Here is a 56540-nt window from a genome sequence, read left to right on the forward strand (position 1 = left end):
ACTCAACGACCGCCCCCGCATGACCCTGAGCTGGGCCACCCCCGGCGAAAAAATGGCCCAACTCCTGAATGTTGCAACCACCGGTTGAGCCCGCCGAGCTAACAGTAAGTGTCCAAGATTGCCAGCGATGGCGGTTGAAGCTCTCTGCGGCCGGAGGTCAACTCGCCGCGACACGTCACGGACCGACGGGCGTTCGACCACGTTGCTAGCAGTTACTCAGGACACGCTCCACGTCCGCGCCCGACCGGATCACCAGCGCGGCGGCGCGAAGCTCCTCGGGAAGGTGGCACCGCTGCCCTTCGTGCGCGAGCAGGGTGGGGCAGCCAGGTGGAAGCACCACGGCATCGGCGAGCCCGATAAACGTGACGAGCATGTCGAGAACTGCGCCGGAGGAGAATTGACTGATCATGAGACTTCCGAGCATGTCGTCGGCAAGGTCGGCGTAAAGGTCTCTACGAGCTGGGAGAAGGTCGGGGTGACGATCCGCCATGAGCACTGCTCCGGATCGGTCCAGAAGTCGCTGGCCACGACTCGGGGGTCGGCGGCATCGGTCCGATAGTCGAGGGCCATTGCGACGTCGTCACCGGGGATGCGGTTGACCGCAATCAACACTGCCTGCTCCGCGTCGAGCCAGGGCAGCTCGACGCTGACGGTGACGGTGCTGCCGCGTGCCTCCCGGAACAGGTACGACGACGGAGGGTCGTCGGCGAACATGGCGAGCGATCTACTCTCGCGGCGCATCCACTCGACGCTGGTGAGGAAGTCCAGCGGAGATTTGAACCAGGGCATGAGATCGCGGAGAACGTCGTCACCTGGATGCCGCCAGCGGCGGGTGTTGAGGAGTTCGGTCATCAAGGCGGGCAGCACCAGACCATTGACGTGCAAGGGGTTCCCCACGCGCACCGCCTCTCGTTAGCCCTGCACGAGGGCGTGGAGGGTGTCGTAGAACGTGGTCTTCGGCCACGGTGGAGTCTCCGGGGCAGCTCTCCAGGTGAGGTGGACGAGCGCCCAGCGTTCGGGAAGCTGGACGAGGATGTCGTCCGACGCCTGCGACCGGGCAACGACCGTGGTGGGCTGGCCATGCAATGGATGGCCAGGTGCCACCTCGACGAGAAGTTCGGCATGCAGTGCCTGGCGTTGCTGTCGTTCGCGGGGATCGTCCCCGCGCAGGTCCCACCACGGATCGGCCAAGGTGGGTGTTAGCCGCCCGCTGTCATCCACGGCCCCGATCCTAGGGCCACAGGTGATCCAGCGGTGTCGGGCTTTCCGCGCGACGAGATGCCTCGACACCGGCGATCTGGAGACGATCAGGCGCCGGAGCCAGCTAGACCGCTCTGGTTCCGCAGGGCGGCTACCTCAGCCAAGGCCATAGGCCGCCAGGGCGGCGTCGAGCATGCGTTCCTGCACCTTCGCCGGGTACGCGGCGGGATCCGCGGCCGCGAGAGCCGCGACTCCCTCGGTCATCGCGATCAACCCCAGGGCGACCGTGCCGACCTGGTCGGCCGGCCAGTCCGGGGCGGCCGCGGCGACCAGCCGCTCGGCCCGTTGCCGCCAGGCCCGGTTGTTGCGGCGGTGCATGCCGATCAGTTCGTCGTCCGCCACCGCCGCAGCCAGGAAGCCCAACCAGACGATGCTCCAGTTGGTCGTCTCCGGATCGGTCGCCATGCCCTCGCGGAGGACCGCGCGCAGCGCCGCCCGTGGCGAGGTGGCCGCGGCTTCGAGTGCCTCGACCCGCTCCCGGGTGATGTCGTGCAGCAGTTGCCGGGCGTGCAGCAGCAGCGCTCGACGGTTCGGAAAGCGATGCATGACCAGGCCGGTCGTGCAGCCGGCCGCCGCGGCGACCGCGCGCACCGTCAGCTTTTCGAGGCCCTGCTGCGCAAGCACGTCCCAGACCGCGCGCGACAGAGCCTCGCCCTGGGCCGCTCGGTCGGCTGGCAGCGACACGATTCTCACCCTCCATTGTCGTCGTAACGGATGTTACCGTAACGCTTGTTACCGAGCACTGGTGAGGAGCGGCATGACCTGGACCATCACGCAGCGGCCCTGGACCGACCCGGCGGGAGAGGCGCTCCGGCTGGCGCAGAGGGCCGAACTCGACCTGCGCTACGGTACCGACGACCACGAGCCCGGCCCGCCGCCGACCGCCGAGGACATCGACCTGTTCCTGGTCGCGGTCGACGACGCCACCGGCCAACCGCTCGGCTGCGCCGCGCTGCGCCGCCTCGACCCGGTCACCGTCGAGATCAAGCGGATGTACGTGGTACCGGCACGCCGCGGCTCGGGGCTGGCGACCGACCTGCTCCGGGGGCTGGAGAACGCCGCACAGGAGCGCGGTTGGACGACTGTCCGGCTGGAGACCGGCGTGGCCCAGCCGGACGCGATGCGCTTCTACGAGCGCGAGGGCTACCGCGAGATCCCGCTGTACGGCGCGTACGTGGGCTCCGACAACTCGGTCTGCTACGAACGCGTCCTATCTGACCGAGCACCCGCTGACGGCCGCGTCGTGGGAAGCGTTCAGATGCACGATCCCGGGTCGTCGGCCGAGCCGATGATGGCGTAGAGGGCCCGTCGCAGCTGTACGACCTCGGCCGCCGGGATGGGCCGGACCGCATCGGCCTCCCGAGCTTCGGCGCCGGCGGCGATAGCCTCCCGCACCGCGTCGCCCTTCGGGGTGATGGCGACGATGCGGGCCCGCCGGTCTCGCGGGTTGACGCGCCGTGAGACGAGTTCCAGGCGTTCGAGCCGGTCGATCTCCGCAGTGAGAGTCGTCTTGTCCATGCCGAGGGCCTGCCCGAGTTCGACCTGGGTGAGATCGGCGGTCTTGTGCAGGGCGCTGAGGACGATGTGGTCGCGCAGCGTCAGGCCGTGGCGTTCTGCTTCCGCGCCGACGAGTGCGTGCATCCGCTGGGCCGCCCGGTGCAGCAGCCACGTGAGTTCGGAGTCGGGCCCCGGCCCCAGCGTGGGGCGCTGCGGTGCCTCGTCGTCGATCGTCGGACCGGGGCGGCTCGAGGCGGGTGAGGCCGGCATGGTCACAGTGTGACGCTCGGGAACCGGGACGGCAGGAGCGGGATGCTGTCGTAGGCGGCGACATCGTGGGCCGGAACGACCTGCAACAGGCGGCTGAGGGCGATGCTGCGCCGCAGGCCGACCCGGACGGTCTCGGCGTCGACGTCGGCGACGCGGCGCATCAGCCACGGGCGCTCCGCACCACGGGAGATGCCGTCCATCTGCCAGGTGAGGTCGCCGATGAACGCATACCGCTTCCCGGCGGGCAGCGTGACGAACACGACGACCGAACCCGAGGTGTGCCCCGCGGCGAGGGCCACGATCACCGAGCCGTCTCCGTAGACGTCGAAGCTCGCCGGGAAGCCGAGATACTCCGGGCCGTCGAAGGCGTACTCCTGGATCTCCAGGCCTTGCGACACCGCGCGGAAGACCCTGCCGTGCGAGTCGTCGGCGCCGTAGCGGATTTCGGCCTCGTTGATCCACACCGGCGCCCGCAGGGAGTCCAGGCCGCTGACGTGATCCCAGTGCACGTGCGTGACGAGCACGCCCAGCAGCCGGGACCGGTCATAGCCGGCCGCATCGAGTTGCTGCGCCGCGGTCCGGCCGAGCTGGAGGGGAGCGCGCTCCATGCGCGCCAGCATCTTGATGTGCTCCGCCACGTGCTCGCCGAACCCGGCGTCGATGAGCAGGTCGCCCTTCGGGTGGGCGATGAGCACGGCGGTGGCCGCGAAATCCCGCTTGTCCCGGATGGACCCTCCGGTCACGGCGAACGCCGCCCGCGTCGTGTAGGTGCCGGTGGGCAGACGGTACAGCGCCATGCCGGCCGGCGGAGTCGCCTCGGGCAGCCGGCCCGTCCAGTACGAGGAAGGTGAGATGACCACACCCAAAACCGTACGACCCAGGAACGTCCGAGTTAAGAACGTCTGAGCTAGGAGGATTGAGTCCGCCGATCTTGCACTTTCTGCTCAGTCATAAGCGCCCAAGAGCGCTCATCTCGGCAACTGAAAGTGCAAGATCGGCGGGAAGTGGGCGCGGCGGACCCCGCAGCCTTACGACACCGCGAAAATCCCCGCGACACCCAGAATCACCATCACCAACACCGCTACCAGCGCCCCCCGTTCGCTCTCCACCGCCGGCTCGCGGTACTCGTTCACGGGGTTCGTCGTTTCGCGGGGCATGGTGTGGCCTCCTTGGCTGTTGTCGCTGCTCGCGTGGCGTCATCCAGGTCACCGGTCGGGCGGCCTGGCATGCGGACCCGCGTCGGGGGTCCTACCGTGAGGACGTTGTCGACCTCCGGGGGGCTGGAGACGTGCCGTTACAGGACTGGTTCCTCACCGCGCAGGAACGCGCCAACCCGGTGTCTGGGTTACCCGTTTGGACCAGGGGAAACCTCGCCGAGCCGTTGGTTCACGGCGCGGCGTACTTCGACCGGCTGGTCGACGAGGTGGAGGCGTTGACCGATGGCGACCACCTCTTCTTCACCGACTGGCGGGGCGACCCGGACCAGCGTCTGCGCCCGGACGGCCCCACCGTGGCGCAGCTCTTCGCCCAGGCCGCCCAGCGCGGCGTGGTGGTCAAGGGCCTGATCTGGCGCTCACACCTGGACGTGCTGGCCTACAGCGAGGCGGAGAACCGCAACCTCAGCGAGACGGTCTCGGCGGCCGGCGGCGAGGTGCTGCTCGATCAGCGGGTCCGCCGGGGCGGCTCGCACCACCAGAAGCTGGTGGTGCTGCGGCACGTCGACGCCCCGGAGCGGGACATCGCCTTCGCCGGTGGCATCGACCTGTGCCACAGCCGCCGTGACGACGCCGCGCACGACGGCGACCCCCAGCCGGTGCAGATGTCCTCCCGCTACGGCCCGAACCCGCCCTGGCACGACGTGCAGCTCGCGGTGCGCGGGCCGGTGGTCGGCGCGCTGGACACCCTGTTCCGGGAGCGCTGGACCGACCCGATGCCGCTGGACTCGGAGAACCCCATGGCGTACGCCCGGGACCGGCTGCGCGGCGCGGACCTGCGACCGGACCCGCTGCCCGACCAGCCCGCCGACCCGCCCGAGTGCGGGCCGCACCAGATCCAGGTGCTGCGCACCTACCCCGCCGTGCGCCCGCGCTACTCGTTCGCCCCGGACGGCGAGCGGACCGTGGCCCGGGGCTACACCAAGGCGGTGCGGCGGGCCCGCCGCCTCATCTATCTGGAGGACCAGTACCTCTGGTCGACCGAGGTGGCGAACCTGTTCGCCCAGGCGCTGCGGGAGAACCCGGAGCTGCACCTGGTCGCCGTGGTGCCCCGGCACCCGGACGTGGACGGCCGGCTCGCCCTGCCACCCAACATGGTCGGCCGCGAGCAGGCGCTGTCGCTGTGCGAGCGCGCCGCGCCCGACCGGGTGCACGTGTTCGACGTGGAGAACCACGCCGGTACGCCGGTGTACGTCCACGCGAAGGTCTGCGTGGTCGACGACGTGTGGGCCAGCGTCGGCAGCGACAACTTCAACCGCCGCTCCTGGACCCACGACAGCGAGCTGTCCTGCGCCGTACTCGACGACACGCGCGACGAGCGGACGCCCACCGACCCGGCGGGCCTCGGCGACGGGGCCCGGGTCTACGCCCGGGACCTGCGGCTGCGGCTCTGGCGCGAGCACCTGGACCGCGATCCGGACGGCGCCGACGACGCCGACCTGCTCGACCCGGCCGACGCCGTCGCGGCCATCACGGCCGCGGCCGACAAACTTCAAGAGTGGTACGACGGCGGCCAGGTCGGCGAGCGTCCGCCCGGCCGGCTGCGCCCGCACCGCCCCGAGCGGCTGCCCTGGTTCACGCGGGCCTGGGCGCTGCCGGTGTACCGACTGGTCTACGACCCCGACGGCAGGCCGCTGCGCGCGAGGCTGGCCGGCACCTGGTGAGCCGGCCGGGCCGGTTCGGGCAGACCGGCCCCGCCCGGGTGCACGCTGAGCCCTCCGGGGTAGGCGAACGACGAGCGCGGTGAGAAGTAGCCGAACCCGATGATCAGCGGGTTGGCGGGGCGCAGCGCGTACATCGGGTGTCGGGGTTGCAGGAACTCCACCGACTCGATCTCGAACGGCGTGACCGGCTCCGCCACGTACGGGTAGACCGAGCTGAGCAGTTGACCGTCGCGCCGCGTGAAGTAGCGGTGGTGCCCGCTGCTGATCACGTGCCCGGTCTGTCCGACCCGACACCGGGCGCGGATCAGCGGCACCCCGTCCGCCTCGGTCTCGGATTGCAGCGCCTCGCCGTTGAGCCTGATCGTGGTCAGGCCGGCCAGCACGGGAGCACCGCGCGCGGTGGCGTACTCGCGGACGACCCGGCTGGAGGCCACGTAGTGGGTCCACCAGCCGCCGGGGCTGAGCCCGCCGGGGGCGTCCACGCCGGCCAGCGAGACGCCGAGGTACGTCAGCGAGTACGCGCCGAAGCCGGAGGTCTGCGTCTCGTCCTCGACGACGTACTGGTTGAGGAACACCTGTCGGTCGGCACGGGGGCGCAGCCCGGTGGGGACCAGGGCGGCGACCGCGTCGGGATCCGCTGGCAACCAGCTGAAGTAGAGGGTGTGACTGTTCACGACGAGCTGGGGAGCGGTTGGATCGAGCATGGTGCCTCCGAACCGGGTGTCTACTCCGCGACGCTACGGCCGGTCCCGCCGACGGGACAACGACGGATAGGCGACACCCCTGCCCGGTTGTCGGATTTCATGTTGACCTCTCGGCGGGGGTGGAGCACCGACCGGTCGGGTCGATCTGGAGGACCGGGTGGCGCAGGATCGCCCGAAAAACGGGTATGAGACTCCACTGTCTGCGCATTTGCCGCCGGTTATGGGCGTTTTGTGGTTCGACACACCTTAAGTACATCAACCTTTCGGCTAGCTTTCCGCGAGCCGATCAGGTTAAGGTGACTCCCGAACGGCCCAACTGAAGCTAAACCAAAGCGACACCTTCTTTTTGTCCGCGGACGAGGTGCAGGGAGGACCACCATGACCGCGTCAACGATCACCGAGCAGGCGAGCAGCAAGACAGCCGAGCAGACCAGCACCACCAAGCTGGACCCGCGCGCGCTCACCGACAGCGCCGCCGATCTCCTCAACGCGATGGCCGCGCTGCCCGCCAACCACCCGTCGCGCGCCGCTCTGCGGGACCGCGCGATCGAGGCCTGGCTGCCGCTGGCCAACCACCTGGCCCACCGCTACAGCGGGCGGGGCGAGCCGACCGACGACCTGGCGCAGACCGCAGCCGTCGGCCTGATCAAGGCCATCGACAAGTTCGACCCGTCGCGCGGCGTCGACTTCGCCGGTTACGCGATCCCCACCATCATCGGCGAGCTCAAGCGCCACTTCCGCGACCGCACCTGGGACATCCGGGTTCCCCGCCGTCTCCAGGAGCTGCGGCTCGCCATCTCCGACGCCAACAGCTCGCTGCTGCAGACCCTCGGCCGTTCGCCGACGGTCGCCGACATCGCCGCCCACCTCAAGCTCACCGAGGAAGAGGTCCTGGAGGGCCTGGAAGGCGCCCGCGCGTACAACGCGGTGTCGCTGTCCACCCCGACCGGCGACGGTGACCGGGCCACCGAGCTGGGCGACATGCTCGGCGGCGAGGACAACGAGTTCGAGCTGGCCGAGCTGCGGGTCGCCCTCGGCCCGGCGCTCGCCACGCTCGACGAGCGGGAGCAGAAGATCCTGACCCTGCGGTTCTACGGCAACCTGACCCAGTCGCAGATCGCCGACCAGATCGGCGTCTCGCAGATGCACGTCTCCCGGCTGCTCGCTCGGGCGCTGACCAAGCTGCGGGGCCAGCTCGACGGCACCTACTAGGGATGTCACGGTCGAGGGCCGGGTCAACGTGGCCCCGGTCCTCGGCCGTGTGAACGTCGGCCGGGTCGCTTCCCTTCGGGGCGGCGGCCCGGCCGTTCGCGTACGGTCCACCCGCCCAAGCGGCCCGGGGGCCAGCCGGCGAGGCGGCCCGGGGCCGGGCGGGCAGGTCGAGCCCGCCGGAGCCCGGTGCGAGACTGGGCCGTGCTCTCCGACGTGACCCTGGACCTGCCGGTCCGTCCCACCCTGCCGGCGGTGCTCACCGCGCTCGACGCGGCCGGCGCGGCGGTTCTGGTCGCGCCGCCGGGCACCGGCAAGACCACCCTCGCGCCGCTGGCGGTGGCCGACCGGGTCGACGGCCGGGTGGTGATCGCCCAGCCCCGCCGGGTGGCGGCGCGCGCCGCGGCCCGGCGGATGGCCGACCTGCTGGGCGAGCGCGTCGGCGACCGGGTCGGTTACGCCGTACGCGGCGAGCGGCGGGTCTCCCCGGCCACCCGGATCGAGGTGGTCACCACCGGCCTGCTGGTCCGCCGGCTGCACCACGATCCGGAGCTGCCCGGTACGGGCGCGGTGCTGCTCGACGAGTGCCACGAGCGGCAGCTCGACGCCGACCTGGCCCTTGCCTTCACGGTGGAGGCCCGGGCCACGCTCCGGCCCGACCTGTGGCTCCTCGCCATGTCCGCCACGCCGGACACCGACCGGTTCGCCGCGCTGCTCGGCGGGGCCACCCCGGCCCCGGTGGTCCGGGCCGAGTCGGCGCTGCACCCGGTGCGGCGGATCTGGACGCCGCCGCCCCGGCCCGTCGCGCCGCCCGGGGCCGGCCCGGTCGACCGCGCACTGCTCGACCACGTGGCCGCCACCGTCCGCCGGGCGCTGCGCGAGCAGGACGGCGACGTGCTGGTCTTCCTGCCCGGGGCCGGTGAGATCGCGGCGGTCGCCGGGCGGCTCGCCGACCTGCGGGACACCGTCGCGCTGCTGCCGTTGCACGGCCGTCAGCGTGGGTCCGAGCAGGACGCGGCGCTGCGCCCCCGTACCGACGACCGGCGTCGCGTGGTGCTGTCCACCGCGCTCGCCGAGACCAGCCTCACCGTGCCGGGCGTACGGACGGTCGTGGACGCCGGGCTGTCCCGGGTGCCCCGCATCGACCTGGCCCGCGGACTGGGCGCGTTGGTCACCGTGCCGGTCTCCCGGGCCGCCGCCACCCAGCGGGCCGGCCGGGCCGGCCGCGAGGCGCCCGGATGCGTCTACCGCTGCTGGTCCGAGGCCACCCACGAGCGACTGCCCGCCCGGCCGGAGCCGGAGATCGCCACCGCCGACCTGACCGGGTTCGCGTTGGAGCTGGCCGCCTGGGGCAGCCCGGACGGCGTCGGACTCGCGTTGCCCGACGCGCCACCGGCCGCCGCGATGACCGTCGCCCGGGACACCCTCGAAACGCTGGGCGCGGTCGACGCGACGGGTCGGATCACCGGCCGGGGACGGGCGATCGCCTCCGCCGGGGCGCACCCCCGGCTGGCCCGGGCGCTGCTCGACGCCGCCGACCGGGTCGGTTCCGACCGCGCGGCCGAGGTGGTCGCCCTGCTCGCCGAGGAGAGCGCGGCCGGCCCGGGCGACGACCTGGTGGCCGGCTGGCGTCGGTTGCGCGCCGGCGTCGACGCGGGGGCCACCGCCCGCTGGCGTGCCGAGGTACGCCGCCTGCGCGCCGCGCTGCCGGACCGCGCGTCCGCCACCTCCGACCGGCTGACCGACGACCTCACCGCCGGGCTGGTCGTCGGTCTGGCGTACCCCGAGCGGTTGGCCCGGGTGCGGCGGCCGGGCGGATCGTCGTACCTCATGACGGGCGGGACCGCCGCGGAGCTGGCGGCCGGCTCGAGCCTGGCCGGCGCCGACTGGCTCGCGGTGGCGGTCGCGGACCGCCGCCCCGGCGCGCCCTCGGCGCGGATCCGCCGCGCCACCGGCCTGGACGAGGCGACCGCACGGGAGGCGGCGGGCCCGCTGCTGTCCACGCGCCGGGAGGTCGGCTGGTCCGACGGAGACGTGGTGGCCCGGGAGGTGACCCGACTGGGCGCGATCGAACTGGTGGCGCGGCGGCTGGACCGCCCGGACCGGGCGGAGATCACGGCGGCGCTCCTCACCGGCCTGCGTCAGGAGGGGTTGGGACTGCTGCCGTGGACGCCGGCGGCACGGGGGCTACGCGAGCGGATGGCGTTCTGCCGGCTGCACCTCGACGACGGGTGGCCGGACGTCGACGACGAGGCACTGCTCGACGCCGCCCCGACGTGGCTGGGGCCGGAGCTGGCCGCTGGCCGGCGGCGTGCCGACCTGAACCGGGTCGACGTGGCCTCGGCCCTGCGTCGACTGCTGCCGTGGGTGCAGGCCGCGCGCCTGGACGAGTTCGCGCCCGAGCGCATCGAGGTGCCCAGCGGCTCACGCATCCGCGTCGACTACGCCGACCCGGCCGCGCCGGTGCTCGCGGTCAAGCTCCAGGAGACGTTCGGCTGGCCGGCGGCCCCGCGCATCGCCGGTGGCCGGGTGCCGGTGCTGCTGCACCTGCTCTCCCCCGCCGGCCAGCCGGTGGCGGTCACCGCGGACCTCGCGTCGTTCTGGCGTACCGGCTATCCGCAGGTCCGCGCCGAGCTGCGCGGTCGCTATCCGCGCCATCCGTGGCCCGAGGACCCGGACACGGCGACGCCTACCCGCCGGGCCGCGCCGCGACGGCGCTGAGCAGGGGTTACTCCTCGACGACGTCGGCCACCACGACGGTGACGTTGTCCGGAGCGCCCGCGTGCAGCGCCAGGTCGATCAGCTTGCCGGCGCAGGCGGACCGGTCGGGGTAGGCGGCGAGCACCTCGGCCAGGGTGTCCGGGCGGACGACGTTGGAGAGGCCGTCGCTGCACAGCAGCCACCGGTCGCCGGACCGGGGCACCATCGTCGCGTACGACGGGGAGACGTCCTCGCCCTGCAACGCCTGGGTGACGACGGCCCGGCGCGGATGGCTGCTGGCCTGGTCCGGGGTGATCACACCCTGGTCGACGAGCATCTGCACGAAGGTGTCGTCGCGGGTGATCTGCTTGAGCACACCCTCGCGGAACAGGTAGGCCCGCGAGTCACCGACGTGGGCGAGGGCCAGGCAGCTACCGGTACGGGCGAAGAGCAGGGCGGTCAACGTGGTGCCCATGCCCTGGCGCTCGGGGTCGTCGGCGACCGCCTGCCGGATGCGGGCGGTGGCCAGCGCGATGCCGTCCTGCAGGGCGGCCACCAGGGCGTCCTCGGGTGTCTCCAGGTCCAGCGGGGCGACCGCGTCGATGGTGAGCGAGCTGGCGAGGTCACCGGCGGCCATTCCGCCCATGCCGTCGGCGACGGCGACGAGCCAGGTGCCGGCGTGCAGGGCGTCCTGGTTTCCGCTGCGGATCAGCCCACGGTCGCTCGTTCCCACGGAACGCAGCTTCAGGGTCATGGGAGGCAGCCTGCCAGGCGAAGGGCGCAGTTGTCTCTAGGAGATCAGGACGACGGCGCGTGGCGCGGCCAATCTCACGTCTCGCGTTCGACCTTGGCGCGCGTCTCCGCCCTCGTCGGACCGCAGAACCCATCCAGTCGGATCAATTGACAGGACGTATCGCCACTGGAAACATCGAGCTTCGACCTGGGAGCGCTCCCAGGTCGCCACCGCCACCTGCCTCACCTCCCGTCCCGGAAGGACTACCCCGTGACGCCATCCAAACGTCGCCTCCTCCTGGCTGCGGCGACCACTCTGGCCCTCACCGGCGCGGGCGCCGGAGCGGCCTACGCCGCCCCTCCACCGGACGCCCCCGAGCAGATCGACAACGGGGACTTCAGCGCGGGTGTGAGCCCGTGGTTCTCCTACGGCACCGACTCACTCGGGGTCACCGACGGCCAGCTCTGCGCCGCCGTCCCCGGTGGACTCGCCAACCCGTGGGACGCCGGCATCGGCCAGGACGGAGTGCCACTGATCGCCGGCGCCGAGTACACGCTCGGCTTCGACATCACCGCCACGCCCGGCACCGCCGTCAAGGCCGTGCTCCAGCTCGGCAGCGCCCCGTACACCACGTACGCGGCCGTGGACGCCGCCGCCACCGGCACCGTCCAGCGTGTCGAGTCGACCTTCACCGTCCCGGACGACAACCAGAACGCCCAGCTCATCTTCCAGGTCGGTGGCAGCGCGCAGGCGCAGACCATCTGCCTCGACGACGTGTCGCTGCGCGGCGGCGAACCCCCCGCGCCGTACGAGCCGGACACCGGGCCCCGCGTCCGCGTCAACCAGGTCGGCTACCTGCCCGGCGGGCCGAAGAACGCCACGGTGGTCACCGAGGCGACCACGCCGCTGCCCTGGCAGCTCCACTCGGCCGCCGGGGCCGTCCTGGCCAGCGGCACCACCACCACGCGTGGCGTGGACGCCGCCTCCGGGCAGAACGTGCAGACCGTCGACTTCTCCAGCTACCGCACCCCGGGCGCGGGGCTGACGCTCACCGTCGACGGCGAGACCAGCCACCCGTTCGACATCTCCGGCACCCTCTACAACCAACTGCGCTCCGACTCGATGCAGTTCTTCTACGCCCAGCGCAGCGGCATCGCCATCGACGGTGACCTGATCGGCGACGAGTACGCCCGCCCGGCCGGTCACCTCGGCGTCGCCCCCAACCAGGGCGATACCAGCGTGCCCTGCCAGCCGGGCGTCTGCGACTACTCCCTCGACGTGCGCGGCGGCTGGTACGACGCCGGCGACCACGGCAAGTACGTCGTCAACGGCGGCATCGCCACCTACCAGCTCCTGAACACCTTCGAGCGGACCAAGACGGCGGCCACCGCCAACGGCGGCGCCGGACTGGCCGACAGCACCCTGCGGGTGCCCGAGCGCGGCAACGGCGTCCCGGACATCCTCGACGAGGCCCGCTGGGAGCTGGAGTTCCTGCTGCGCATGCAGGTGCCGGCCGGCAAGCCGCTCGCCGGCATGGTCCACCACAAGATCCACGACAAGAACTGGACCGGCCTGCCGCTCGCCCCGCAGGACGACCCGCAGCCGCGCGAGCTGCACCCACCGTCGACCGCGGCCACCCTCAACATGGCCGCGACCGCCGCCCAGTGCGCGCGACTCTTCGCCCCGTACGACGCGGCGTTCGCGTCCCGCTGCGGCACCGCCGCGAAGACGGCCTACGCCGCCGCGAAGGCACACCCCGCGGTGTACGCCAGCCCGACCGACGGCACGGGCGGCGGCGCGTACGACGACTCGAACGTCACCGACGAATTCTACTGGGCGGCGGTCGAGCTGTACCTCACCACCGGGGCGCAGACCTACCTGACCGACCTGACCGCGTCGCCGCACCACACCGGCAACGTGTTCGAGCCGCGCGGCTTCGGTTGGCAGAGCGTCGCCGCGCTGGGTCGCCTCGACCTGGCCACCGTGCCGAACGGGCTGCCCGCCGCCGACCTGACCCGGGTTCGCGCCTCGGTCACCGCCGCCGCCGACGCATACCTCGCCGAGCTGCGCCGGCAGGCGTACGGGCTGCCGATGCCCGGGGACGCCGACAGCTACTTCTGGGGTGCGAACAGCAGCATCATCAACAACGCGGTCGTCCTGGCCACCGCCTTCGACCTGACCCGCGACGCCCGTTACCGCGACGGCGCCGTGCAGGCGATGGACTACATCCTGGGCCGCAACGCCCTGAACATCTCGTACGTCACCGGCTGGGGCGAGCACGCCGCGCAGAACCAGCACAGCCGGATCTTCGGCCACCAGCTCGACGCCAACCTGCCCCGTCCGCCCGCCGGCTCCCTCGCCGGTGGCGCGAACGCGGCGTTGCAGGACCCCTTCGTGGCGCAGTTGCTCGCCGGCTGCAAGCCGATGTTCTGCTACGTCGACGACATCAACTCGTACTCCACGAACGAGGTGGCGATCAACTGGAACTCGGCGCTGGCCTGGATCTCCTCGTTCCTGGCCGACCAGGGCGAGGCGGGCGCCGTACCGGCCGTGACCTGCTCGGTGAACTACGCCAACTACGGCACCTGGCAGGGCGGCACCGGGTTCACCGCCCAGTTGACCATCCGCAACACCGGGTCCACTGCGGTCAACGGCTGGAGCGTGCGGTTCGCGTTCACCGGTGACCAGCGCGTCCGGGAGGCCTGGCTGGCGAAGGTCACCCAGGCGGGCGCGACGGTCACCGCGAAGAACGAGTCGCACAACGCCAAGATCGTGCCCGGCGGCACGGTGACGTTCGGGTTCAACGCGACGACCAGCGGCGGCGCCAACCCCAACCCGGGGCTGGTCACCGTCAACGGGAAGGCCTGCTCGCTGTCCTGAGCACGACCCCTGGTGGCCGCCCTCCCCCCGGGGGCGGCCACCAGGACCACCCGACCGCCATCACGAATCCAGCACCAGGCGGAACGCACGCTCGCCGATGCCACGCATCAGGGGGTTGTCCTCCGAGTGCGTCAGGAACACCACGGACAGGGCCAGCGCCCAACCGCGCGCCCTCTCCCAGGTCGCGTCGTCCGCGCGGCCGTACGCCCGCCGGAGAGCAGCACGCTGCTCGGCCGTGAACAGCATCCAGGCCACGGACAGATCGGTCGCGGGATCGCCCGAGGTGACGTCACCGAAGTCGATCACGGCGCTGATCCGGCCCCGGTCGACGAGGATGTTGGCGGGATGCAGGTCCCCGTGCAGCCACAGCGGCGGACCACCCCACGCGGGTGCGGCCACGGCCACCTCCCAGATCCGCAGCGCGTCGGCGCGATCGGCCGGATCGACGTGCGCGAGCCCGTTCAGGACCCCCGGGGCGCGGCCGACCAGAGGAATCCCGCGCATCGGGTTGACGGGAGCCTCCGGCGGAGCCGGGGTGTGCAGCGCGTCCAGGAAACTGCCGAGCGTCACCGCCGCCGACCAGGGGTCGTCTGGCTGCGACAGTGCCACGATCCGGCCCGGAAAGAACGGCACGACACTCCATGACCAGGGGTACCGGGTCGTCGGCTGCCCGACCCGCACCGGCGCTGGCACCGGCAACGGCAGACGGCCGGCCAGCTCCGGTAGCCAGCGCTGCTCGTGCGCGGTGAGCTCGGCGGCCATGGCGCGGCGCGGCAACCGGACCAGCAACTCCGTACCAAGACGACACACGAGGTTGTCCCAGCCGTTGGCGAGGATCTCGATCGGCAGGTCCGCCAGATCGGGGTGCTGCTGGTCGAGCAGACCGCGCACCAGTTCGACAGAGACGGGAACCTCCGCGGCGGGCATCCGCTTGACGGTCACAGCGAAACCCTACGACCGCGCCCTCGTCGTGCTCGGCTATGCGGCCCGGCTGTCGTTCTCGGCTAGTCGGCTCGGCTGTTGTGTGCGGAGATCAGGGCCGGCAGCTCGTGCAGCGAGTCGATGCGGAACAGGCACCGGTCGGCCACGGCCGGCATGTCGAGGATGTGCCCCCACGGCGAGCGCCGGATCAGGCACGTCTCCATACCGGCCTCCTGGGCCGGACGGGCGTCGTTGTCGGGCCGGTCGCCGACGTACAGGATCGACGCCGGGTCACCGCCGCCTTCGGCCACCACCCGATCGAAGAAGGCCGGTGCCGGCTTGGCCACGCCCCAGGAGTACGACGTTCCGATCACGTCCACGTCCAGGTCGATAGAGCGAAGGGTCGCCTCGGCGTGGGCCGGCTGGTTACCGGCCAGGCCCACCAGCAGACCCTGATCGCGCAGCGCGGCGAGGCACCCACGCGCGTCCGGGTAGAGATCCTCCGCGCCGAACGTCTCCGGCTGCCCGGCGGCGGCTCGACGGGCAAGCTCGACCTCCAGGTCGAAGTCGGGCCGGAAGGTCCGGAACGTCTCCCGATAGTCCAGGCCCCGCGCGACGACCGCACCGAAGACCGCAGACAACGTGTGCCGTGGGACGCCGAGCCAGTCCGCCCAGGCCGCGAACTCGCGGGACTCGTCGAGGATCACCCCGCCCACATCGAAGAAGACCGCCTTGATCACCCTGTCCCCGTCCTGTCCGGCCGTCGGTGAGCATAGGTGGCAGGTTCGGCGCCCGTCGCCCCGTTCTACGCCGCGCGGGTAAACCCGGTTGGCCGGGTTCGCCTCGTCGGCCATCGTGAGAGCTGTGGACCACGGTGAACTGACCGACGCCGAGCGTCGGGTGTGGGGGGAGCTGCCAGAGGGAGCGCGGGCCGCGCTGGCCGGCCTCTCCGGCGCGAACCTGCGTACTCTGCTGTTGAGCGTGGCCCGCGACCGGGCGGCAACAGTGCGTCCCGCCGACGTCGTACGCCGCTGGCGTGAGGATCGCTTCGTCCGTCCGGCCACCGTGGACCCTCGCGTGCTCGCGCGAGTGGAGGCCCGAATGTGGCACCTGCTGCCCGCCGACGTGTCCGGAGTGGAGCTGTCGCCGGTCGTACCGGTGGGCACCTGCACGGCGGTCGCGACCGGCAGCCAGAACAGGATCGTCACCACGATGCGCGCCAGCGAGGTGCTGAGCGACCCCACCAACGCGCTCGCGATCGAGGCGGCCGTGCGTCGCCGCCAACAGGGCGAGGTGCATCTGGCGGCCGTCCATCGCGTGCTGCGGGCGCAGGACTTCGGCGGCGGCGCGTCGGCGCACTTCCGTCTCTTCGCCCTGGTGTCCAGCGCGCGGGACGTCGGTTCGAGGCTCACGCAGGCCCGACTGCTGATCCGCCACCTCACCTACTGGCAGACCGTCCTCGCCGATCTGTTGCCGGCGGCGGCGCCCCGGCTGCACGTCACGACCCTCGACGACCACGTCATCCGCGAACGTCTGGCCGACACCGTTCGACCGGTCCTGGCCCGGGGGCCGGTGCCGCTGGTGGACGAGCCGGAGCGGACGCGTGGTCGCGGCTACTACACCGGCTGCGCCCTGCGGATCACCGTCCGGAACGGCGATCTGGAGATCGGCGACGGCGGGCTCACCGATTGGACCGCCCGCCTCAGCGGCGACGCCAAGGAACGGTGCCTCATATCCTGCCTCGCCACCGAACGCCTGGCCGACTGCCTCGACGACTGATCCGGCCAACGATGCAGTGGGGCGTCGCCCGCTCAGCGGGCGGCCTTTCGACCGGCACCACAAGATCGTTCGCCGTCACGCGTTCAGCCCCCGAAATTTGTCGTACACCTGTTCTAGTCTCGATCCATGTTGGAGGGGTTGGCGCAGGCGGAGACGGCGGTGGCTGACTGCCTCGACGCCACCGTGTGGGCCCTTCCCGAGCGCGATCTCGTCGCTGCCCTCGACGCCGCGCACCGGCTCGCGCAACGCCTGGCAGCCCTGCAACTGGCGCTGATGCGCGAGGTGGACGGCCGAGGCACGGCCCGGGCGCAGGGCGCGTCGTCGACGGCGGTGTGGTTGCGTGACCGGCTTCGGCTCGACAGTTCCGCCGCTCGCCGGTTGGTCGATCTCGCGAGCGCCCTCGATGGCGGAGCGCCGGCGGTGCGCGCCGCGTTGGCAAACGGGGACATCAGTGTCGAGCAGGCGCGGGTCATCGGTGAGACGGTCCAGACGGTGCACACCGCCGCTGGCGCGGAGGCGGCCGACAAGGCGGTCGGCGTCCTGGTCGAGTGGGCCGGGCAGTTCGAGCCGACCCTGCTGCGCAAGCTGGGCACCCGGGTCCTCGACCATGTCGCCCCCGAGCTTGCCGAAGCCGCCGCCAGGGCGGCGCTGGAGGCCGAGGCGCGCCGCGCCGACCGCGACCGTCATGTCACCGCTCGCCGACCTGTGCCGGCTCGGGCTCCGCACCGGCGAGCTGCCCGACCACGGCGGTGAGCCCGCCCAGATCGTCGTGACGACCAGCTTCGACGTGCTGGCCCGGCAACTCGATGCCGGCACCCTCGACACGGGGCCACGGCTCACCCCGACGACGGTGCGGCGACTCGCCTGCGACGCCGCGATCCTGCCCGCCGTGCTCGGCAGCGCCGGCCAGACACTCGACGTCGGCCGGCAACGCCGACTCGTCACCGGCCCCCTGCGCCGCGCACTCGTTCTACGCGACCGAGGCTGCGCCTTCCCCGGCTGCGACCGCCCACCCCGCTGGTGCGACGCCCACCACATCCGACACTGGACCAACGGCGGCCACACCAGCCTGGCCAACGCGGTACTCCTCTGCGGCCACCACCACCGCCACATCCACCACGGCGAGTGGACAATCCGACTCGGCGGCGACGACCATCCCGAATTCATCCCACCCGCCTGGCTCGACCCCGATCAGGTCCCCCGCCGCAACCAGTACCACCGGCGCACGTAGACCCGCTACGAGACCGGGTACGACCACGACTGAAGCCCCTGAAATGCCAGGCCAAGCGACGCCAGCGCGCACAGGCAACTCGACCGCGGCCTGGTCGGCGGGGTGTTGTCAGCCGCTTGTTCGCCGTCACCGGCCTAGTCGGGCGTTCACCCGGCGGCGGCCCACCCCGGGCCGGCAACCGCCTGGCAGGATGCCGGGCATGAGCGATCAGTCGACCGTCAGCGTCCGCCCCGGCGGCCCCGACGACGCCCCGGCCGTGCTGCGGCTGCTCGACGTGGCCACCGCCTGGCTGGTCGCGCGCGGGCGGACCGGTCAGTGGGGAACCCGGCCGCCGTCCACCGATCCCGGCCAGATCGCCCGCGCCGAGGAGTGGGCCACCAGCGGCGACCTGTACCTGGCGATGCGGGGCGGCCAGCCGGTCGGCGCACTCGTGGTGGGTGCCGCCACCGAGCACGTCCCCCCGGCCACCGAGCCGGAGTTGTACGTGCGGCTGCTGGTCACCGACCGGGCGTACGCCGGGCTGGGGATCGGCGCCCGGCTGTTGGATCATGCCGCCGAGGTGGCCCGGGCGCGGGGGTTGGGGCTCTTGCGAGTGGACTGTTACGGCGGTGACGACCGGGCGCTCGTCCGGTTCTACGAGAGCTGCGGCTTCACCCCGACCGAGCCGTTCACCGTGGTCCGGTCGGGGCGTGAGCCGTGGCCGGGGCAGTTGCTCGTGCGCCGGCTCGACTGAGCGTCAGCCGATCTCCTCGTCGACGAAGCACCAGCGCCACGCCTCGCCCGGCTGCGCCGAGCGCATCACCGGGTGACCGGTGGACGCGAAGTGCTTGCTCGCGTGCTGGTTCGGCGACGAGTCGCAGCAGCCGACCTGCCCGCAGCTCAGGCAGGTACGCAGGTGCACCCAGTAGGTGTTGCCGATGGCGACGCAGTCCGCGCACTCGTCCGGGGTGAGCGGCTCGGCGGTGCCCGCCTCAGCCAGGTGCTGACAGCTCACTGGTCCACCTCCTGCCGCAGCAGCGACTCTTCCAGGTCCAGGTCACGGTAGGCCTGCACCAATACCTCCTCAGGAATCCGACCGGAGTCCCGGGCAGCCCGGAAAACGTCCCGCTCGGCGTCGATCATTTCTTGTCGCAGCCGACCGTACGCCTGCGAGGGGGTCTCCCGCTCGTCGCCGCCGAGCCGTTCCCAGGCCATGTTCGTACGGTCCTCCTGCACCCGACGCAGCCGGTCCACCACGGGAGCGGGCGCGCTGTCGGCCAACTCCTCCAGGCGGTCCCGCGCTGCCCTGCTGGCCTGCTGCTGCACTCCGGCGGCGGACAGGGCGTCCTGCACCGGGTCGTCCTGGGGCAGCTTCAGCCGGCGGGCGACCAGCGGGAGGGTGGCGCCCTGGCCGACCAGGGTGACCACGATCACCGCGAAGGCCAGCCAGATGAACAGGGCCCGGGGGTACGGCTCGTCCTCGGCCAGCGTCAACGGCAGGGCCAGGGCGGCCGCGAGCGTCACCACGCCGCGCATCCCGGCCCAGCCGATGATGATCGGGATCTTCGGGGAGGGGGCCTCGTCCCGGCGGCGAATCCGGGGGACCAGCCGGGCCAGGTAGGTGGCCGGGAAGAGCCAGACGAAGCGGGTCAGGAAGACGGTGGCCAACACCGCCACGGTGATCAGGACGAGGGAGCTGGCCGGCTCGTCGAGATCCCGTACCACGTCCCGCAGTTGCAGCCCGACCAGGAGGAAGACCAGCCCTTCGAGGAGGAACCGCACCAGCCGCCAGAACGCCCCGGTCTGCAGCCGGGACGCCGCCGACAGCAGTTGCGGCAGCTTGTGGCCGAGGGCCAGCCCGGTGACGACCACGGCGACCACACCGGAGGCGTGCACGTGCTCGGCCGTGAACACCACCGCGAACGGGATGATCAACGACAGCGCGTTGTCCAGCAGCGGGTCGCTGATCCGCCGGTGCAGGAAGCCGAAGACGACCGCCCCGAGCGCGCCGATCAGGATGCCGCCGCCGGTCGCGCGCAGCACCTCGACGGCCACGTCCGCCGTGCCGACGGTCGTACCGATGGTGGCCATGGTCGCGACCCGCAGCAGCACCAGCGCGGTCGCGTCGTTGACGAGGCTCTCCCCCTCCAGGATGGTGACCACCCGGCGGGGCAGCCCGACGCGGCGCGCGACCGCGGTGGCGGCCACCGCGTCCGGCGGCGCGACCACCGCGCCGAGGGCCAGGCAGATCGCGAACGGCACCTGCGGCAGCAGCAGATGCAGCACGAAGCCCACCGCGAACGCGGTGAACAGCACCAGACCCACGGCGAGCAGCAGGATCGGCCGGATGTTGTTCTTGAACGCCGGCACCGACGTCTCCAGCGCCGCGACGTAGAGCAACGGCGGCAGGATGCCGATCAGCACCAACTCCGGCTCGAGGTGGATCTGCGGGAAGCCCGGGAGGAAGGACAGGGCCAATCCGAGTACGACAAGAAGGATCGGCGCGAGCAGGCCGAGCCGGCGGGCCAACGCCGCGCCCAGGGTGGCGATCGCCAGGAAGACGACGACCGGAAACAGGCTTTCCATGGGGTACGAGCCTAGGGGGCGGGTCGTCGACGCCCGATCAGCCGGCCGGACGCAACTTCGGCAGCACCTCGGCGCCGAACGCGTCGATGAACCCGCGCTGCTCCTGCCCGACGTGGTGCAGGGCGATCTGGTCGAAGCCGAGCGCCACGTACTCCTCCAACCAGCCGACGTGCCGGCCCAGGTCCGCCGAGACGTTCACCACGTCGGCGACCCGCTGGGCGGGTACGTCGGCGGACACCTCGTCGAAGTGCTCCACGGTCTCCAGGTCCCAGCAGACCGGAGGGGCGAAGACGTTGCTGCGCCACTGGTCGTACGCGATCGCCTCGGCCTGTGCCTGCTCCGGCGCCCAGGAGACGTGCACCTGGAGGTGCAGCGGTCCTCGGCCACCGGCGTCCCGGTACGCGTCGATCATCGCCCGCAGGTGCTCGACGGGCGCGTTCACGGTGATCAGGCCGTCGGCCCACTCGGCGCACCAGCGGGCGGTGGCGACGCTGACGGCGGCACCGACCAGCGCGGGCGGCTCCTCGGGGCGGGTCCACAGCCGGGCCCGGTCCACCCGGACGAGGCCGTCGTGGCTGACCTCCTCACCGGCCAGCAGCGCCCGGATCACGTCCACACACTCGCGCAGCCGGGCGGAGCGGACGTCCTTGCGGGGCCACGCGTCGCCGGTGATGTGCTCGTTGCTGGCCTCGCCGGTGCCGAGGGCGGCCCAGAACCGGCCCGGGTACATCGCGCCGAGGGTGCCGATCGCCTGCGCGATGATCGCCGGGTGGTACCGCTGGCCGGGGGCGTTGACGACGCCGAACGGCATGCCGGTGGCCTGCAGGGCCGCGCCCAGCCAGGACCAGGCGAAGCCGGACTCGCCCTGCCGCTCGCTCCACGGCGAGAAGTGGTCGGAGCACATGGCGGCGTCGAAGCCGGCCCGCTCGGCGTGCATCACCGCTTCCAGCAGGGCGCGGGGATTGATCTGCTCGTGGGAGGCGTGGAACCCGAACGTCGTCATGGGCGCATCTCCTACCCACGACGACGTCCGGTGATGCCTGCTACTCGGCGTGCGCGCCCGCGCCGGCCGACGCCGCCCCCTCGCCCACCCACACCGTCTTGGTGTTGCAGAACTCCCGCATGCCCAGCTCGGACAGCTCCCGCCCGTAGCCGGAGTTCTTCACGCCGCCGAAGGGCAGCTCCGGGTACGAGGTGGTCATGCCGTTGACGAAGACGTTGCCGGCGTCCAGGTCGGTGGCGAAGCGCTCCTGCTCGGCCGGGTCCCTGGTCCAGGCGTTCGACCCGAGCCCGAAGCTCGTGCCGTTGGCCACCTCGATGGCCTCGTCGTAGGACGACACCCGGTACAGGCCGGCGACCGGCCCGAACACCTCCTCGGACCACATCCGCATCTGCGGCGTCAGGTCGGTGACGACGGTCGGCGGATAGAACCAGCCGTCGCCGCTGGGCAGCTCGCCCCCGCAGAGCACCGTCGCGCCGTTGTCCACCGCGTCGCGCACCTGGGCGTGCACCTCGTCGCGGCCGTGCTCGCTGGCCAGCGGCCCCACGTCGGTGTCGCCGTCCATCGGGTCGCCGACACGCAGCGCGGCCATGTTCGCGGCGAACTTCTCGGCGAACGCGTCGAAGACGTCGGTGTGCACGATGAAGCGCTTGGCGGCGATGCAGGACTGGCCGTTGTTCTGGCAGCGGGCGGTGGTGGCGACCTCGGCGGCACGGTCCAGGTCCGCCGAGGGCATCACCACGAACGGGTCGCTGCCGCCCAGCTCCAGCACCGTCTTCTTGAGTTCCCGCCCGGCGATCTGCGCGATCGACCGGCCGGCCGCCTCGCTGCCGGTGAGCGTCGCGGCGCGTACCCGGGGGTCGGCGAGGATGCGCTCGACGGCGTCCGAGCCGACCAGCAGGGTGGTGAACGCGCCCTCCGGGAAGCCGGCGCGGCGGAACACGTCCTCCAGCAGCAGCGCGGTCTGCGGCACGTTCGAGGCGTGCTTGAGCAGGCCGGTGTTGCCGGCCATCAACGCCGGGGCGGCGAAGCGCATCACCTGCCAGAGCGGGAAGTTCCACGGCATCACGGCGAGCACCACGCCGATCGGCTGGTAGCGGATGAACGCCCTGGTCGCCTTCACGGCGGCGGCGTCGGCGGGCTCGTCGGCGAGGAACGCCGGGGCCTTGTCGGCGTAGAAGCGGGCGGCCGTGGCGCACTTGGTCACCTCGGCCTGCGCGGCGGCGTACGTCTTGCCCATCTCCGTGGTCATGATCCGGGCGATCTCGTCCCGCTCGGCGTCGAGGAGGTCGGCGGCGGCGTTCATCCACCGGGCGCGCTCCTCGACGCCTGTGCCGCGCAGCTGCCGGTACGCGAGATCGGTGCGCTCGATGGCGGCGTCGAGCTGTTCGGTGGACATCGCCTCGTAGGTCTTGAGCACCTGACCGGTGGCGGGGTTGGTGGTGGCGATGTGCGGCATTTCGCTTCTCCTGTCACTCGAACAGCGAGTGTCGTACGCCCGGCTCCTCGCGGCGGCGGGCGGCGCGGCGGCGTTGGATCACGACCAGATCGACCACGGCGACCACCGCGAGGATCGCGCAGAGCACGCCCAGCCAGGCGATCCCGGCCCAGAACGCCAGCACCGCGAAGATCACCATGATCACCAGTCCGAAGCTGGCGAGGGTGAGCCGCAGGTTGAGGGCGCTGTACGCGTGCCCGACCGTGCCACGGGCGCGCCGGGGCTGCGATCTCGTCATACCTCCCGATCTACCCGCGATCGGGGGTGTTAACCGGTGGCCGACGACTCCACGCGCGGCGGCACTTATAGCATCCCGACGGCAGGTCCGAGGCACCTTCGCCGCATACCCGACAGCAACTTCCCGCCCGACCGGGTCCAGCGCATAGAGTTACCGCGCTGTCGCTCTGTGCTGCGAGACAGGGGATGTCATGCCTCGACGCTGGATCGCCGCCCTGGCCTGCCTCGCCGCACTGGTGGCGCTGGCCTGCGAGGGTGGCACGTCGGCGTCACCGCGCCCCACGAAGAGCACGCCGTCGTCCGGCGGCCCCGGTGGCATCGCCGCGCTCGGCGACTCGATCAGCACCGGCTTCGCCTCCTGCCTGGTCCTCACCTCCTGCGAGCGCAACTCGTGGTCCACCGGGGACGGTCTGCGGGTACACAGTCACTACCGGCGGCTGCTCGACCAGGACTCCGCGATCCGCGGCCGGGCGTACAACCACGCACGGCCCGGCGCCCGCGCCGACGCCCTGGAAGGCCAGGCCCAGGCAGCGGTACGCGACCGCGCCGACTACGTCACCGTGCTGATCGGCGCCAACGACATCTGCCGGGGCGGGGTGGACGCGATGACCCCGGTGACCACGTTCCGCACCGACGTCGACCGGGGCCTGCGGGCGTTGCGCACCGGCCGACCGAAGGCCCGGGTGCTGGTGGTGAGCATCCCCGACCTGTACCGGCTCTGGGAGGTCGGGCACACCGACGGACGGGCGACGCGCGCGTGGAAGCGGGGCATCTGCCCGGCGCTCCTGGCCAACGCGACGTCGAACGCGGCCGCCGACAAGGCCCGCCGGGCCGCCGTCCGCGAGCGGATCGACGCGTACAACGTGCAGTTGGTGGCGGCCTGCCGGGCGTACGGCTCGCGCTGCCGGCACGACGGCGGCGCGGCGCACCGGGTGCGCTTCACCCTGGACCTGCTCAACCCGCTGGACTGGTTCCACCCCAACGCCACCGGCCAGGACCGGCTGGCCGAGGTGACCTGGCGCGCCTCCGGACTGGCCGACTGAGTCAGCCCGCCAGAGGGGCGGATCAGGAACGGCGGGGCTCCGGAACGGCGGTGCCACGGCGACCGTAGAGCGCCCGCGAGCGCTCGGCCAGGTCCTTCGTGGCGGACGAGTTGGCCCAGGTGCCGAGCACGATCGCCGCCCCGGGGACGATCTTGGCGATGACGCGTTTGGCCGCCCGCACACCGGCCATCTGGGCGAGCCGGACGCCGAGCTGCAACATGACCCGGCCCAGCGGACGCTGACCACCCAGGCCGAAGAGCGCGTCGGCGCGCTCCCGGCCGGCGGCCACCCCGAGCGCCAGGCGGGCGCTCTCGGCGACCTTGTGCACCCGTTGGAGGACGAGCAGATCGGTGGCCCGGTCGCTGTGCAGCGGGTCGACGTCGTACGCGGCGGCGACGTGCAGGACCATCCGCGCCTGGGTCCAGGCCAGCACGCCGACGTCGAGGACCGCGCCGGGCAGCCCGGCCGCGCCGGAGACCGCCCCGGACAGGCGAGCCAGGTTGACGAACTTGCGGACCGCCTGGTCGGCCAGGACGTCGGACGAGACGCCGGGGTGCTCGTTGCGGGCCCGGGCGGCCCACTGCGCGGCCTCCGGCCCGAGTCGGCGCACCGCCTCCAGCGCGAGGTGCTCCGGGGCGTACTGCGGATCGTCACGCATCCGGTCCCACAGCCGCGCCGGCGGACCTTCGGGCGTGGCCGCCGGCGCGACCGGCAGGTCGGCCGACGGCTCGGGGGTGGGCGCGGCGGGTTGACCGCCGGCGGGCGGGGTGTCGGTCACCGGGTCTCCCCAGGGGGTGGGTACGGGCAGGACGGCCGGTGGCGCGGTCAGCGACGGCGGTTGGACAGGCGGGTGGCCAACCCCTTGAGCTTCTGCTGGTTCTCCGGCTTGGCCAGCTCGCGCCGACCCCGGTCCACCAGTTGCTGACCCTTGGGGGACTTCAGGAAAGTGCTGATCCGCTGCATCAGAGACATAACGTCCTCCTGTCGGTGATCCCTCAGTCATGTGTACCCCGAACCCGCAACGGATGTACCCGGGACGCGACAGGCTCAACCCTCACCGTCCATAGTGGTCGGTAGGCTACCGCCCGGTCGGCGCGATGGCGTCGACGACCCGGGTGGCCCGCCATTCGTGCTGCTGGTAGTACTCCGGGTACGCGGAGACCTGCACCGCCTGCGCGGCGTCGGTGAGGCGCATCTGCTCCCAACCGGGCACCTGTTCGAGCGCCGTGAGGAACTGTCGGGTCGCGAACTCCGGGTCCATCAGACGACCGACCGGACCCCAGCCGCTGCTGGAGCGCTGCTGGAACAGCCCGACCGAGTCGTGGTCCCAGCCGACGCCCTGGTGCGGGTAGTCCTGCGACTCCGGCAGGACGCCGCTGGCGACGTTGTAGAGGTTGCTCTCCTGCATGGCGGTCGCCACCGCGATGACCAGGCCACGGCGCGGGACGCCCATCTTGCGGCCGGCGCGGACGATCGCCTCGGCGTTCTCCATCTGGGCCTTGTCGAGACCGGCGACGGGCGCCGGGCGGGTCGGCTTCGCCGGGGCGACCTTGCGGGCGCGGGGGGTGGCGTCCGGGTCGGCGGGGGTGGTGGACGCCGACGGGGTGGCGGACGGGGCCGCCGAGCGGTCGAGCCCGCGGGAGGCGGCCTGCCGCTCGGCGCGCTCCGCCAGCTCGACGCCGGCGGTCTTCTCGCGCGACTGCGCGCCGGCATCCTGGTCCCGAACCTGCACGACGGCGGCCAGACCGAGGCAGCAGACCACGCCGGTGGCGAGCGCCACCTGGGCACGGCGTCGACCGCTCAGGTCGCGGGCGTACGCCCGAAGCCGACTCGCGGCGGTTGTCCGTTCGGCTGAGGTGAATTCCTCTGTTTCGGCAGTGGGGCTACTCGGGGCGTACGGGTCGTCGAGGGTGCCGTCGTCACGCATCAGCCGAGGCTAGGCAGACCGGAGCCCCGATCACGCACGGTGATCACGTGGTCATCGCCACAGAAACGGGTGTCACCGGTGGACGACCGGGGCGGGTCGACCCGCCCGGGGAACGAACGTCGCGTACCGGAGGAAAGCGGCGCGGCGTGCAGGCGGGCACGGGCCGCGACAGAGACGGACACCGGTCCGCGCGACCCGACATGATCGACAAACTCGGCCTTTGGGCCGAACCGCCCATCGGCCGATCGGCGTAATCGGGTGGTTCGTCCGATCGTGCCCACCGGGCGGGCGACGGATCGCCCGACGCAGGAATGCGCCAGGATGGCGGGTACGTTGCCCGAACCGGATGCTGTCCGTCGCGACGGCACCCGAACATGCACATTCCAGGGAGGTCCGCACCGGTGCTCGACCCACACGAGCTCTACCAGCTCACCGACGATCTGCCCGACCTCGGGCAGCCGGTCCTGATTCAGGCCCTCACCGGGTTCGTGGACGCCGGCAACGCCAGCCGGCTGGCCCGCGAGCAACTGCTCACCTCGCTCGAGGGTCGGCCGATCGCCACGTTCGACGTGGACCAGCTCTTCGACTACCGCTCACGGCGACCGGTGATGACCTTCAATGAGGACCACTGGGAGAGCTTCGACGCGCCGGAGCTGGAGCTGCACCTGCTGCACGACGACGATGAGACGCCCTTCCTGCTGCTCACCGGCCCCGAGCCGGACCTGCAGTGGGAGCGGTTCACCGCCGCCGTCGCGGGGCTCGCCGCCCGGCTCGACGTACGGCTCACCGTCGGGCTCAACTCGATCCCGATGGCGGTCCCGCACACCCGGCCGACCGGGGTGACGGCCCACGCCACCCGTCCCGAGCTGATCAGCGGGTACGAGCCGTGGCTGCAACGGGTCCAGGTGCCCGGCAGCGTCGGCCACCTGCTGGAGTTCCGCCTCGGCGAGCAGGGCCGCGACGCGCTCGGCTTCGCCGCCCACGTGCCGCACTACGTGGCGCAGACCGAGTACCCGGCCGCCGCCGAGGTGCTGCTGAGCGCCGTGTCCCGCAGCACCGGGCTGTTGCTGCCCGGGGACGGCCTGCGCTCGGCCGCCGAGGTGGTCCGGGTGGAGATCGACCGGCAGGTCGCCCAGACCGAGGACGCCGCCGCGCTGGTCCAGGCCCTGGAGGAGCAGTACGACGCGTTCGCCCGCGGACGCGGCGAGCGGAGCCTGCTCGCACCGGACGCCGGGCCGCTGCCCACCGCCGACGAACTCGGCGCGGAGCTGGAACGGTTCCTGGCCGAACAGACCCGCCCCGGCGACACTCCCGGAAGCTGAACCCGGCCGCCCCCGAGGCGGCCGGGCGGCGACACGGCGCGCGGCTGAGGCGGCGTCGCGGCGGCGGATACGGCAGGGTGGACGTATGCGCCTGGCGACCTGGAACGTGAACTCGGTGAAGGCCCGGCTCCCCCGGCTGCTGGAGTGGCTGGACGGCACCGGGCCCGACGTCGTCTGCCTGCAGGAGACGAAGTGCCCCGACGGCGCGTTCCCGGTAGCCGAGGTGGGCGAGCTCGGCTACACCGTGGCCAGCCACAGCGACGGCCGCTGGAACGGGGTCGCGATCCTGTCCCGGGTCGGCCTCGACGACGTCCGCGTCGGCTTCGCGGGCGAGCCGGGCTTTCCCGAGCCGGAGGCCCGGGCCATCTCCGCCACCTGCGACGGGGTGCGGGTCTGGTCGGTGTACGTCCCCAACGGCCGCACGCCCGACGACCCGCACTACGCGTACAAGCTCGCCTGGTTCGCGGCGCTGCGCGACGCGCTGCAAGCGGAGCTGGCCGGCGGCCGGCCGTTGGCCGTCTGCGGTGACTTCAACGTCGCCCCGACCGACGCCGACGTCTGGGACCCGGCGGTGTTCACCCACTCCACGCACGTCACCCCGGCCGAACGGGCCGCCCTCGCCGCGCTGCGCGACCTCGGTCTCAACGACGTGGTGCCGACCCCGATGAAGGGGCCGCACCCCTTCACGTACTGGGACTACCGCGCCGGGATGTTCCACCAGAACAAGGGCATGCGGATCGACCTGGTGTACGCCTCAGCGCCGTTCAGCCGAGCGGTCCGCTCGGCGTACGTCGACCGGGAGGCCCGCAAGGGAAAGGGCCCCTCCGACCACGCGCCGATCGTGGTCGACGCGGACCTCGTCCCGGCGGTCGAGGCGTTCTGACCTCCGGCGCTCCCGCCGCCGGGGCGCCGGGGCTGGCTAGGGTGGGCAGATGGCAGTCGTGAAGATCAACGCAATCGAGGTCCCACCGGGGGCCGGCCCCGAGTTGGAGAAGCGGTTCGCGGCGCGGGCGGGCGCGGTGGAGGGCTCCCCCGGCTTCCTCGGCTTCGAACTGCTCCGCCCGGTGGCCGGTGAGACCCGCTACTTCGTCTACACCCGGTGGGAGAGCGAAGCGGCGTACCAGGCCTGGGCCGCCGGCTCTTCTCGCCAGGCCCACGCCACCGCCGAGGGCGACAAGCCCCGCCCGCCGGTGTCCAGCGGCGCGAGCCTGCTGGAGTTCGAGGTGGCCCTGCACGTCCCCCAACCCTGAGCGGCGCTACCAGCCACGTTCGATAGTCAGCGCTTCTGGAACATGACCGAAGCTACTTCCGCCGTCAGCTCGATCGCCCAGTCGAGCTGCGGACAGTCGTTGCGGCCTCGGCACTCCAGGCACCCACCGACTCGCCACGGTTGGTCAAGCGCCCGGGTCCAGTGAGCGTCCAAGACCCTGTTGGCTATGAACAACTCCGTCGCCTTGGAGATCGGCTCATCGATCGGCACCACGACCACCGTTCGACAGGCAGACGGTTCCTCGGGTTACGAACGGCGGGTACTCAAAAGCCCGCTCGTTGATCCAGGACGGCCGTACCAGGCCGGCACGCATCTTGACGCAGTCGATGTACGTCCCATGTCCGCCGCTGTACTCAGACTCACGCCGCAGTCGAAGGATCCGTCGTTTCGGTCCATGCTTGCTGTGGTTCGCCACGGTTCCGCCTCTCCCGGTCGCTCTCTGAGTGGGTTCCAGTCGCTCTGCGTCTCACCTAGACACCTTAGACGTCCTAGGCGCTTAAGGGAACGTTGGCGTTGAGGCTGTTTCGTGATCATGATCGAATGGGGTTGCCCGATGAGAAGGAACCCCCACCATGCCGATACCTACCGGCGGATACCGCCAGATGGCCGAAGACCTGGCCTCACGCATCAGAAGCGGTGAGTATGCGCCAGGTGACAAGTTGCCGTCTTATGCTGAGCTGTCGAAGCTTTACAGCATTGCGGTAACCACGGTACAAAAGGGCATTAGGGTTCTAGAGTTTCAGGGCCTAGTGGTCGGCGTACCCGGTCGAGGCGTGTACGTCCGTGAGGACATCAAGCCCAACCTCTAACCCTCTGGCCGGCAGCTCGGCAATCCTGGACGGGATGGATTAGCAAGAGGACTGGGAAAGATCAAGCAAGCGATGCAATCCGACGTTGTCGACTAGTCCGATTCAATCGGCTAATCACTGTCGCCCATATCATTTGGCCGCGAGGTTCGAATTATCCAGCCCTGCTCATTAACGGAATCGTGTTTAACAAGCCCGAATCCATCTGGCCAAACGTGCGGCACAGAAGGCTTCCAGGTAGCCTTTGCCTCGCGAAAGTTAAACGAGCCTTTCACGCGAACAAAGCGAGTCGGGCCCCTGAAAGTTGTCTGCGAAAAGTCGCACTCAAACCCGAAGGCAGTCCTGTCAAATCGAGCCTGATAGTGAAACTGGGCAGCCCGGAAACGTGAATCGAGGAAAGCGGCTTTTCTGAAGAAGGCCGGACAGAAGTAGTGAGTCCTTGAAAAGTCCGCCAGCCCATGCGAGATTAGCGAGCTAAAAACGGCCGCTCCGTAAAACCTGGCGTCTTGGATTCGAATCGAGGCAACGGAGCAGCTCGAAAAGTCGAAGTCCAACAAGACGGCACCCGATAGATTTATCGACATATTCGGCCAGAAGGCGGCACCCCCATCCTCTTCGAATATCCTCCCATCTTCTACACCGACCACCCTCTTATTCCGCAAGTGATCAGATAACACCCTCTGAGCGGCCAACCGCACTTGTTGTTCTTGTTGGCGCCTCTCCTTATCTTCGATCGATACCTTCGCCGCATCATCGGTGGAGTCGAGCAATAGCGGGTTGAACGGCATTCGCAGATAGGCACACACCAAGTTGACGACCGTCTGCCTGTGCTCAGGGTTACCCTGACCCATACGCTCCAAGGCGTAAAGAGCAGCCATACGTACGGGCGCTTTATCAGAACCCAACTGCTCAGCAGCCTTGGTATACAGTTCGGTTACTCGACGCTCTGCCGCGTCATGTTTGGTGTCTTCAGCGGTCCGGTTCTTATATTCTTGGTCAGCGTGGTCTACACGCTCTTTCACGTACTGTCGGCGCAACGCCACGAATAGTGCGATCAGACCACCCGCACCTGCGCCCACGGCCAGAACGTTCCGAATGACGTCTACCCGTAGTTGGGCTGCTCGGACTGCTAGGTCCGGCGAGTTCGTGAACCTCGCCGGAACCTGAGCGGCGTGCCACATGAACCATGCTGCGACACCGGTTACCGTGAGAGCCACGATGGCCAGCGTTACCAACGTCGCAAGGTGGATGGGCTTGTAGGTCCGAGGCTTCGAAACCCTCTTAGGTCTAGCAAGCTTCTTGGCATTGCGCTTAGACCACTTCCGCCGCAGGAAGCCAACAAGCTTGATGCGCTTATACCACCTTCGACGTTCGGGCATCCCTGGATTATCTCGCACGGTCGCAACAACGGTGTTCCCACCTTCGGACATTATGCGAAGGAAGCAGAACCAGCTACTCCCCTCGGCACGCTACCCCGCATATGCCGAGAATGGTGGCTATGGGGTTCGTTTTGTCGTCTGGGCGATAAACCGCGGAAAGGCCAATAGTCGCAAACTTAAGGCGAACCTCGTTCGGCGTGAGCACCATTTCCGGCGCGACGCGCTGCCTGGACTTCCTGCGCTGAGTCGGGACCGCTGATCGACACGGGTTCGGCGATATCGGGGTATCTGCGCCCCCGGGACACCCCGATATCGCCGACCCCGTGTTGATCAAGGCGGAACCGGCAGGGGTCGGGCGACGCGGCCCAAAGGGCCGCCTTGAAGACGTATGGAAAGTTCTCACCGCCACTGCACCGAACATTTTCCTGCGACGGGCGACGGTTATAACCGCTCTATGGCAGATCAAGTGAGGCTCAACAACCTAACCCGAACATATGCACGCCGCGGCCGAGACAATCGACTCGCCGCGATGCATGAGGAGTTGTCGTGAGCGCTACAGCAGACCGTCCAGATCGTCTAAATCCTCTTTTGTGTCGACCCAATCCGCAATGTCAGCGTAGGCGTTTACGCCGGCATACACGTCCGGCACCAGTTCATCGAACGCTCGTAATAGGGGATAACCTACATCTGGCTCGACTGCGGCGATGTAACACGCCCAGCCCAACAGGCGACGCCGATACATTTCTTGATCTTCACCGCCGAAGTCCGCCATATAGGTGTCGTAGCCGAACTTCGAAATTATGTGCAGGATCCAACGCATACGGCGTTTTATCTTTCGTGGGATCCGTGGCCCGCCCGCGTCCCCCACGTATAAGCCGGTGACGTACTGCGGCCCACCTCGGCGCATGAAGGCCGTTTTACGTGTGTTCACTGACCAGCCAGCATCGTCAAGGATGCGCGCGATGTCCACCAAATGGCGGTCAGAAACCTCGCCAGAAAAGGTAAGGTCATCCACATATCGCGTAAACGACAACTCCCGTGACTGCGCATACTCTGCAAGCAAGCGGTCCGTGTCCTGGAAGGCCAAGTTGGACAAGAAGGGTGACGTGCTTACCCCGACGGGCAACTTGCCGGCGATAGTCACAACGCTTACAGCAATGTCGGTAGCCTTCTCGTCGTACCCCTGGCTTTGCAATGAAGCTCTCACCATTGCGGCTCTAATCGACGGGAAGAAGTCCTCTAGGTCTACGCGTAGTACGCACGTTTTGTCGAGGTGCTGGCTCGCATTGCTAACCGTGGAGCGTCCGTGAACGAATCCGTGAACATGCCCGGGTGCCTCATACGGCAATTGATCTGTGAAGCTGCGGTGCAGGTTCTTCGTAATTGCGTCGAATGGGCCGACTGGCTTGACTACTTCGCGTATGCCACCGTGCTTCTTGCGAGATGTCCACGGGAAATAGAGTCGTCCCTCGCCCAACGGGAGCGCCAACGATAGCGCCTCCAAGACTTCCGTGGATGCGCCCGCGTGTTGTGCAAGGTCATCAACCGAGAATGGCACTAATCACCCCCGGGGCAGTTGGACTTTTGGCGGTAGAGCCGCACTCGCTGTGCTAGGGCTATCAGGCAACGCGCGCGAACTCGCGCACAAGATTGACTGCGACCCTACCGCAAGCCGCAGTATAGCATACGTCAATGGAGTGGGTCTTTTCGGCTGGAGATGCGACCTTGCTCGAATGAATAGAGCAAAGAAACGAACGGTTCTATCTCACGGAAAGCCCTATAGGGCCAGTCCTTCGGACTTGTAGGGCAGCCCGCTTGGAGCCACCTGGTTACGGCTGACATGACGTAGTCGATTATGGCCATAGACATGCATTCCGCCTTGGCGACCATCACAATCTCTAGCCGCGGCAAGGGTGCCACCTTGCCGAGCGTTTCGTGCGCCCGCCCGGCAGCGCTATTGGGGAGCCGCCGGATAATGGATCCCATGCCTTCGCTCTGCTCTATTTGGCAGAGCAGTTCGGGTTCATTGCGATGTCGGATCAAGAGATCGCTCAACAATTTTACATACATGGATTCAATGCGCTCGGATTCGGTGTTGCCAGGAACACTCGTCCGATCCGTGACGACCATATACGCTCTAAAGAACAGGCTGCGCATCAATTCTAAGAATGGACCAGAGACATCTAGTGGGTCTGTCGAGCTATGGAATCCGTTCTTGCGGAATTCATCAAAGCCGGGATGTCCGATGAAACTGCTCTTGGCGCACAAGCGCTTATACAGATCCCGAATCCGTTGCTCCACATCGTCGGCGTCGTGCCCCAATTCGACCGCGCCGACAATCAACGGCTGGGAAGGATTTCCATTTCCCGACTCGTCCATGATTAGCCTCACCGCATTAAGCCCTTCACGAGGCTGGTTGTTGCGCCGTCATGACCGTACGCGCGTCGTCTTGCGGCACCAACAGTTGCGAGGGTGCAACTTCAGCCGGGATACGTTACCTGTAGTCCGGCGACGGTCACGTCCGCTAGCCGCTGGCATGTTCCGGCCCGATCTCGACAAGTTCCGGACCCTGCCGAGCCTAGGCCTCGCCAGAGTCGGGCGTGGATCAAACCCTGGTCAGGGCTTGCGGGACGACTGGAGGGTCGCGAACGCGATCACGTTGTCCTCGTAGCCGGTGCGTCCACCGATGAACTGGCCGCCGCAGGTGATGAGCCGGAGCCCGGCGGGGCCCTCGTGCCCGTAGATGCGCTCGGCGGGCAGTTGGTCCTTCGGAAAGCGCTCGACGGTGTCGACCTTGAACACCACCGTCGCCCGGTCCGCCCGGACGATCTCGATCAGGTCACCGGGCTTCAGCTTGCCCAGGTCGTAGAAGACCGACGGGCCACTCTTGGTGTCCACGTGCCCGACGATGACGGCCGGACCCGGCTCACCCGGTGTCGGCCCACGGTCGTACCAGCCGGTCTCGTTGTGCTTCTCCAGCGGCGGTACGGCGATCGTGCCGTCCGACGCCTGCCCGACCGGCGCCACCGGCGCGGAGACCTTGATCGCCGGGACGGTGAGGCGCACCGGACGGCTCGCCGACAACCCGACCGTCTCGCTGCGCGCCGGACGGTCGCCGCCGGCCGGGGTCAGGTCGAGCGGGCCGACCGAACGACCCAGTCCCGCGCCGGTGGCGAAGACGCCCACCAGCACCAGCACCACGGCCAGCGGCACCGACCAGGGACTACGCCCGGTCGGACGGCTGCGCCGGGGAGACACGGCGGTCGGCGGACGGGCGGCCACCGCCGGCCCCTCGCCGGAGACACGTGACGCGCGGGACACCGGCGAGGGCTTCGCGCCAACGGACGGGCCCGAATTGTCGGCCTGCTGGGCAGCAGCGGGTGGGCGGGCATCGCCGGGTGGGCGGGCATCGCCGGGCAGCCACGAGCCGGCGGACGGGCGCGAACCCGTGGGCGGACGCGATCCGGGCGGCGGCGGTGTGGGGCGGAAGATTTCCATGGCGGGCTCAGCGGCGCGCGACGCTACGGGGCCGGCGCAGGGCCACCACGGCGAGGACCAGGCCGGCGACCGTGAAGGCGGCACCGCCGGGCAGCAGCAGCTTGCCGGTCATTCCCCCGGCGCCGCCACCGAAGCCGGTCGCCGGACCTCGGCTGGGGTGCGGGGAGGGCATCTTCTTGACCACCTGCAACATGGTCGACGCCGTCTCGCCGTCGGGGCACTCCAGCTTGACCCGGTAGTTGCCGGGACGGGTGCGCTCGCGCACCATCGGCGCGGCGGTGAGCACGCCGCGCTGCGGTTGGACGCCGACAGCGCCGAACGCGTCCGAGACGACGGTGGCGCCGACCGAGTTGTCCCGGCAACTGGCCCGGATGCCGACCAGGTAGCCGGGCTGCACGGTGCTGGGGCTCACCTCGACGAAGACGTCCACCACGGGAGTGGGCTGCGGCGCGCCACCCGGCACGCCTCCGGGCTGCGGAGCGGGCGCGGCGACCGGCAGGGCGTAGAGCAGCCCGGCAGGTGCGGCAGCGGGGGCGGCCGGTAGCCCAGCCGAGGCGGCGAGCGCGGGAGCGGTGGCCAGCAGGGGGATGGCGAGCATGGTCGCCACCGACAGGAGCACGCCGCCGCGGGTCACTCGCACGATGCCCCCTCTCGACGCCGTCGGACCGCGCCGGGCAGCGGACCGCCCGGCCTGCCGTACCAACCAAATCCTCTCATCCCCGGTCGCACATCACATCCGATCCGCCGACGAAGTCGCGTACGCTCGGAGCGCTGTGACCATCACCGACCCTGACCCCGCCACCGTCCCGCCCGCCGGCCGGCCGATCCGCACCTTCCACCCCCGTCGGGGGCGGATGAGCAGCCGGCAGACCGACGCGTTGGACCGGCTCTGGTCCTCCTACGGCCTGGACGTGTCGGGCGAGCCCGTCGACCTGGCCGCCCTCTTCGGCCGCCAAGCCCCGGTGGTGCTGGAGATCGGCTCGGGCATGGGCGACAGTACGGCCGCGATGGCCGCCGCCGACCCGGACCGAGATTATCTGGCGGTCGAGGTGCACACGCCGGGAATCGCCAACCTGCTCGACCTGGCGCACCGCGCTGACCTGGGGAATGTCCGGGTTGCTCGGGGTGACGCACTGGAGCTGGTCAACGGCCTGCCGGAGGGCGCGCTGGCCGCCGTACACGTGTTCTTTCCGGATCCGTGGCCGAAGGCCCGGCATCACAAGCGGCGGATCATCCAGCCGGCGCACGTGGCGCTGCTGCGGTCCCGGCTGGCCCCCGGCGGCGTGCTGCACTGCGCGACCGACTGGGCCGAGTACGCCGAGGCGATGCGGGAGACCCTGGACGCGGACCCGGAGCTGGTCGTCACGTACGGCGGATTCGCGCCGCGCCCGGCGCACCGTCCGGTGACGAAGTTCGAGCGACGGGCGATCACCGCGGGCCGCCCGGTCGCCGATCTGATCTTCCGGCGGCGCTGACTGATCTTCCGGCGGCGCTGAATGCACTTCCGGCGGGGCTGAAATGCGAGCCGGTTGGCGCCGGAGGGCATGATCCAGGCACCATGGACAGGCTATGACGCTCACCGCCGCGCTGCCGACAAGCGCCGACCCCGACACCCTCTTCGACGCGTTCGCCGGCTGGGCGAAGGAGCGCGGTCTCGACCTCTACCCCCACCAGGAGGAGGCGGTCATCGAGATCGCCTCCGGCGCCAACCTGATCATGAACACGCCCACCGGCTCGGGCAAGAGCCTGGTGGCGATCGCCGCGCACTTCGCCGCCCTCGCCGACAGCCGGACGACCTTCTACACCGCGCCGATCAAGGCGTTGGTGTCGGAGAAGTTCTTCGCGCTCTGCGAGGTCTTCGGCGCCGAGAACGTCGGCATGCTCACCGGCGACGCCAGCGTCAACGCCGACGCCCCGATCATCTGCTGCACGGCGGAGATCCTGGCCAACCTGGCGCTGCGCGAGGGCGACCGGGCCGACGTCGGTCAGGTGATCATGGACGAGTTCCACTTCTACGCCGAGCCCGACCGGGGCTGGGCGTGGCAGGTGCCGATCATCGAGCTGCCGCAGGCCCAGTTCATCCTGATGTCCGCCACCCTGGGGGACACCACCCGCTTCGTCGACGACCTGACGCGCCGCACCGGGCGGCCCACCGCCGTCGTGCGCTCGGCCGAGCGGCCGGTCCCGCTCATCTTCTCGTACGCGATGACGCCGCTGCACGAGACGCTCGAGGAGCTGCTGGAGACCAAGCAGGCCCCGGTGTACGTCGTGCACTTCACCCAGGCCGCCGCGCTGGAACGCGCCCAGGCGCTGATGAGCGTCAACGTCTGCTCCCGGGCCGAGAAGGACATGATCGCGCAGGCGATCGGCGGCTTCCGGTTCACCTCCGGCTTCGGCAAGACGCTGTCCCGGCTGGTCCGGCACGGCATCGGCGTGCACCACGCCGGCATGCTGCCCAAGTACCGCCGCCTGGTGGAGACCCTGGCCCAGGCCGGCCTGCTCAAGGTCATCTGCGGCACCGACACGCTCGGCGTCGGCATCAACGTGCCGATCCGCACGGTGCTGTTCACCGGCCTGAGCAAGTACGACGGGGTCCGTACCCGCCTGCTCAAGAACCGTGAGTTCCACCAGATCGCCGGGCGGGCCGGCCGGGCCGGGTACGACACCATCGGTCGGGTCGTCGTGCAGGCCCCCGAGCACGTCATCGACAACGAGAAGGCCCTCGCGAAGGCCGGCGACGACCCGAAGAAACGCCGCAAGGTCGTCCGCAAGAAGCCGCCGGAGGGCTCGATCGGCTGGGGCCAACCCACCTTCGACCGCCTCGTGGACGCCGAGCCGGAGCCGCTGACGTCCAGCTTCGGAGTCAGCCACTCGATGCTGCTGAACGTCATCGGCCGGCCCGGGGACGCGTTCACCGCGATGCGGCACCTGCTCACCGACAACCACGAGGAGCCCGCCGCGCAGCGCCGGCACATCCGCCGGGCCATCGCCATCTACCGGGCGCTGCGGGCCGGTGGGGTCGTCGAGGAGCTGCCCGAGCCGGACGAGACCGGCCGCCGGATCCGACTCACCGTCGACCTCCAGCTCGACTTCGCCCTGAACCAGCCGCTCTCCCCCCTCGCGCTGGCCACCATCGAGCTGCTCGACGCCGAGTCCCCGTCGTACGCCCTCGACGTCCTGAGCGTGATCGAGTCGATCCTCGACGACCCCCGCCAGATCCTGTCCGCACAGCAGTTCAAGGCGCGCGGCGAGGCGGTCGCCGCGATGAAGGCCGAGGGCATCGAGTACGAGGCCCGCCTCGAACTGCTCGACGAGGTGACCCACCCGAAGCCGCTTGCCGAGCTGCTGGAGGCCGCGTACGAGATGTACCGGCAGGGTCACCCCTGGGTCGCCGACCACCAGCTCTCTCCCAAGGCCGTCGTCCGCGACATGTACGAGCGGGCCATGACCTTCACCGAGTACGTGCAGTTCTACGGGCTGACCCGCTCGGAGGGCCTGGTCCTGCGCTACCTGGCCGACGCGTACAAGACGCTGCGCCAGACCGTCCCCGAGGACGCCAAGACCGAGGAGCTGATCGACCTCATCGAGTGGCTGGGCGAGCTGGTCCGCCAGGTCGACTCCAGCCTCATCGACGAGTGGGAGCGGCTGCGCAACCCGTCCGACGTGGCCGAGGTGGCCCAGGCGCACGCCGCCCTGACCGACCGGCCACCGGCGGTGACCCGCAACGCGCGGGCGTTCCGGGTGCTGGTGCGCAACGCGCTGTTCCGTCGGGTGGAGCTGGCGGCGTTGCGCCGCTGGGACCTGCTCGCCGAGTTGGACGCCGGGGACGGCTGGGACTACGACGCATGGTCCGACGCCCTGACGCCCTACTTCGAGGCGTACGACTCGATCGGGGTCGGTCCGGACGCCCGCGGTCCGGCGCTGCTCATGATCGAGCAGGGCCGGGAAAAGTGGACCGTACGGCAGATCTTCGACGACCCGGACGGCGACCACGACTGGGGCATCAGCGCCGAGATCGACCTCGTCGCCTCGGACGAGGTCGGCGCGGCGGTCGTCCGGATCACCGACGTCGGCCAGCTCTGAGGTGCCGCGCCCGGTGGCGGTATCGCCCGCCGCCGGGTGCTCCGGAACCGAGCAGAGTCGCGGGACGGCGCGCGGCCACGTCCTCGATCCAGCCGAACAGCAGCATGGCCCCGGCGGTCAGGAGGCACACTCCGGCCAGCCTCAGCACGATCGACACCGCCGAGGTGTACGGCAGCACCGGCGCGAGCAGGACGAATATTCCGAGGCTGGCGGGAATGTGCCAGAGGTAGATGGTGACCGCCCGGGCGTTGACGACCCGCAGCACGGCGCCCAGCGGCACCCCGCCGACGAGCCGGGGCCGCACTCTCAACAGCACGGCGACGAGGGCCATCGACCACAGTGTCGTGCCGCCCGCGACGTGGTTGAGGTCGACGGCCACGCCGCTCACCATGGCGGTGAGGACCCAGGTTCCGCCGGCCACGGCCAGACCCGCGACGAGGCAGCCGTACCAGCGCCACGGCACACGATGCAGCAGCCGATCGTGGTGGGCGAAGCCCAGCAGCCAGCAGGACAGGTAGGCGGCGACGAAGTATCCGGTGCGCGTCCCGGCGAGGTGCATGCCGATCGGCAGTACGGTGGCGAACCCGATGCTGGGCCACGGCCAGCGACGGAACACCCGCAGCAGGATGGGTGAGAACAGCACCAGCCAGAGGTACGTGACGATGTACCAGAGCCCGATGTGGAAGCCCCAGGCCCAGGACGGTCCGCCCACGGGAGGCACCCGCAGGGGCAGGATCCACCAGACCAGTCCAGCCCATTCGCCCACGCCCTGTGGCCGCCACCTGACGGCGAGCACCGCCAGGGTGATCACACCAAACCCCCAGAACGGCAGCAGCAGCCGGCGCAGCCGCCGGAGCACGGCCGACGGACCGTGCCGGCCCAGCGACGCCGCCATCAGCGAGCCAGCGATGCCGAACATCAGACCCATCGCCGGCACCAACAGGCTCAGCCAGACCCAACCGGTCACGTGGAAGAGCACGACGCGGCCCAGGGCGATCGTCCGCAGCAGGTCCAGGTAGCGGTCCCGGTGGGTGGTGGGGTCGGCGGACGTGACAGTCCGCGCCGCCCCGCCCCGGCCAGGGATGACGACCCTGGACACCTCACCAATGACCACAAGGCACAGTAACGCTACAAATGGACCTATATGGCGCATCTCCTACGCAAAGGTTGAGCGGCCCGCCTTCACCGACTGCGATCGCGCGGTCGCCAGAACGTGGTCCCACCCCTCCAACTTCACTGGGCAATGTCAGACTCGTCGATTAGAATGTATGTACTAATAAAGATCCTGACCTGCAGGATTACGACTGGGAGGACGCCCGTGAACGCGCCCACCTCCACGCCCCTCACGCCCTACGCCACCCTGCTCGGCTTCACCCGCTACGTCGACCGCACCGGCCCCACCAAGGCGACCTTCGTGGGCGGTCTGCGCAAGCAGCGCGCCAGCCGCTCCGGCTTCAACCCGCACGGCCAGTTCGTCAAGGCGCTCAAGGCCGACATCGCCTTCCACACCGGCGGCACCCACCTGGCCGGCGTGGTCGACGTGGTCAAGCCGCGCTGGCGCCCGCTCTACCAGGCGCTGGTGCCCGGTGCCACGGCCTGGCTGCACTCCCTCGGCGATCCGGCCACCCTCGACCTGGCCCAGACCCGCGATGCCCTGGCCATGCTCGGCGACCTACCCGTCAAGATCAACCCCCACTTCGGCGTACGCCACCCCGACGGTCACGCCGACGCGGTCCGACTGCACTTCGACGAGGCGCCGCCGAGCGAGGAATCCATGCTCGCCACCCTGCACCTGATGGCCCGCCACATGGACGCGGTCCTCCCGCACGCCGAGCCGGTCCTGGTCGACGTCCGACGCGGTCAGGCCCACCGCATGCCCACCGACGCCAAGCCCGAACAGATCGAACGCTGGCTGGCCGGCGAAGCCGCCGCCTTCCGCGCCATCTGGTCCACCGCCGCCTAACCCCACCCCTCCACCCTCACCGCCCACCCGCGCCCAGCCAACCACCTGCCCACCCGCGCCCAGCCAACCGCGCCCGCCCGCGCTCAGCCAAGATCCGCGCAACATCAGGGATGCTGCTGCCTCCCGCGATCGGGAGGCAGCAAGACCACCGAAGTTGCGCGGATCTCGGCGTACTCACCCCCGGCGGGAGTTATCCACAGGGGCTGTCGGCGGCCACGCCTAGCCGTCAGGGTGTCGACATGCCCGCTTCTTCACGACGTCCGGCGAGACTGCAGGGACGTGTCTGTCGCGGTTCCCGCGCCGTCGCCGACGGTGTGCTCACCCGTGCGGAACTACGCAGCGCGGCTTGGCGTCCGCTCTTCCGCGACGTTTATGCCGATGCCCAACTCGATGTCACTCACCGCACTCGTTGCGCCGCCGCTGCCCAACTCGTGCTACCGCCGGGTGTGGTGATCGCCGGGCGCAGCGCGGCAGCGCTCTACGGCGCGACGACGGTCGCCCACAATGAGCCCGTCGATGTGCTCGTGCCCACCGGCCAGCGATTCGGACCGGTGTCGGGGCTCGCCGTCCATGTCGGCGCGATCGACGAAGTCGACGTCATCCGACGCCAGGGCATCCCGGTGACCACGCCGACGCGCACCTGCTGGGATCTGGCCCAGTGGCTGCCGACCGAGGAGGCAGTTGCCATCGTGGATCGGCTCGCCCACAAGCATCTGGTAGCGCTCGCGCCGCTGCGGGCGAGTGCCCGAGCGCGGGTCGGCGACCGAGGGTGGAAACGCATGGTGCGGGTGGCCGATCTGGCCGACGCCGGCTCGGAGTCGACACCAGAGTCCCGACTTCGCGTGCGGATCGTGCTCGCCCGGATACCGACGCCGGTCACCCAGTTCGTAGTCGAGCACGATGGGAGGTTCGTGGCCCGTCTCGACCTGGCATGGCCGCATCTCAGGGTCGCCGTCGAATACGACGGGTTGTGGCATGACGATCCCGAGCAGCTCCACCGCGACCGCCGTCGCCTCAATCGGCTGCTTGGTGAGGATTGGATCGTGCTGCACGTCACCGCAAAACGACTCCGGGAAGACTTCGACGGCTTCCTCGACGAACTCCGTCAGGCCCTCCGTTCCCGCTCCCGCTGACCCGACCCGAGACGCACCAGCACCAGCACCAGCACCAGCACCAGCACCAAGATCCGCACAACTTCAGGGATGCTGCTGCTTCAACGGCTCGCGAGGCAGCAGTTTCCCCGAAGTTGCGCGGATCTTGGGTGAAGCGCGGGGCGGGGCTGATCAGGTGGCGGGGAGGTACTTGGCCAGGTCGTCGAGGATCTTGTTGGCGGCGCCGACGCCGATGCCGGTCATCCAGATCTCGTCGGAGACCGGGTACGCCTTGCCGGCCTTGACCGCGCCGAGTCCCTTCCAGAGGGTGCCGCCGGCCACCTTGCTCTGCTCGGCGGCGGCCTTGTCGCCGTACGCGGTCACGAAGATGACGTCGCCGTCGACCTCGTTGATCCGCTCGGGGCTGACCAGGTCGAAGCGCTTGTCCTCCTTGTTGGCGAGCAACTGCCGCTCGGGGCGGCCCAGGCCGGTGTCACCGATGACGATGCCGGAGAAGGAGTCCGGGCCGTACACCCGGATGTTGCCCGGGATGAACCGCACGATGGACACCTTGCGGGCGGCGGCGTCGCCGAGGGTCGCGCCGAAGTCCTTGGCCCGCTTCTCGTACGCGCCGAGCAGGTCCTTGGCCTGCTGTTCGCGGCCGAGCGCCTTGCCGTCGAGGAGGAAGTTCTCCTTCCACGTGATGCCCACCTTGTCGGTGAACACGGTCGGCGCGATGGCGGCCAGCTCGTCGTAGAACTTCTCCTGGCGGAACTTGCTACCGAGGATCAGGTCCGGCTTGAGGGCGTTGATCGCCTCCAGGTCGGGCTCGGTGAGCACCCCGACCTCCTTGATGCCGGCGAGCTTGTCCGCGCCGAAGTACGTGGGCCAACTCTTGGCCTCGCCGGCGGTCGCCGCGCCGACGGGCGTGATACCCAACGAGAGCGCCGTGTCGATCTTGTCGGTGTCGAGCACGACGACGCGCTTGGGTTCGGCCGGGACCTTGGTGGTGCCCATGGCGTGGGTGATCTCCCGGGTATCCCCGGTGGCGGAGCCGGCGACCGGGTCGCTCTCACCGCAGGCGGTGAGGCCGGCCCCGAGGGCGACGGCCGCGGCGAGAGCGGCGACGAGACGACGCATCAGTGTCCTTTCGAGGGGTACGTGCCGGCGAGCGGGGTGGCCGCGTCACCGTCGGCGGATCGGGCGTCCGGTACGGACGCCGTCGACGAATCGGGGGCGCCAGGGCCAGCGGCGGGAAGGGCCGGGCCGCCGGTGTGCGCGGGCACCACCAGGGGTGCGCCGGTCACCGGGCAGGGCACGACGACGCAGGCCAGCCCGAAGACGTCCTGGACCAGCTCGGCGGTGAGGATCTCCCGGGGCGGGCCGGCGGCCACCACCGCGCCCGCACGCATCGCGACCAGGTGGTCGGCGTAGCGGGCGGCCTGGTTGAGGTCGTGCAGGACGGCGACGACGGTGCGGCCACGCTCGGCGCGGAGCCGGTGCAGCAGGTCGAGCACCTCCACCTGGTGGGCCAGGTCGAGGAAGGTCGTCGGCTCGTCCAGCAGCAGCGCCTCGGTGTCCTGGGCGAGCGTCATGGCGATCCACACCCGTTGCCGCTGGCCACCGGAGAGGCTGTCCACCGGCCGGTCGGCGAGGTCGGCCACGTCGGCGAGAGCCATCGCCTCGTCGACCGCCGCGGCGTCGGACGACGACCACTGCCGCCACCACCGCTGGTACGGCTGGCGACCGCGTCCGACCAGGTCAGCCACGGTGACGCCCTCGGGCACCAGCGGGCTCTGCGGCAGGACGCCGAGCCGGCGGGCCACGTCCCGGGTGGGCAGGTCGCGGATGGCGGTGCCGTCCAGCAGGACGGTGCCCTGTCGCGGGGTGAGCAGTCGGGCCATCGTGCGCAGCAGGGTGGACTTGCCGCACGCGTTGGGGCCGACGATCACCGTGAACGCGTCGGTGGGCAGGTCCAGGGTGAGACCGTCGAGCACGGTCCGCTCGTCGTAGCCGACTACCAGGTCGCGGGTGGAGAGCATCACACGACTCCTCACAGGCGTCACGACGACCGCCGCCGTCCACGGAGCAACAGGAAGATCAGGTACGGGCCGCCGATCGCGGCGGTCAGCACGCCCGCCGGCAGCTGGGTGGGCGCGAACAGTCGACGGCCGGCCAGGTCGGCCAGGACCAGCAGGAGCGCGCCGAGCAGCGCGGCGCAGACGAGCGGGGGCCGTTCGGCGCGGACCAGCCGGCGGGCCAGTTGCGGTGCGACGAGCGCCACGAAATCGACGGCGCCGACCTGGGCGGTGACCATGGCGGCGACGAGCACGCCGGTGCCGGCGAGCCCGATCCGGCGGGCCACCGGGCGCAGCCCGACGCCGCGCGCGATGTCGTCGTCGAGGGCGGTGCTGTTCAGGGCCCAGCCGGCCCAGGCCAGCACCGGCAGCAGCACCGCGAGTGTGCCGGCGATCCAGGCCGCCTCGGTCCAGCCCTTGCCGGCGAGGGTCCCGATCAGCCAGATCTGCGCCCGCAGGCCGTCGATGGGGCCGGCGGTGAGCATGACCACCTCGGTCAGCGCCCGGAAGGCGAACGCGACCGCCACCCCGGCGAGGACGAACCGTTGCGCGGCCAGCCCGTGCCGGGCACCGAGGGCGAACAGCAGCACCGCCGCCAGCAGACCGCCGACCAGCGCGCTGGGCGCCACCAGGACCGCCGCCGCGCCGCTGGTCAACGCCACGGTCGCGGCGAGGCCGGCGCCCTGGGTGATGCCGATGACGTCCGGGCTCGCGAGGGGGTTGCGCGCGACGCTCTGGATCAGCGTGCCGGCCACGCCGAAGGCCGCGCCCGCCACCGCCGCCAGCACGACCCGGGGCAGGCGAAGATCAAGAACCACGAGGTCGTACGGGGTGCCCGCGCCGGAGAGCGCCCGCAGCACGTCGGCCGGGGCGACGTACGGCGTGCCCAGCGAGAGGCTGAGCACGACGGCCAGCAGGAGCAGCACGGTCAGCACGGCGGCGACCAACGTCGCGCGGCGACGGATCAGCAGGCTGACCGGCCCGATCCGCAGCAGCGACCGCCCGGGCAGCCGCGCCGAACCGCCGCCCGGTGTACCGGACAGGCGGGACGGGCCGCCGCCGGGCGCGCCGGGCGGCTCGGTCACAGCTGCGAGCCCAGACCGGTCGGACGCGCCCGCGGCGCGGGCCGGACCAGCAGCGCCGGACGCTTCGGTAGCGCGCGTCGGACCAGCAACCGGACCAGCGGCCGAGCCGGCTACGCCGGATGGTTCGGCGGGACGGCCGGCGGTCACGCGGTCACCACCCGGGCGCGGCGGACCAGCACAGCCAGCAGCGGCGCCCCGATCAGGGCGGTGACGATGCCGGCGGGTATCTCGCCGGGCGGGGCGACGAGTCGGCCGACGACGTCGGCACCGAGCAGTAGCGCGGGCCCGAGCAGGGCGGAGACGGCGAGGGTCCAGCGGTGGTCCGCGCCGACCAGGGCGCGGGCGAGGTGCGGCACGGCCAGCCCGACGAAGGCGACCGGGCCGGCGGCGGCCACCGCGGCGCCGGTGAGCAGCACGGCGGCGATCCCACCGCCGAGGCGGACCAGACCGATGCGGTGGCCGAGTCCACGGGCCACGTCGTCACCGAGGGCCAGCGCGTCCAGGCCCCGGGCCACCAGCGCGGCGAGCAGCAGCCCGACGAGGACGAATGGCAGCACCTGCGCGGTGACGCCGAGGTCCCGCCCGGCCAGTCCGCCCACCACCCAGAACCGGTACTCCTCGAAGGTGCGGGCGTCGATGCTGAGCAGCGCGTACACCCCGGAGGCGAGACTGGCGTCGAGCGCCGCGCCGACCAGCGCGAGGGTGACCGGGCTCGCGCCCTCGCGGGCCCGGCTGGCGATGGCGAAGACCAGCAGGCCGGCGGCGAGCGCGCCGGCGATGCCGAACCAGACGTACCCGGCGAGCGTGCCGATGCCGAAGACGGAGATGGCGAGCACCACGCCGAAGGACGCGCCGGCGCTGATGCCGAGGATGCGCGGCTCGGCGAGCGGGTTGCGGGTGAGCGCCTGGAACAGCACGCCAGCCACGGCGAGCGCCAGCCCGACGGCGAGCCCGAGCGCGGTACGTGGCATCCGCAGTTCCCGGACGATGGTGCTCGCGTCGCTGCCGTCCGGCGCGACGAGGGCGTGCCAGACCGCGCCGACTCCGAGTTGCCGACTGCCCAGCGCAAAGCTGGCCAGTACGGCGAGCAGCAGCACCAGCGCGGCGCCGACGGTGACGGCGACCCGCCGACCGGTGCGGGCACCGGAGGAGTTGCGGGCCGGCGTCGGCCGGGCGGCGAGGGTGGTCACGAAACTCCTGCACGTTCGAGCTTAGGTTCGCCTAACCTTAGCCGACCTGCGGAAAGTGACCTAACCGGCGTCGGTCGATGCCGCCGGGGCGGCCTGCGGCATCGCCACCGAGCCGCCGTCCCCGGCCGCCGCCGCGCCGCGCGGCAGCACGTTGAGGGGCCGCATCATCTCGTTGTCCTCGTGCTCCAGAAGGTGGCAGTGCCAGGAGAAGCGGCCCGGCAGGTCGAAGCGGGCCTTGATCCGGGTCACCTCCCACGGGTACGCGAGCACGGTGTCCATCCATCCCCGCTCCCCCGGGCCCGGCTCCGCCCGGCCCGACCGTCCCCGGCCCAGCAGCTCGAACTGGGCCTGGTGCAGGTGGACGGGGTGGACGTTGCGGGTGAAGTTGCGCACCTCCCACACCTCGGTCGCGCCGACGAGGGGCTGTTCGGTCGCGGGATCGCTCCAGCGCATCGGCAGACCCCGGCCGCGCTCGTCGAGGGTGCCGAGCAGCATCACCATCGACCGGCCGGACATCCGCTCGTTGAGCGACAGCCGTCGGACCCGCTCCGCCGCGCCGAGCCGGGGGTGGGCCGGCAGTTGCAGGTGCTCCGGTGGCACGCTCGGGTCCGCGCCGGTGGCCTCGGTGACCACGAACCGCATCACCTGCCCGGTGGTCCGCGGGTCGGACGGCGGAAAGTCCACCCCGGGTCGGCCGCCCCGGTACGCCCACTCGGGCCCCTCGTTGACGAGAAAAAGCTCGGTGCCGGCGGGTACGCCGGTGAAGTCGACGATCACGTCGGCCCGCTGGGCGGGGCCGAGGGTGACGCGGTCGTGCGCCACCGGCTCGGGCAGGAAGCCGCTGTCGCTGCCGATCTGCCAGACCGGCAGCACCGGACGGGCCGGCCGTGCGGTGGCGTGAGCGGCGACGCTGAGCATCAGGAAGCGGCTGTTGCAGCCGTTGAGCAACCGGAACCGGTAGCGCCGACGCTGCACGGTCAGGCTGGGCCAGGTCCGGCCGTTGACCACGATGGTGGTGCCGGAGAACGCCGACGTCCACGCCGAACCGTCATGGTGTCCCCCGGGGTAGACCAGCTCGCCGTCGGCGCTGAAACTGCGGTCCTGAATGAGCAGCGGGATGTCGTGGTAGTCGGTGTCCGGCGGATCGTCGTGACCCGGCGTCGGGCCGGGCAGCACCCCGTCGGGCAGGTCGTCGCCGCCCAGCAGGTAGAAACCGGCCGGCCCGGCGTAGACGTTCTCCCGGGTGAGACCCAGCGTGTGGTCGTGGTACCAGAGGGTGCAGGGCCGCTGGTCGTTGGCGTACTCGAAGGTGGCCGAACCCGCCGCCCAGCGCAGGCCGGACCCCTCGGCGAAGCGGGACCGGAACTCGCCGTACGCGCTGCCCGTGACGGCGAAGTCGGCCGGCAGGTCGCGGGCCACCGGCAGGTACCACGCCTCGGAGTGCCCGTCGCTCTCCTGCGTGCTGTGCCCGCCGTGCAGGTGGACCACCTGGGGCACCGGTCCCCGGTAGCCACGGCGGCTGCCGTCCGAGCGGCCGTGCCCGTCCCGGCCGTTGCGGCCACCGGCCGGGTTGGCCCAGTGCAGGGTCGGATCGACGGGCAGCAGGTGGGGCAGGTAGTCGCCCCGGTGGTCGACGAGTTCGTTGACCCAGGTCACCCGCACCGGGCGGTTCACCCGCGCGACGATGCTGTGCGCCGGGTAGCCGAAGCTGTCGTGGTGGGCGGTGGAGCCGTAACCCCACACGGTCGTACGCGGCCAGGACAGCGGCAGGATCTGCTGTCGGAACTGCCGCACCCCGACGACGTACGTGTCCCGCTCGGGATCGTTCGCCACCCGGGGCATGGCCGGCGGGATGCGCAGCGGCGCGACGTACTTCGGGATGTCGGCGGCGCGCAGCACCGTCGCCGCGGCGAGCCCGCGTCCCGCGGCCGTCGAGCCGGCCGGGACCAGAACCGCGGCACCCCCGGCGGCACCGGCCACGAGCACCTGTCGTCTGCTGACCATGCCGCACCTCCACTCGTATCCGACCTCGATAAGAGAATGAGTTTCGCGGAAGGGTGCAAGTGGGGTGGAAGACGGATAACACCCGTAAGAGGGACACCGAGCGCCATAGGGTGTGGGGCATGCGATTCGACCAGCACACGGTCGTCCTGCTGACCCGGCCGTCGGAACCGCCGGAGCTGCCACCGGAGGCGATCGACCGGCTACGTGACGCCCATCTGGCCCACCAGGCAGGGCTCGTGGAGCAGGGACTGGTGCTCGCGGCCGGCCCGCTCCTGCACGCCGACGACGACCGGATGCGGGGCTTCGTCGTCTTCTCCATCGCCCCGGACGAGGTACGCGGGCTCTACGCCGACGACCCGGCCGTCCGTGCCGGCCTGCTCGTCGCGCGGGTGGCGAGCTGGATGGTGCCCGAGGGCAACGTGCGGTACGAGGGCGTGCCGATCCCCGCGTCGATGCTTGAGGCGGCGGCGGGCGACTGACCCGGTCAGCCGGGCAGGTCCGCGATCGGCAGCACCCGCAGGTCGTCCGGCTCGCCCACGATGACCCGCAGCGCCGGGAAGTACGCGCTGAGCACCGGCCGGCACCTGTCGCAGGGCCCGACGACCGTACGACCCCGGTCGGCGACCGAGACGATGGTCTCCAGCTCGGTCACGCCCTGCGTGGCGGCGGTGCCGACGACGACCAGCTCCGCGCAGGTGTCCCCGCTGTCGTGGTGCAGGTTCACCCCGGAGAACACCCGCCCGTCGGCGGTACGGGCGGCCGACGCGCCGGTGTGGTGGCGGCTGCGGCACCGGAGTTTGGCGACCGCCGTGGCGGCCTGCACCAGCGCTCGATCGGTGTCCCGCAACTCCATCCCGGCCCCCCAGCGCTCGACGTCGGCCGCAACTGTAGACCGCCGTACGCGCGCCGAGGCACCCACGCGCGGTAACCCAGGGGCGGTCCGCCGCCGGGCTGCCTATCCTTGGGCACGACATGCAGAATCCAGCCTCCTCCGCCGCGACAGATCCCGTCCGCGACCTGCACCGCCGCCTCAGTCCCCTGATGTTCCGCGACCAGCGCCGGCTCCAGCGACGCCTGGACGGCGCCCGCAAGCTGCGCGACCCGCAGCGCCGGGAGGCGGCCCTGACCGAGATCACCGCCGAGCTGGCGCGGGCCGAGCAGCGGCTGGCCGACCGGCGGGCGGCGGTGCCGACGATCGCGTACCCCGTCGGGTTGCCGGTCAGCGAGCGCAAGGACGACATCGCCGCCGCCATCCGCGATCACCAGGTGGTGATCGTGGCCGGCGAGACCGGCTCCGGCAAGACGACCCAGCTGCCGAAGATCTGTCTGGAGCTGGGGCGCGGCATCAACGGCCTGATCGGGCACACCCAGCCCCGGCGGCTGGCCGCCCGGACGGTGGCCGACCGGATCGCCGACGAGCTGGGTACCGAGCTGGGCGACGTGGTCGGCTACAAGGTGCGCTTCACCGACCAGGTGAGCGACCGCAGCCTGGTCAAGCTGATGACCGACGGCATCCTGCTCGCCGAGTTGCAGACCGACCGGATGCTGCGCCAGTACGACACGTTGATCATCGACGAGGCGCACGAGCGCAGCCTCAACATCGACTTCATCCTCGGCTACCTGCGCGAGCTGCTGCCCCGCCGGCCCGACCTCAAGGTGATCATCACCTCGGCGACCATCGAGACCGACCGCTTCGCCAGGCACTTCGCCGACGCCCAGGGCAGTCCGGCGCCGGTCGTCGAGGTCTCCGGACGCACCTATCCCGTGGAGGTCCGCTACCGGCCGCTGGTCGAGGTCGCCGAGGGCGACGAGGACGGCGACGCCGACGAGGAGAACGTCCGCGACCAGATCCAGGCGATCGGCGACGCCGTCGAGGAGCTGGCCGCCGAGGGCCCCGGCGACATCCTGGTCTTCCTCAGTGGCGAACGGGAGATCCGCGACACCGCCGACGCGCTGGGCAAGCTGGTGCAGAAGAGGCGGTCGCTGCTGGGCACCGAGATCCTGCCGCTGTACGCGCGGCTCTCCGCCGCCGAGCAGCACCGGGTCTTCGCCGCGCACAGCTCGCGACGCGTGGTGCTCGCCACCAACGTCGCGGAGACCTCGCTGACCGTGCCGGGAATCAAGTACGTGGTGGACCCGGGCACCGCCCGCATCTCCCGTTACTCCAGCCGGCTCAAGGTGCAGCGGCTACCGATCGAGCCCGTCTCGCAGGCGTCGGCCAACCAGCGCAAGGGCCGCTGCGGTCGTACGTCGGACGGTATCTGCATCCGCCTCTACGACGAGCAGGACTTCCTGTCCCGCCCCGAGTTCACCGACCCGGAGATCCTGCGCACCAACCTGGCGTCGGTCATCCTCCAGATGACCGCGATCGGGCTGGGCGACCTGGCCGCCTTCCCGTTCATCGACCCACCGGACAAGCGCAACATCACCGACGGCGTCAACCTGCTGCACGAGTTGGGCGCGCTCGACCCGACCGAGACCGACCCGGCGAAGCGGCTGACCGCGCTGGGCCGGCGGCTCGCCCAGCTCCCGGTCGACCCGCGGCTGGCCCGGATGGTGGTCGAGGGCGAACGCAACGGCTGTGCCACCGAGATCCTGGTGATCGCCGCCGCGCTCTCCATCCAGGACCCCCGTGAGCGCCCGGCCGAGAAGCAGGCCCAGGCCGACCAGGCGCACGCCCGGTTCGCCGACAAAGAGTCGGACTTCGTCGCGTACCTGAACCTGTGGCGCTACCTGCGCGAGCAGCAGCGGGAGCTGTCGTCCAGCGCGTTCCGCCGGATGTGCAAGGCGGAGTACCTGAACTACCTGCGGATCCGCGAGTGGCAGGACATCGTCAGCCAGTTGCGCCAGGTGCTGCGTACCCCGGCCGAGGGCGACCGGCGCGGCGGGCGGCCGGCGCGGGACGCCTCGGCCGAGGCGGACGCCGGCCGGGGCGCGGGCCGCCGGGGCGGCGCGGACCTGCCGGAGGAGATCGACACCCCGAAGGTGCACCAGTCGCTGCTGCCCGGCCTGCTGTCGCACATCGGCCTCAAGGACGCCCAGAAACACGAGTACCTGGGGGCGCGGGGTGCCAAGTTCGCGCTGTTCCCCGGCTCGGCGCTGTTCAAGAAGCCGCCGCGCTGGGTGATGGCCGCCGAGTTGGTGGAGACGTCCCGACTGTGGGGGCGCACCGCCGGGCGGGTCGAGCCGGAGTGGGTCGAGCCCCTCGCCCAGCACCTGGTCAAGCGCAGCTACAGCGAGCCGCACTGGGAGAAGAAGCAGGCCGCGGTGATGGCCTACGAGAAGGTCACCCTGTACGGCATGCCGCTGGTCGCCTCCCGCAAGGTCAACTTCGGGCGGATCGACCCGACGTTGAGCCGGGAGCTGTTCATCCGGCACGCCCTCGTCGAGGGCGACTGGCAGACCCACCACCGGTTCTGGGCCGACAACAAGCGGCTGCTGGGCGAGATCGAGGAGTTGGAGAGCCGGGCCCGCCGCCGGGACATCCTGGTCGACGACGAGACCATCTTCGGCTTCTACGACCAGCGGATCCCCGCCGACGTGGTCTCCGGCCGGCACTTCGACACCTGGTGGAAGAAGACCCGCCACGAGCGTCCCGACCTGCTGACCTTCACCCGCGACCTGCTGGTCAACGACGGTCGCGGCGGTGTCGACGAGAGCGACTACCCCGACGAGTGGCAGACCCAGGGGGTGACGCTGCCGCTGACCTACCGGTTCGAGCCGGGCACGGCGACCGACGGCGTCACCGTGGACATCCCGCTGCCGCTGCTCAACCAGGTGCCGGCGGAGAGCTTCGACTGGCAGGTGCCGGGGCTGCGCGAGGAGACGGTGATCGCGCTGATCCGCTCGCTGCCCAAGGCGATCCGGCGCAACTTCGTGCCGGTGCCGGACTACGCCCGCGCCGCCCTCGCGGCGATCAACCCCGGCGAGACGTCGCTGCTGGACGCGCTCACCCGTGAGCTGCGGCGGATGACCGGTGTCACCGTGCCCCGCGACGCCTGGGAGCCGGACAAGCTGCCCGCGCACCTGCGGGTGACCTTCCGCATCCTGGGCGACGACGACAAGCCGGTCGCCGAGGGCAAGGACCTGCCGGCCCTGCAACGTCAACTGCGTCAGGAGGTACGCCAGGTCGTGGCCGCCGCCGCGCCGGAGGTCGCCCGGACCGGCCTGCGCGAGTGGAGCGTCGGCACGCTGCCCCGGACCATCGAGCAGGTCCGTGCCGGCTACGCGGTGACCGCGTACCCGGCTCTGGTCGACGAGGGCACGACGGTCGGGGTGAAGGTGTTCGACTCCCCCGCCGAGGCGGAGGCCGCGCACTGGGCCGGCACCCGCCGGCTGCTGCGGCTCACCGTGCCGTCCCCGGCCCGGTTCCTCCAGGGTCGGTTGAGCAACGAGGCGAAGCTGGCGTTGAGTCGCAACCCGCACGGCGGCGTGCAGGAGCTGATCGAGGACGCGGCCGGCGCGGCCATCGACCGGCTGATCGACGCCGCCGGTGGTCCGGCGTGGGACGCCGAGGGCTTCGCCGCCCTGCGCGAGAAGGTCCGCGCCGACCTGGTCGACACCGTCGTCGAGGTGATGGACCGGGTCCGCAGGGTGCTCGCCGCCGCGTACGCGGTCGAGCAGCGGCTCGGCGCGACCCGCAACCTGACCGTGGTGGCGGCGCTGGCCGACATCCGCAAGCAGCTCGCCGGGCTGGTGCACGCCGGCTTCATCACCGAGACCGGGTACGCCCGCCTGCCCGACCTGTTGCGCTACCTCACCGCCATCGAACGTCGGCTGGACCGGCTCGGCGGCAACCCGCAGCGCGACCGCCAACAGCAGGACCGGATCGCGGTGGTGCGCAAGGAGTACGACGACCTGCTCGCCGCCCTACCGCCCGCGCGTCGGCAGGAGGCGGCTGTTCGGCAGATCCGCTGGATGATCGAGGAGTTGCGGGTGAACGTGTTCGCCCAGGCGCTGGGCACCCCGTACCCCGTCTCGGAGCAGCGGATCTACCGCGCGATGGACGACGCCGAGGGCCGCTGAGCCCGCCGGCCTGGCCGCTGCCGACTCTTCGCGGCGGCAGCGGCCCCGGCCGGGTCAGCCCAGCGGCTCCACGCCCGGCGGCAGCTCGCCCCGGTCGATCGCGGAGTGGACGTAGTCGAGCAGGATCCGCCGCAGTTCGCGTCCGGCGTGCGTCGGCACGACGTCACGCCGACGGGCCACCGCGATGGTCCGCGTCACCCCGGGGGACGCCAGCGGCGTGCCGCGCACCCCGGGCCGGCGGGCCAGCACGATCCCCGGCACCAGCGCGATGCCGAGTCCCGCCTCGACGAAGCTGAGGACGGCGTCCATCTCGCCGCCGTCCACCGCGAACCTGGGCTCGAAGCCCGCCTCCCGACACGCCGCGATGGTGGCGTCACGCAGGTCGTAGCCCTCCCGGAACATCACCATCGGCTGGTCGCGCAGATCGGTGATGCGCAGCTCGCCCGTCCCCGAGCCCGTCGGCACCTCGTCCACCGAGGCCACCACCAGGCTCTCGCGCAGGATCGGGTCGACGCGCAGGCCCGGGTCCGCGCCCTGCGACGGCATGATGATCAGCGCCAGGTCCAGGTCGCCGCGCAGCAGGTCACGCACGAGGTCCTGGGAGCCGCTCTCCTCGACGCGGAGGTCGACGGTGGGGTGCGCGTCGCGGAACCGGCGCAGCACCGGCGGGGCGAGCGAGGTGGCCAGGCTCGGGGTCGCGCCCAGGCGTACGCGCCCTCGGCGCAGGCCGACCAGCTCCTGCACCTCCCGGGTCGCGGTCTCCACGTCGGCGAGGATCCGGGTCGCCAACGGCAGGAGCACCTCCCCGGCCGCGGTGAGGGCGATGTTGCCCCTTACCCGCTCGAACAGCGGGGCGCCGAGGTCGGTCTCGAGGGCGTGAATTTGCTTACTCAACGAAGGCTGGGTTATGCCAACGATGTCGGCGGCTTGGGTGAAATGTCGTACTTCGGCCACCGCGACGAAGTACCGGAGCTGATGGAGCTGCATCTACATAGCTTATGGCTATCAACGCTGCGAGTTCGATGCATTGGACGACTGATCAAAGTGCTCCTAGCGTCGATCTCGTGGTAATGACGAAAACTCGGTCGCCCATCCGCTCGAACGTCGGCCTCAAGGCCGTCATGGCGGTGACGGGCATCCTGCTGGTGCTGTTCCTGATCGCGCACATGCTCGGGAACCTGAAGGTGTTCACGGGGGAGACCTCGTTCGACCACTACGCGCACTGGCTGCGCGACATCGGCAAGCCCCTGCTGCCCGGTGTCTGGTTCCTGTGGATCCTGCGCACCGTCCTCGTGGTGGCCGTCGTCGCCCACATCGTGGCCGCCACCGTGTTGGCGCTGCGCGCCCGCGCCGCCCGCCCGGTGAAGTACGCCCACCGCAAGAAGGTCCGGGGCAGCTACGCGGCCCGCACCATGCGCTGGGGTGGCGTGATCATCCTGCTGTTCGTGATCTACCACCTGCTGGACCTGACCACCGGCACGCTCAACCCGGTTGGCGACGAGGGCAAGCCGTACGGCAACGTCGTCGCCGACTTCGCCCCGGAGCGCTGGTACGTCACGCTCTTCTACACCCTGGCGATCGTCACGCTCGGCTTCCACCTGCGCCACGGCGCCTTCAGCGCGTTCCGCAGCCTCGGGCAGCAGACGCCCCGGGGCGAGCGTCGGGCACGCGCCGCCGCGCTGGTCTTCGCCGTGGTGCTCTGCGCCGGATACCTGGTGGTCCCGTTCGCCGTACTCACCGGATTGGTGTCCTGACATGGAACTCTTCACCGAGGGCGACCCGATCGCCGACACGAAGGCGCCCGCCGGCCCGGTCGAGAAGCGCTGGGAGACCCGGCGCTTCGAGGCCAAGCTGGTCAACCCGGCCAACCGCCGCAAGATGACGGTGATCGTGGTCGGCACCGGCCTGGCCGGCGGCTCCGCCGCGGCGACGCTGGCCGAGCAGGGCTACCACGTCAAGTCCTACTGCTACCAGGACAGCCCGCGCCGGGCACACTCGATCGCGGCGCAGGGCGGCATCAACGCCGCGAAGAACTACCGCAACGACGGCGACTCCGTGCACCGGCTGTTCTACGACACCGTCAAGGGCGGCGACTTCCGCTCCCGGGAGTCGAACGTGCACCGCCTGGCCGAGGTGTCGGTCAACATCATCGACCAGTGCGTCGCCCAGGGCGTGCCGTTCGCCCGTGAGTACGGCGGCCTGCTGGACACCCGCTCCTTCGGCGGCGCGCAGGTGCAGCGCACCTTCTACGCCCGGGGCCAGACGGGCCAGCAGCTGCTGCTCGGCGCGTACCAGGCGCTGGAGCGGCAGATCGGCCTCGGCAACGTGGAGATGAACGCCCGGCACGAGATGCTGGAGCTGGTCATCGTCGACGGCAAGGCCCGGGGCATCGTCGTCCGGGACCTGGTCACCGGCGAGATCAGCACCGAGATGGCCGACGCGGTCGTGCTCGCCTCCGGCGGCTACGGCAACGTCTTCTACCTCTCCACCAACGCCAAGGGCTGCAACGTCACCGCCACCTGGCGGGCGCACCGCAAGGGGGCGTACTTCGCCAACCCCTGCTACACGCAGATCCACCCGACCTGCATCCCGGTCTCCGGCGACCACCAGTCGAAGCTGACCCTGATGAGCGAGTCGCTGCGCAACGACGGCCGGGTGTGGGTGCCCAAGCGCAAGGGCGACGATCGCAGCCCCAAGGACATTCCCGAGGACGAGCGGGACTACTACCTGGAGCGGATCTACCCGTCCTTCGGCAACCTGGTCCCCCGCGACATCGCCTCGCGCGCCGCCAAGAACGTCTGCGACGAGGGCCGGGGCGTCGGTCCGACCAAGCTCGGCGTCTACCTCGACTTCGCCGACGCGATCGACCGGCTGGGCCGCAAGGCCATCGAGGCCAAGTACGGCAACCTCTTCGAGATGTACGAGCGGATCACCGGCGAGGACCCGTACGAGGTGCCGATGCGGATCTACCCCGCCGTGCACTACACGATGGGCGGGCTCTGGGTCGACTACGACCTCCAGTCCAGCATCCCGGGCCTGTTCGTGATCGGCGAGGCGAACTTCTCCGACCACGGCGCGAACCGGCTCGGCGCCTCGGCGCTGATGCAGGGCCTCGCCGACGGCTACTTCGTGCTGCCCACCACCATCGCCAACTACCTGGCCTCGGGCCCCCTCGAGAAGGTCGACGCCAGCCACCCGGCGGCGGTCGAGGCGCGTACCGACGTCGAGGACCGGATCCAGCGGCTGCTGGCGGTCGACGGCGACCGGACCGTGGACTCGTTCCACCGGGAGCTGGGCCAGATCATGTGGGAGCACTGCGGCATGGAGCGCAGTGAGGCCGGTCTGCGCAAGGCGATCGGTGAGATCCGCGACCTGCGCGAGCAGTTCTGGCAGCGGGTCAAGGTGTCCGGCACC

Annotated in this window: 54 protein-coding genes (1 of these 54 running past the window's edge); 22 read left to right on the top strand and 32 right to left on the bottom strand. The window is 70.8% G+C overall.

The genetic code is table 11. From position 1 onward, the window contains the following. Window positions 1-205 precede the first annotated feature (205 nt). The 4 genes from ACIA3K_RS15990 to ACIA3K_RS16005 form a co-directional block, all read right to left on the bottom strand. Entirely contained in the window at window positions 206-409 is a 204-nt protein-coding gene (locus ACIA3K_RS15990) for a hypothetical protein (protein ID WP_396801764.1), read from the bottom strand. Then, window positions 406-903: a hypothetical protein gene (locus ACIA3K_RS15995; RefSeq protein ID WP_396801765.1), complete on the bottom strand. Its 498-nt coding sequence runs from the start codon at window positions 901-903 to the stop codon at window positions 406-408. Before ACIA3K_RS15995 ends, ACIA3K_RS15990 begins: the two co-directional genes overlap by 4 nt. Window positions 904-912: 9 nt before the next feature. Further along, window positions 913-1221, bottom strand: a complete 309-nt coding sequence (locus ACIA3K_RS16000; protein ID WP_396801767.1) for a hypothetical protein — start codon at window positions 1219-1221, stop codon at window positions 913-915. A gap of 135 nt (window positions 1222-1356) precedes the next feature. Next, complete coding sequence (locus ACIA3K_RS16005) at window positions 1357-1944, bottom strand: TetR/AcrR family transcriptional regulator (protein ID WP_396801769.1); 588 nt, start codon at window positions 1942-1944, stop codon at window positions 1357-1359. A gap of 73 nt (window positions 1945-2017) precedes the next feature. Here ACIA3K_RS16005 and ACIA3K_RS16010 point away from each other — a divergent pair, with 73 nt between their 5' ends. After that, on the top strand, window positions 2018-2560 hold the full coding sequence (locus ACIA3K_RS16010; protein ID WP_396801770.1) for a GNAT family N-acetyltransferase: 543 nt from the start codon (window positions 2018-2020) through the stop codon (window positions 2558-2560). Here ACIA3K_RS16010 and ACIA3K_RS16015 read toward each other — a convergent pair. The 3 genes from ACIA3K_RS16015 to ACIA3K_RS16025 all read right to left on the bottom strand — a co-directional run bounded on the left by ACIA3K_RS16015 (window position 2515) and on the right by ACIA3K_RS16025 (window position 4184). Then, the gene (locus tag ACIA3K_RS16015) at window positions 2515-3027 is read right to left on the bottom strand and encodes a MarR family winged helix-turn-helix transcriptional regulator (RefSeq protein ID WP_396801771.1); all 513 of its coding nucleotides are present in this window, start codon (window positions 3025-3027) and stop codon (window positions 2515-2517) included. The two genes, ACIA3K_RS16010 and ACIA3K_RS16015, sit on opposite strands and share 46 nt — an antisense overlap. A gap of 2 nt (window positions 3028-3029) precedes the next feature. Continuing rightward, the gene (locus tag ACIA3K_RS16020; protein ID WP_396801772.1) at window positions 3030-3887 is read right to left on the bottom strand and encodes an MBL fold metallo-hydrolase; all 858 of its coding nucleotides are present in this window, start codon (window positions 3885-3887) and stop codon (window positions 3030-3032) included. A gap of 168 nt (window positions 3888-4055) precedes the next feature. Beyond that, window positions 4056-4184, bottom strand: a complete 129-nt coding sequence (locus ACIA3K_RS16025; protein ID WP_355050233.1) for a hypothetical protein — start codon at window positions 4182-4184, stop codon at window positions 4056-4058. Window positions 4185-4315: 131 nt separating this feature from the next. On the opposite strand from ACIA3K_RS16025, the gene ACIA3K_RS16030 reads away from it, so the two are divergent. Further along, on the top strand, window positions 4316-5905 hold the full coding sequence (locus ACIA3K_RS16030) for a phospholipase D family protein (protein ID WP_396801773.1): 1590 nt from the start codon (window positions 4316-4318) through the stop codon (window positions 5903-5905). On the opposite strand, the gene ACIA3K_RS16035 is transcribed toward ACIA3K_RS16030, so the two are convergent. After that, the gene (locus tag ACIA3K_RS16035; protein ID WP_396801775.1) at window positions 5854-6609 is read right to left on the bottom strand and encodes a hypothetical protein; all 756 of its coding nucleotides are present in this window, start codon (window positions 6607-6609) and stop codon (window positions 5854-5856) included. The genes ACIA3K_RS16030 and ACIA3K_RS16035 overlap by 52 nt on opposite strands. A gap of 378 nt (window positions 6610-6987) precedes the next feature. On the opposite strand from ACIA3K_RS16035, the gene ACIA3K_RS16040 reads away from it, so the two are divergent. Next, window positions 6988-7821, top strand: a complete 834-nt coding sequence (locus ACIA3K_RS16040; protein WP_396801777.1) for a SigB/SigF/SigG family RNA polymerase sigma factor — start codon at window positions 6988-6990, stop codon at window positions 7819-7821. A 201-nt stretch (window positions 7822-8022) separates the two neighbouring features. Beyond that, window positions 8023-10539, top strand: a complete 2517-nt coding sequence (hrpB, locus tag ACIA3K_RS16045) for an ATP-dependent helicase HrpB (protein WP_396802138.1) — start codon at window positions 8023-8025, stop codon at window positions 10537-10539. A 7-nt stretch (window positions 10540-10546) separates the two neighbouring features. On the opposite strand, the gene ACIA3K_RS16050 is transcribed toward hrpB, so the two are convergent. Then, window positions 10547-11272 carry a PP2C family protein-serine/threonine phosphatase gene (locus tag ACIA3K_RS16050; protein ID WP_396801778.1) on the bottom strand — a complete coding sequence of 242 codons (726 nt, stop codon included), beginning with the start codon at window positions 11270-11272 and terminating at the stop codon, window positions 10547-10549. A 249-nt stretch (window positions 11273-11521) separates the two neighbouring features. Here ACIA3K_RS16050 and ACIA3K_RS16055 point away from each other — a divergent pair, with 249 nt between their 5' ends. Then, on the top strand, window positions 11522-14131 hold the full coding sequence (locus ACIA3K_RS16055) for a glycoside hydrolase family 9 protein (RefSeq protein ID WP_396801780.1): 2610 nt from the start codon (window positions 11522-11524) through the stop codon (window positions 14129-14131). A gap of 60 nt (window positions 14132-14191) precedes the next feature. On the opposite strand, the gene ACIA3K_RS16060 is transcribed toward ACIA3K_RS16055, so the two are convergent. Further along, entirely contained in the window at window positions 14192-15073 is an 882-nt protein-coding gene (locus tag ACIA3K_RS16060) for an aminoglycoside phosphotransferase family protein (protein ID WP_396801781.1), read from the bottom strand. Window positions 15074-15135: 62 nt separating this feature from the next. Then, window positions 15136-15792 carry an HAD family hydrolase gene (locus tag ACIA3K_RS16065; protein WP_396801782.1) on the bottom strand — a complete coding sequence of 219 codons (657 nt, stop codon included), beginning with the start codon at window positions 15790-15792 and terminating at the stop codon, window positions 15136-15138. A 124-nt stretch (window positions 15793-15916) separates the two neighbouring features. Between ACIA3K_RS16065 and ACIA3K_RS16070 the strand changes: the two genes are divergently transcribed. From ACIA3K_RS16070 to ACIA3K_RS16085, 4 genes are all read left to right on the top strand, one after another. Beyond that, on the top strand, window positions 15917-16831 hold the full coding sequence (locus ACIA3K_RS16070) for a hypothetical protein (protein ID WP_396801784.1): 915 nt from the start codon (window positions 15917-15919) through the stop codon (window positions 16829-16831). Between the two features lie 126 nt (window positions 16832-16957). After that, window positions 16958-17584, top strand: coding sequence for a DUF222 domain-containing protein (locus tag ACIA3K_RS16075; protein WP_396801786.1), 627 nt, complete (start codon window positions 16958-16960; stop codon window positions 17582-17584). Next, window positions 17517-18062: a DUF222 domain-containing protein gene (locus ACIA3K_RS16080; RefSeq protein WP_396801787.1), complete on the top strand. Its 546-nt coding sequence runs from the start codon at window positions 17517-17519 to the stop codon at window positions 18060-18062. The genes ACIA3K_RS16075 and ACIA3K_RS16080 overlap by 68 nt, the downstream gene beginning before the upstream one ends. Before the next feature lie 199 nt (window positions 18063-18261). Continuing rightward, the gene (locus ACIA3K_RS16085) at window positions 18262-18795 is read left to right on the top strand and encodes a GNAT family N-acetyltransferase (RefSeq protein WP_396801788.1); all 534 of its coding nucleotides are present in this window, start codon (window positions 18262-18264) and stop codon (window positions 18793-18795) included. A 3-nt stretch (window positions 18796-18798) separates the two neighbouring features. Here ACIA3K_RS16085 and ACIA3K_RS16090 read toward each other — a convergent pair whose 3' ends face one another. Genes ACIA3K_RS16090 through ACIA3K_RS16110 form a run of 5 tightly spaced genes read right to left on the bottom strand, consistent with a single transcriptional unit; the run spans window position 18799 to window position 23363 of the window. Then, window positions 18799-19056, bottom strand: coding sequence for a UBP-type zinc finger domain-containing protein (locus ACIA3K_RS16090; RefSeq protein WP_396801789.1), 258 nt, complete (start codon window positions 19054-19056; stop codon window positions 18799-18801). Next, on the bottom strand, window positions 19053-20627 hold the full coding sequence (locus ACIA3K_RS16095; protein WP_396801790.1) for a Na+/H+ antiporter: 1575 nt from the start codon (window positions 20625-20627) through the stop codon (window positions 19053-19055). The genes ACIA3K_RS16090 and ACIA3K_RS16095 overlap by 4 nt, the downstream gene beginning before the upstream one ends. A gap of 37 nt (window positions 20628-20664) precedes the next feature. Beyond that, on the bottom strand, window positions 20665-21630 hold the full coding sequence (locus ACIA3K_RS16100) for a TIGR03885 family FMN-dependent LLM class oxidoreductase (protein ID WP_396801791.1): 966 nt from the start codon (window positions 21628-21630) through the stop codon (window positions 20665-20667). A 40-nt stretch (window positions 21631-21670) separates the two neighbouring features. Then, window positions 21671-23086 carry an NADP-dependent succinic semialdehyde dehydrogenase gene (locus ACIA3K_RS16105; protein WP_396801792.1) on the bottom strand — a complete coding sequence of 472 codons (1416 nt, stop codon included), beginning with the start codon at window positions 23084-23086 and terminating at the stop codon, window positions 21671-21673. Between the two features lie 13 nt (window positions 23087-23099). Further along, window positions 23100-23363: a DUF6343 family protein gene (locus ACIA3K_RS16110; protein WP_355050249.1), complete on the bottom strand. Its 264-nt coding sequence runs from the start codon at window positions 23361-23363 to the stop codon at window positions 23100-23102. A gap of 190 nt (window positions 23364-23553) precedes the next feature. On the opposite strand from ACIA3K_RS16110, the gene ACIA3K_RS16115 reads away from it, so the two are divergent. Beyond that, the gene (locus ACIA3K_RS16115; RefSeq protein ID WP_396801794.1) at window positions 23554-24405 is read left to right on the top strand and encodes a GDSL-type esterase/lipase family protein; all 852 of its coding nucleotides are present in this window, start codon (window positions 23554-23556) and stop codon (window positions 24403-24405) included. A gap of 22 nt (window positions 24406-24427) precedes the next feature. Here ACIA3K_RS16115 and ACIA3K_RS16120 read toward each other — a convergent pair whose 3' ends face one another. The 3 genes from ACIA3K_RS16120 to ACIA3K_RS16130 all read right to left on the bottom strand — a co-directional run bounded on the left by ACIA3K_RS16120 (window position 24428) and on the right by ACIA3K_RS16130 (window position 26332). Next, window positions 24428-25183, bottom strand: a complete 756-nt coding sequence (locus ACIA3K_RS16120) for an EcsC family protein (RefSeq protein WP_396801795.1) — start codon at window positions 25181-25183, stop codon at window positions 24428-24430. Window positions 25184-25230: 47 nt separating this feature from the next. Beyond that, window positions 25231-25377 carry a hypothetical protein gene (locus ACIA3K_RS16125; RefSeq protein WP_396801797.1) on the bottom strand — a complete coding sequence of 49 codons (147 nt, stop codon included), beginning with the start codon at window positions 25375-25377 and terminating at the stop codon, window positions 25231-25233. Between the two features lie 106 nt (window positions 25378-25483). Beyond that, window positions 25484-26332, bottom strand: a complete 849-nt coding sequence (locus tag ACIA3K_RS16130; protein WP_396801799.1) for a peptidase M23 — start codon at window positions 26330-26332, stop codon at window positions 25484-25486. 401 nt (window positions 26333-26733) lie between these two features. Here ACIA3K_RS16130 and ACIA3K_RS16135 point away from each other — a divergent pair, with 401 nt between their 5' ends. The 4 genes from ACIA3K_RS16135 (at window position 26734) to ACIA3K_RS16150 (ending at window position 29733) form a co-directional block, all read left to right on the top strand. After that, on the top strand, window positions 26734-27654 hold the full coding sequence (locus tag ACIA3K_RS16135) for a PAC2 family protein (protein ID WP_355050254.1): 921 nt from the start codon (window positions 26734-26736) through the stop codon (window positions 27652-27654). 85 nt (window positions 27655-27739) lie between these two features. Then, complete coding sequence (locus tag ACIA3K_RS16140) at window positions 27740-28537, top strand: exodeoxyribonuclease III (protein WP_396801801.1); 798 nt, start codon at window positions 27740-27742, stop codon at window positions 28535-28537. Between the two features lie 49 nt (window positions 28538-28586). Next, window positions 28587-28904: an antibiotic biosynthesis monooxygenase family protein gene (locus tag ACIA3K_RS16145; protein WP_396801802.1), complete on the top strand. Its 318-nt coding sequence runs from the start codon at window positions 28587-28589 to the stop codon at window positions 28902-28904. A gap of 622 nt (window positions 28905-29526) precedes the next feature. Then, window positions 29527-29733, top strand: a complete 207-nt coding sequence (locus ACIA3K_RS16150; protein WP_396801804.1) for a winged helix-turn-helix domain-containing protein — start codon at window positions 29527-29529, stop codon at window positions 29731-29733. A 110-nt stretch (window positions 29734-29843) separates the two neighbouring features. Here the strand turns inward: ACIA3K_RS16150 and ACIA3K_RS16155 are convergent, their stop codons facing one another. The 5 genes from ACIA3K_RS16155 to ACIA3K_RS16175 all read right to left on the bottom strand — a co-directional run bounded on the left by ACIA3K_RS16155 (window position 29844) and on the right by ACIA3K_RS16175 (window position 35250). After that, window positions 29844-30809, bottom strand: coding sequence for a pentapeptide repeat-containing protein (locus ACIA3K_RS16155; protein WP_396801806.1), 966 nt, complete (start codon window positions 30807-30809; stop codon window positions 29844-29846). Between the two features lie 853 nt (window positions 30810-31662). After that, window positions 31663-32667, bottom strand: coding sequence for a reverse transcriptase family protein (locus ACIA3K_RS16160; RefSeq protein ID WP_396801808.1), 1005 nt, complete (start codon window positions 32665-32667; stop codon window positions 31663-31665). 131 nt (window positions 32668-32798) lie between these two features. Further along, window positions 32799-33488 (bottom strand): hypothetical protein, encoded by a 690-nt coding sequence (locus tag ACIA3K_RS16165; RefSeq protein ID WP_396801810.1) that lies wholly within the window; start codon window positions 33486-33488, stop codon window positions 32799-32801. Window positions 33489-33725: 237 nt separating this feature from the next. After that, a complete protein-coding gene (locus ACIA3K_RS16170; RefSeq protein WP_396801812.1) occupies window positions 33726-34391 on the bottom strand; it encodes a class F sortase in 666 nt (221 codons plus the stop codon). A 223-nt stretch (window positions 34392-34614) separates the two neighbouring features. Further along, window positions 34615-35250 carry a hypothetical protein gene (locus tag ACIA3K_RS16175; RefSeq protein ID WP_396802140.1) on the bottom strand — a complete coding sequence of 212 codons (636 nt, stop codon included), beginning with the start codon at window positions 35248-35250 and terminating at the stop codon, window positions 34615-34617. A 130-nt stretch (window positions 35251-35380) separates the two neighbouring features. On the opposite strand from ACIA3K_RS16175, the gene trmB reads away from it, so the two are divergent. Further along, on the top strand, window positions 35381-36082 hold the full coding sequence (trmB, locus tag ACIA3K_RS16180) for a tRNA (guanosine(46)-N7)-methyltransferase TrmB (RefSeq protein ID WP_396801813.1): 702 nt from the start codon (window positions 35381-35383) through the stop codon (window positions 36080-36082). Between the two features lie 94 nt (window positions 36083-36176). Next, complete coding sequence (locus ACIA3K_RS16185; RefSeq protein WP_396801815.1) at window positions 36177-38690, top strand: DEAD/DEAH box helicase; 2514 nt, start codon at window positions 36177-36179, stop codon at window positions 38688-38690. On the opposite strand, the gene ACIA3K_RS16190 is transcribed toward ACIA3K_RS16185, so the two are convergent. Then, window positions 38668-39789 carry an acyltransferase family protein gene (locus ACIA3K_RS16190; RefSeq protein WP_396801816.1) on the bottom strand — a complete coding sequence of 374 codons (1122 nt, stop codon included), beginning with the start codon at window positions 39787-39789 and terminating at the stop codon, window positions 38668-38670. The two genes, ACIA3K_RS16185 and ACIA3K_RS16190, sit on opposite strands and share 23 nt — an antisense overlap. 219 nt (window positions 39790-40008) lie before the next feature. On the opposite strand from ACIA3K_RS16190, the gene ACIA3K_RS16195 reads away from it, so the two are divergent. Together ACIA3K_RS16195 and ACIA3K_RS16200 are read left to right on the top strand one after the other, a co-directional pair. Further along, window positions 40009-40653 carry a hypothetical protein gene (locus ACIA3K_RS16195; RefSeq protein WP_396801818.1) on the top strand — a complete coding sequence of 215 codons (645 nt, stop codon included), beginning with the start codon at window positions 40009-40011 and terminating at the stop codon, window positions 40651-40653. 239 nt (window positions 40654-40892) lie between these two features. Next, window positions 40893-41786 (top strand): hypothetical protein, encoded by an 894-nt coding sequence (locus ACIA3K_RS16200; RefSeq protein ID WP_396801820.1) that lies wholly within the window; start codon window positions 40893-40895, stop codon window positions 41784-41786. A gap of 150 nt (window positions 41787-41936) precedes the next feature. Here the strand turns inward: ACIA3K_RS16200 and ACIA3K_RS16205 are convergent, their stop codons facing one another. The 5 genes from ACIA3K_RS16205 to ACIA3K_RS16225 all read right to left on the bottom strand — a co-directional run bounded on the left by ACIA3K_RS16205 (window position 41937) and on the right by ACIA3K_RS16225 (window position 48101). Then, on the bottom strand, window positions 41937-42884 hold the full coding sequence (locus ACIA3K_RS16205) for an ABC transporter substrate-binding protein (protein ID WP_396801821.1): 948 nt from the start codon (window positions 42882-42884) through the stop codon (window positions 41937-41939). Further along, a complete protein-coding gene (locus ACIA3K_RS16210; RefSeq protein ID WP_396801823.1) occupies window positions 42884-43786 on the bottom strand; it encodes an ABC transporter ATP-binding protein in 903 nt (300 codons plus the stop codon). The genes ACIA3K_RS16205 and ACIA3K_RS16210 overlap by 1 nt, the downstream gene beginning before the upstream one ends. A gap of 20 nt (window positions 43787-43806) precedes the next feature. Next, window positions 43807-44907, bottom strand: coding sequence for a FecCD family ABC transporter permease (locus tag ACIA3K_RS16215; RefSeq protein WP_396801825.1), 1101 nt, complete (start codon window positions 44905-44907; stop codon window positions 43807-43809). 143 nt (window positions 44908-45050) lie between these two features. Further along, window positions 45051-46097 (bottom strand): iron ABC transporter permease, encoded by a 1047-nt coding sequence (locus tag ACIA3K_RS16220; RefSeq protein ID WP_355050266.1) that lies wholly within the window; start codon window positions 46095-46097, stop codon window positions 45051-45053. Window positions 46098-46157: 60 nt separating this feature from the next. After that, on the bottom strand, window positions 46158-48101 hold the full coding sequence (locus ACIA3K_RS16225; protein WP_396801826.1) for a multicopper oxidase family protein: 1944 nt from the start codon (window positions 48099-48101) through the stop codon (window positions 46158-46160). Between the two features lie 119 nt (window positions 48102-48220). On the opposite strand from ACIA3K_RS16225, the gene ACIA3K_RS16230 reads away from it, so the two are divergent. Further along, entirely contained in the window at window positions 48221-48580 is a 360-nt protein-coding gene (locus tag ACIA3K_RS16230) for a YciI family protein (protein ID WP_396801828.1), read from the top strand. A 5-nt stretch (window positions 48581-48585) separates the two neighbouring features. Here the strand turns inward: ACIA3K_RS16230 and ACIA3K_RS16235 are convergent, their stop codons facing one another. Beyond that, window positions 48586-48954, bottom strand: coding sequence for a cytidine deaminase (locus ACIA3K_RS16235; protein ID WP_396801829.1), 369 nt, complete (start codon window positions 48952-48954; stop codon window positions 48586-48588). 119 nt (window positions 48955-49073) lie between these two features. Here ACIA3K_RS16235 and hrpA point away from each other — a divergent pair, with 119 nt between their 5' ends. Beyond that, window positions 49074-53126, top strand: a complete 4053-nt coding sequence (gene hrpA / locus ACIA3K_RS16240; protein WP_396801830.1) for an ATP-dependent RNA helicase HrpA — start codon at window positions 49074-49076, stop codon at window positions 53124-53126. Between the two features lie 54 nt (window positions 53127-53180). On the opposite strand, the gene ACIA3K_RS16245 is transcribed toward hrpA, so the two are convergent. After that, window positions 53181-54113, bottom strand: coding sequence for a LysR family transcriptional regulator (locus ACIA3K_RS16245; RefSeq protein ID WP_396801832.1), 933 nt, complete (start codon window positions 54111-54113; stop codon window positions 53181-53183). Between the two features lie 83 nt (window positions 54114-54196). On the opposite strand from ACIA3K_RS16245, the gene ACIA3K_RS16250 reads away from it, so the two are divergent. Both ACIA3K_RS16250 and ACIA3K_RS16255 read left to right on the top strand, forming a co-directional pair. Beyond that, the gene (locus ACIA3K_RS16250) at window positions 54197-54880 is read left to right on the top strand and encodes a succinate dehydrogenase cytochrome b subunit (RefSeq protein WP_396801833.1); all 684 of its coding nucleotides are present in this window, start codon (window positions 54197-54199) and stop codon (window positions 54878-54880) included. Window position 54881: 1 nt separating this feature from the next. Further along, window positions 54882-56540: the 5' portion of a fumarate reductase/succinate dehydrogenase flavoprotein subunit gene (locus ACIA3K_RS16255; RefSeq protein ID WP_355050273.1), read on the top strand. 279 nt of this gene lie beyond the right edge of the window; the window shows 1659 of its 1938 coding nt (coding positions 1-1659); the start codon lies at window positions 54882-54884; the stop codon falls past the right edge of the window.

Origin of the sequence: Micromonospora sp. NPDC051543 (genome assembly GCF_044454415.1) — a bacterium.
Classification (GTDB): Bacteria; Actinomycetota; Actinomycetes; order Mycobacteriales; family Micromonosporaceae; genus Micromonospora.

Coding starts and splice junctions, on each gene's coding strand:
- ACIA3K_RS16040 (WP_396801777.1), top strand. CDS start 6,988: ATGACCGCGTCAACGATCACCGAGCAGGCGAGCAGCAAGACAGCCGAG.
- ACIA3K_RS16145 (WP_396801802.1), top strand. CDS start 28,587: ATGGCAGTCGTGAAGATCAACGCAATCGAGGTCCCACCGGGGGCCGGC.
- ACIA3K_RS16015 (WP_396801771.1), bottom strand. CDS start 3,027: ATGCCGGCCTCACCCGCCTCGAGCCGCCCCGGTCCGACGATCGACGAC.
- ACIA3K_RS16115 (WP_396801794.1), top strand. CDS start 23,554: ATGCCTCGACGCTGGATCGCCGCCCTGGCCTGCCTCGCCGCACTGGTG.
- ACIA3K_RS16095 (WP_396801790.1), bottom strand. CDS start 20,627: ATGGAAAGCCTGTTTCCGGTCGTCGTCTTCCTGGCGATCGCCACCCTG.
- ACIA3K_RS16225 (WP_396801826.1), bottom strand. CDS start 48,101: ATGGTCAGCAGACGACAGGTGCTCGTGGCCGGTGCCGCCGGGGGTGCC.
- ACIA3K_RS16140 (WP_396801801.1), top strand. CDS start 27,740: ATGCGCCTGGCGACCTGGAACGTGAACTCGGTGAAGGCCCGGCTCCCC.
- ACIA3K_RS16205 (WP_396801821.1), bottom strand. CDS start 42,884: ATGCGTCGTCTCGTCGCCGCTCTCGCCGCGGCCGTCGCCCTCGGGGCC.
- ACIA3K_RS16185 (WP_396801815.1), top strand. CDS start 36,177: ATGACGCTCACCGCCGCGCTGCCGACAAGCGCCGACCCCGACACCCTC.
- ACIA3K_RS16165 (WP_396801810.1), bottom strand. CDS start 33,488: ATGGACGAGTCGGGAAATGGAAATCCTTCCCAGCCGTTGATTGTCGGC.
- ACIA3K_RS16235 (WP_396801829.1), bottom strand. CDS start 48,954: ATGGAGTTGCGGGACACCGATCGAGCGCTGGTGCAGGCCGCCACGGCG.
- ACIA3K_RS16050 (WP_396801778.1), bottom strand. CDS start 11,272: ATGACCCTGAAGCTGCGTTCCGTGGGAACGAGCGACCGTGGGCTGATC.
- hrpA (WP_396801830.1), top strand. CDS start 49,074: ATGCAGAATCCAGCCTCCTCCGCCGCGACAGATCCCGTCCGCGACCTG.
- ACIA3K_RS16130 (WP_396801799.1), bottom strand. CDS start 26,332: ATGCGTGACGACGGCACCCTCGACGACCCGTACGCCCCGAGTAGCCCC.
- ACIA3K_RS16150 (WP_396801804.1), top strand. CDS start 29,527: ATGGCCGAAGACCTGGCCTCACGCATCAGAAGCGGTGAGTATGCGCCA.
- ACIA3K_RS16080 (WP_396801787.1), top strand. CDS start 17,517: ATGTCACCGCTCGCCGACCTGTGCCGGCTCGGGCTCCGCACCGGCGAG.
- ACIA3K_RS16075 (WP_396801786.1), top strand. CDS start 16,958: ATGTTGGAGGGGTTGGCGCAGGCGGAGACGGCGGTGGCTGACTGCCTC.
- ACIA3K_RS16010 (WP_396801770.1), top strand. CDS start 2,018: ATGACCTGGACCATCACGCAGCGGCCCTGGACCGACCCGGCGGGAGAG.
- ACIA3K_RS16025 (WP_355050233.1), bottom strand. CDS start 4,184: ATGCCCCGCGAAACGACGAACCCCGTGAACGAGTACCGCGAGCCGGCG.
- ACIA3K_RS16210 (WP_396801823.1), bottom strand. CDS start 43,786: ATGCTCTCCACCCGCGACCTGGTAGTCGGCTACGACGAGCGGACCGTG.
- ACIA3K_RS16085 (WP_396801788.1), top strand. CDS start 18,262: ATGAGCGATCAGTCGACCGTCAGCGTCCGCCCCGGCGGCCCCGACGAC.
- ACIA3K_RS16035 (WP_396801775.1), bottom strand. CDS start 6,609: ATGCTCGATCCAACCGCTCCCCAGCTCGTCGTGAACAGTCACACCCTC.
- ACIA3K_RS16110 (WP_355050249.1), bottom strand. CDS start 23,363: ATGACGAGATCGCAGCCCCGGCGCGCCCGTGGCACGGTCGGGCACGCG.
- ACIA3K_RS16105 (WP_396801792.1), bottom strand. CDS start 23,086: ATGCCGCACATCGCCACCACCAACCCCGCCACCGGTCAGGTGCTCAAG.
- ACIA3K_RS16245 (WP_396801832.1), bottom strand. CDS start 54,113: ATGCAGCTCCATCAGCTCCGGTACTTCGTCGCGGTGGCCGAAGTACGA.
- ACIA3K_RS16230 (WP_396801828.1), top strand. CDS start 48,221: ATGCGATTCGACCAGCACACGGTCGTCCTGCTGACCCGGCCGTCGGAA.
- ACIA3K_RS16100 (WP_396801791.1), bottom strand. CDS start 21,630: ATGACGACGTTCGGGTTCCACGCCTCCCACGAGCAGATCAATCCCCGC.
- ACIA3K_RS16250 (WP_396801833.1), top strand. CDS start 54,197: ATGACGAAAACTCGGTCGCCCATCCGCTCGAACGTCGGCCTCAAGGCC.
- ACIA3K_RS15990 (WP_396801764.1), bottom strand. CDS start 409: ATGATCAGTCAATTCTCCTCCGGCGCAGTTCTCGACATGCTCGTCACG.
- ACIA3K_RS16125 (WP_396801797.1), bottom strand. CDS start 25,377: ATGTCTCTGATGCAGCGGATCAGCACTTTCCTGAAGTCCCCCAAGGGT.
- ACIA3K_RS16200 (WP_396801820.1), top strand. CDS start 40,893: ATGCCCGCTTCTTCACGACGTCCGGCGAGACTGCAGGGACGTGTCTGT.